Source organism: Phreatobacter sp. (assembly GCF_030691135.1).
In the GTDB taxonomy this organism is placed as follows: Bacteria; Pseudomonadota; Alphaproteobacteria; order Rhizobiales; family Phreatobacteraceae; genus Phreatobacter.
The window spans coordinates 1-52,677 of the sequence record NZ_JAUYFA010000014.1; the positions used below are offsets into that span (position 1 = coordinate 1).

Genomic DNA, 52,677 nt, shown 5'->3' on the forward strand with positions numbered 1-52,677 from the left:
ACGTGCTGGCTGCCCGCATCGGGTGTAGACGCGAGCAGATCACCCGTGAGCTGCGCGCCATGGAGCAAGACGGTCTGATGCAGAAGACGCGGGGAGGGCTCATCCTTCCCGATCCGGACGCGATCCGTCAGCGGATCGCCCAGAAGATGCAGGAAGTGGAGTGAGGAGCGAACAGCCCAGTCTCGCTCCTGGACCCCACTGGCTGTCCCGCAACATCATGGTGTGGAGACCGCTTTTATCGGCATGAGCATGAAGCGCCTGGACGCATGTTGTTGTTCCGCGAGAAATTTTCGGCATCCGAGCGGTAGCTGAACCGCCGGATCGTGCAGTAACTTGTGCCGAAGGCAATCCTCAACTGGGCCTCGTCTCGCGAGTCGATTTCGTAGCGCCCGCTCTTGCATATGACGGCATAGGCGCTTGCGGGCGAGACAGCCATCAGGGTGAGGAGTGCTGCCGTCGCGAGGGCAGCGGGGCGAACCTGCGAACCGAAGATCATATTGAAACTCCATGAGGGCGAAACTGACCGGATGGGCTGCGATCAGCAGGGCTTCGACACAAGCACAATGAACCACATCGCTACGTGCTCCACCGCACAATCCTCGGGCCTGCGCTGGAGCATTCATCTTTCATGGCGTGGGGTACGGATGCGCGTCCCGCCTTTGTGTGCTGGCGCACATCTTGGACGGTGTGAGCATGCATTGCTACCGAAACCGATAGAAAACCAGTTCTTAGCCGTTCGTTAGCGCTTTGCCGTCTTCTCTAAAGGCAAAATCAGTAAAATTCGACATGATTTTCAATATTATTAGGAGTAATGCTGCGTTCCTATGCTTATTCTTATTTCCGCTCCCGGCGTTCGCGGGCGAATTTATGCTAGAACTCGGTCAGACAGCCGTTCTAGGGCGCCCGAGTTCACGGCCTCGCGGGCCCATTATCTTGATGGCTGGAGGCGACGGGCAATTGGGAATATCGGCCGGCGGGTTCATCACAAGGCTCACAGGCAACTCTCTGATCCGCACTCGTCGTCAGTTTGTAGCTGCAGGCTATGCCACTTTGGCGTTGTCTTCTGAAGGTAGCCCCTCGGCGGCTGTGGCCGCTATGCGAAGGGTTGCTCAGCCCGTGATCGTCGTCGGCACGAGCCGCGCCGCGACCCGGATGCACGGTGCCGTCTCTGCCGATGCATTGGTGGTCACCGCAGGCATGCTGGACCATCTGCAAAGAAATATTGGCTTCGCAGGGTCTTTGCCGCCAACACCCATCGTGCATCACCGCCGTGACGGCTGTCGCTTGACGCTGCCTGAACTGGTACCAGCATTCGCAGCTTGGGGTGGTCCCCGCGTGCGTGTCGCTTGGATCGATGGAGGGCGCGACGAAGGCGACCCCTGTCAGGCGCGCGGACATCACGGCTTCGCAGGCGTTGAAGGCCGCATGGTTGGGGCGATCACAAGCTTCTCACGCTCGGTCAATACGAGACGTTGGCCGACCGTGCGATCTGATCCGGACTTAAAACCCGTTTGAGAAAGGGTTTCGCGATCGCTGCTGGCGAGATTCAAGATCGGGATGTGGACCGATGAAGCACGCAGCCGGATGGCGAGCCTTAAGCGGCGCGCGAAGCGCTTCCCGACCGATCTGACCGATAATCAGTGGGACCGGACGGTGGGACTGGCTTAACTGCGCGTCCACAGAACCGGCCGCAGGCCAGTGCGATAGCACACATCGCGCGAAATCCTCCCTCGTCATGAAGTCTCATCCGGATAGCGCCCCCTGTCCGGTGTCCGAACTCCGCGCCACTGGGCCACGCTGCCCGGTCGGCGCGGAATCGGGCGTCTAACGAGCCAAGCGGCCACGCCGCGTTGCAAAGCTGACCGTGATCTGCAGGAGAAAGACAAGGTGTCTATCAGTTCACGCACGTGCCTTTCAGCCATGGCTGCCGTCGTGGTGATGACATTCATGACAGCTTCATCAGCAAACGCAAACGCCCTGAACTGCAAATATGGGAAGTATGAGGTCGAATATCGAGACGAAAACCAGCTAAAAATTCTGTTCGGTACGAGTTACTGCACCATCCGTCGCTTCAGCTATCGGTCCGATGCGGAGAATTTCGCACGAAACAACGGCATGCAGCCCGGTCGCCCCTGTTCCTGTCGTTGAGTGCCGTGAGCCGGTCGTCGAAGCAACACGTCATGAGTGTCTACCAAGCCGAGAGTCCGGTGATCGGCCGCGGCGCGCGCCGCGCCGCGCTCGCGCTTGGGCTCGCCATGGCGAGCGTGGTGTCCTTCCCGGCCCTGGCGCAAAGCTCGGGACATCCACCGCCACTCATGTCGTTCGGATCCTGGACGGCGTTCTGTGACAACACGGGCGGATGCGGGCTCGCCAACGTGTCGATGCGGCGCGAGCCTGGCGCGAGCGATCCAGACCAAACCCAGGCCTGGGTATGCGCGTGGCTTGGCGCGGAAGGCGATGCAGATGCGAGGCTTTCCATCATTCTTGAACCGCCTGGTCGAACGCCGGCCGCGCCGCCCGCGATCATCCTCGAGGTTGGCCCAAGCCTTCTTGGAACCGCGCGAACGGGCGACGACGACCGCCATGAGATCACGGGCGCGGATGTGCCACATGTCGCCCGACGGCTCGGCGCCGAATCTCGTCTCGACCTGCGCGAGCCCGACGGCGGCCCGGTTCTCGGTCGGGTTTCGCTCGCAGGGTTTCGTCGAGCCCTGGGCTACGCGGAGCTTCGGCGCGCTGTTGCGCCGCCTGTCCACGAGATCGTGCCGCGTTCGTTCCAACCGGTCGAGCGTCGTGCGCCGGCGAGCTTGGCGGCGCTCCATAGCACCTGGTGTTCCGGCGCTCCATGGGAGCCAGCGTCCGCGCGGTCGTACCGTCTCTTCGATGGCTCCTACCTCTGGACGGCAGGTTGCCGGCGCTCAGCCTACAATCCGCTCACATTGGTCGCGATCGAGGCGGGCGATGGGTCGACCAGGGAACTGCAACTCCCCTCGGTCGTAGACGACGATATGGTCGGCCCCGGCTTCACGAACCTCGCGCTAGACCCCGCGCGCGGGCGGCTCGAAGACCTCTTCAAGACCCGCGGCGCGAACGACTGTGGAACGCGCCGCGCATGGGTCTGGGACGGCGTGCGTTTCTCTCTCGTGTCGGAGCACACGATGCCGAACTGTTTCGGTGCCGGCCATGGGCAATGGCTCCGGGTGTCCGTCACGCCCGTGCGCGGCGAACCACCATCATCGAGGCGGCCATGTTGAATGGATGTAAACAACGAGCGCGCGCCATTCCCTTGCCGGTTCTCGCTTTCTCTCACGCTGCGTTCCTGACAAGCGCCGCCTCGAGCGCTGCCATCGCCTGCGCGGATGCGGTCGCCTTTGGCCCGGCTGACCACGGCCATCGTGAACGCTATGCGGACCTCCTGACATCCGCGGTTCTCGGGCTGCGCAAATCGCTCGGCGGAGATGGCGACCGGGGCAGTGATGTTTTCGTTCCTTCTGGAGGCTCCCGATTGCCCCAACAATTGCTGCCTGAATTTGGCCCGGAACAATCATGATGATGGAATACTGCAAAAAACGGCACCGTTCGCCCCTGAAACCGCTGCTGGCAACGCTTGCCGGAATCGCGTTGCTCATGCCTCTGCACGGCCCTGTCCGAGCTGACGGGCCGGCCCTGGAGCCAAGGGATTTTCGCGGCGTCTGGGTCGGAGATACCGGGCATTGCAGGTGGGCGAACGACTTCAATATCGTCTACGGGCGCAGGAGCGCGGAATTCCCGCGTCGCGAGGGGACGGAGCCAAGCCACTTCTGCCGCATTATGTCAGTCGAAGGACGACGTCCTTTGTGGAAGCTGCGCCTGGCCTGTCGACATTTCGATCCCGAACATCGCGCGCCGAGGATGTTCGAGGTGCGTCAGACCATCCGGATGATGGACGATGGCTACCGGATGATGATCGAGAGAGAACCTGTTCTCGGCCAACCAGCCCGGACAGAAGAAGTCTTTTATTGCCGCAGGCCCAGCGATCCGGAGCCGGTGCTGATGTGCTTCTCACGGGAGAAGGGCCATACTGTTCCATGCGAGCCTTGATGACCGGGCGCATGCGGATTCCGCCCATGCTGATGGTGCTCGGGCGAACCTCAGTACTGCTGGCCGTGGGTTGCCTGTTTCTGCCTCCCTCACGCCTGGCTGTCGCGGAGTCGTTCCCGTTACCCGTGCGCCAGTCCGGCGACTGGGTGTCCGGTTGCGACAACAAGGCCGTTTGCACGATGGTCGGGACCGCAAACGCCACGCTGGCGGATGCGGCCATGCCGAATCGTCAACGCCTCGCGATCCGCATCACGAGTGACATGTCGCCGATAGGCGAGACGCGCATCGATATCTGGCGCCTTCCGGCTGACCCGACAGGACAGGCGGGCACTCAGCAACCCGTCGTGCTGAGCTTCGCTGGCACAGATGGATCCTCGGGTGCCAAGCTCCCAGGCGATAGGTTGTCATTTACGAACGGCAAGGCCATGGACTGGGTTGTGGCGCTCGCCGAAGCGAAGGAGCTTCGGGTCTCCCAATCGGATGTCGTGGCGCCACGGAGCGAGGGCTTCCCGCGCGCCTGGTCATGGCTGACCCAAAGACGGGCCGAAGCCATGCGCAACGCGCCAGTTGCGGCGACACGACGCGAGCGCCTTCGTCCGGCGCATGAAGTCGTGTCTCCAGCCTATCCCGCAGTCCAGTTGCTGGATGTCATCTGCCCCGAGGGACGCCGTCTCAGTGGTCACCGGCAGTTCATGTTGCCACCTGGGGATGCCTTGTTGTGGGCGGTCACCTGCAATGGCCCTGAAGGCTCATCCACGCACTGGTTCCAGTCGGCCCCGCGTTTCGCCTTGGCTACGCCGCTCAAGCTGCCGGATAGCCACGGCGATCTCATCGACGCCGGCAAGGATAGCTTGCCGGACAGCGTGTTCGACTTCGATTTCGGTGTCCTGCGCGCGCGGCACGGGCCGGAGGGACGAACCGATTGCGGCGTGCAGCGGGCCTGGGGATGGGACGGTCGCGGCTGGTTCCTGCTGGAGCGCCGCGACATGCCGGCCTGCGCCGGCCTTGAGCCGACTTGCTGGATCAGGACCTACGCGTCGCCGTAGGTGATCGCCAACGTAGCGTCAACGATCGCCGCCGCTGAGGACGGCTCCGTCACGGGATCCGTGAACGTCATGATCCTGCGCCGCGTGATGATGCGCGTCAGGTAGCCGCCAAAAAACGAAACGGTTGCCGCGCGTTGAGTGACTGGACGCCGCGCCTTCCGGAACGACCGTCGTTTAGAAGCCGGATCGCCGCACGTAAAGGCCGAACGCGGAGGTCGCACCGGGCGCAAGCTCATGCCCGAGGCAGGGAAAGATCTCACCGGCAAAGTCTGCTCTCGGGGATAGAACCTCGCGGCGGTCATCGAGATGGACATGGCTCCCGGATGTCGCCTGTTATCCCAGCCGCGCCAGCATCGCCGCGAGGACGGCGTGTCCCCGACTGATCACGAAGCGCAGTTCGTTGAACGTTGCCGTTTGGTTGGCATGGCGCGCCAGGTTGATGTCATGGCCCCAGGCACGGAGTTCCTCGCGTTCACGGAAGCCATCCAACTCCTATGCACCGCCGGTCCGGGAAACGAAGGCGAAGTTGTAGAAGGTCTTATCAAGCCGGACATGGCGCTGTTCGGCGCGATCCTGCGACAACAATGGCCCGGCACTGTCTTCTGCTGCTGACGTAGGCCGGTAGCCCATGCATTTGAGCGCCTGCCCGATAGCTTCAGCCAAACCTGTCATACGACTTCGCGCCTGCTCCATGCCTGATCCGAGCGATCATCCGCGACCGCAACGGCGTTGCTGCCATTACAGGACGGGCGATCACGGCAGCCCTGCAACACAAGTGCGATAGCGCACATCACGAAGCGTCACCCGCACGTATGGCTGAATCGTATTCCGGAGGGGCGTGACATGAATTGCATTTCACAATCGGAACAACTGAAGCCTAAACGAAGCCGCCTCGCGCTGTTGGCGTCCTGCCTTGGTGCCGCGATGGTTCTGTTACCAGGCCCGGCTCTGGCCGATTACTGGGTCTACTGCATCCACAGCAAGATCCGGATCGAAAGCCGCCCTCCGGCGGATGTCGGTCGATCCCACATCTCCTCGTCGATGTGCACGCTCGGCTCCTTCAGGCATGTCGGCGATGCGCGGAGCTTTGCCCAGAGGAACTGGCGTGGCGAAGGTCAAAGCTGCGCGTGCCGCTGAATGAACCGCCTGCAGGTCATTCTCCTCGCGATGGGGGTCATACTGCCGATGCCGCTCCTTGCTGACGGCGACGCCCAAGTCCGGCGAACCTATTCGGGTGTCTGGGCCGGCAAGCGCATGCCATGCACCGCGCCAGACGATCGACTGCATGTCTACAGCAAGTCACGGACAAGCCATCCCGCAGTGTTCGACGACTATCCCGGTTACGCCTGCGCCGTGCAGAGCATGAGCGGTCGGTGGCCGCAGTGGACGCTGCGTTTGATCTGCAGGTCGCATCAGATCAACCAGCCTCCAGTCATGCTCCGCACGACGCAGACGCTTACCCTCACTGATGGCGGCAGGTGGCTTCGAATGAAGATGGTTTCGGATCGGGGCGATGAACTCTGGTCCGATGACATGATCTGGTGTCGCTCGCTGAGGCCGAAAAATCCGAAGAGAGGTCCACCGTGAAGACAGGCGCAAAAGGCTATCACATGGACAATCTCATCAAGATCGCGAGCAACTCGCTCATCGTATGGCTTGGCGCGCTGGGGCTCGTCGTCGGGTTCGGCATGTTCGGCTACAGCGTGATCACCGGGCCGCCGACCCGCGCCAGCCTGCAAACGGTTGAGGGCACCATCAGCGAGGCATCGCGTGTCACGCGGAGAAGCCGGCGCACCGGTTCGACGAACTCCTATTTTGAGATGACGCTGAAGCCTGTTGCTGGAGCGGCCGATCTCAAGCTGCGGGTCCCGACCATCGAAATGGCCGAACCTGACGTCCGCTCACTGATCGGTCGGCCAGTCAGGGCGGAATTCGACTCGGAGCAGGATGTGTATGTGCTGCGCAGCGGCAACCGCGAGGTGCTGACATTCGAGAACACGATGGAACGCCGGAAGCTTTCGTTCCGCCAGTACTATGTTGACGGCATCGCACTGGTGATCGGCGGTTCGGTTCTGCTGGTCATCGGTTTTCTGCTCGGTTTGCGCAAGCTGCGGAAGCAGGCTTCGGCAGGTGGGCGGACCGTGGAGGGATGACCATGAACCAAAGGCGACCATGGGCGAGCCGGTGTGATGCTGGCGGAGTCATCGTCTGCGCGATGCTCGCCATGATGGGCGCGACGCCGGTGTTGTCGCGAAACGTGGGCCATCCAGCACGGTTGATCGAGCTGGGGAGCTGGACGGCCTTCTGTGACAACAGCGGTGGATGCGGCGTCGCCAACCTGTCATCGCGGCGTGGAGCCTTCGCCGCAAACCCCGATGCGGCGTCGCCATGGACCTGCCTTTGGCTTGGCGCCGCTGACAGGCCGGACATGGAGCTCTCGGTCCAGATCGACGAAGGCCGGGGCCATGGCCAAGGCCCGGGTGTCGAACCGGTCCGGCGCGAGATTCTGCTTGAGCCTGCGAGGGGCGACTCTGAGGACCCGGTTGGGGCGCATCTCGTTGCCCGTCTCGGCGATGACGGCCGCTACCAGATCGACGCCCGTAGCCTCCCGGCACTGATCACGGATTTGCAGTCGGCGGACGTCATGCTGGTGCGAGAATCGGCGGTTGGCCCGGTCCTCGGCCGCGTCTCACTGGACGGACTGCGGCAGGCTTTGGCCTTTGCGCAGGGGAGCAGGACAAATGCCCGGCCGCTCCCGAACTTCGCGCCGAGGCCCTTTACGCGGCTGGAGCGCGGCGACACCAAGCGGGCGACCGCACTGCATCGGCAACATTGCAATGACGAACTGGGCGGCGGGCCGCGTGTCGAGATGTTCAGGCTATCGCCGGACCGTCAGCTCTGGACGATGCCCTGCCGCCCCAGCGGATCCAATCAGAAGGTGCTTGCAATGACGGGAGCAGGCAACGGGAGGCTTTCAACCCTCGTCCTGTCGTCGATCGTCGATCACGACGGAATCGGACCGGATTTCAGCAATCTGCTCGTCCAGCCTGAGCTGGGCACCATAGAAGATTATCACAAGACGCGCGGCACCGGCGATTGCGGCATCCGCCGCCGCTGGGCCTGGAATGGCGGGCGCTTCGTGCTCGTGTCCGAGGTGTTCATGCCGGTCTGTTTCGGCGCGGGCCATTCCCAGTGGCTGCGGGTGCATATGTCCGGACCCCACAGCGCAGCCGGCGTCCGGAGGTCCGCATGCTGATCAACCTGCCGTGTCGGCCTGATCGCCGGCGTGACATTCGCTCCCGCGCCCGTCTGCTTCTACTCGGAGCCACATTGGCGTTGGGAGGCAGCCCGGCGTCGTCATTCACGCTTGAGGAAAGCGGTGAGTGGGTCGTGTCCTGCGAGAATACTGCAGCCTGCTCCCTCGTGAATGCGTCGCAACTGACCCAACTGCGAGTGGCGCAGCCCTCGCCCTTCGGCATGTCACGGGTCTGCATCAACCGCAGGGCCGGACCACATGCCACGGCGCAGGTCTTCGTCACACTGCGCAACCGACCGGTCATGCATCCGGCTGCATCCCGGGAGGCGAGGTCGCTGCGCGTGTTCGGCGCCAATTTCTCGCAGTCCGACATTCCGATGCTGCACCGAGGAGCCGAGCATTGGGAAGTCCCTGCACGTGCGGTGGCCGGCTTCCTCACAAGCATCGGCGACGCCAGCCGGTTGCACGTCATCGGGCCGGAAGGCGCTGTCGTCGAACACTTGTCGCTTCATGGCATCGATCGCGCGCTGGCGGTGATCGACCGGGCCCAGGAGCGCGCCGGTACGGTCACGGCGCTGCGCGAAAAGGGCTCAAGGCCCGCGTCGTCCGTCCTCGCAGAGAACCGCCCGGAGGCCCTGGTCACGGCGCCGCTTGCAGTGCTCGCCGCGCCCCATCAGCCGTCCGCAGCCGCGCTGCGCCTGCGGCACGCGACGTGCGGCGCCCCCGGGCTTGACGCGACAACCGGTTACCGCTTGCTCGGAGACCAGCGACGGCCAGATCGCATCCTCTGGGTGACCCCGTGCGACTCCCGTGAAGGCATGCCCAGGTCTTTCTTCGTCATCCAGCAGGAGAACGGCGCCGCGGCCCCTGTCGCCTTTCCGGGCAACCAGCCGGAGCGGCCGAGCGGACAGCAGGGCCTGCTGACATTCCCGCAGTTTGATGCGGGGACTGGGCAGGTGCGTGAGATGTGGCGCGAGCCGGTCGTGCCGGCTCCGGGCAAAGCCTGCATCATCCAGAGGCTCTGGGGCTGGAACGGGGAAGCCTTCGAACTGGCCGAAGAGCGCCGGAGCCTGACTTGCGCCGGCCTCGTGACCGGATACTCGCCGCGGACATTCACCCGCGATGTCATAATGCCTGCGACTTCGGGCCTTGCCCCGGCCGCCGAAGCCTTCCGTCCCCCTTGCTGAGGCAGCCCGACATGATGCCGAACCGATGCGGACTGGCGTTGCTGCTGTTGCTTGGATCGCTGTGGCCTGCGCTGGCGCTGCAGCGGGATGAGGAGGAGCCTGGCTGGGTCGGGTTTGTCGAGGGCATCGAATCGTGCATCGCCGGGAAGACACCGTTGCTGACCCATGGCTACGACTGCATCGGCAGGTTCAGCCACGCCTGCCTCAATCATTCCGAGAACCAGACGACGATCAGCATGGAGCGTTGCTATCCCGACGAATACCGCGCCTGGGATGTGATGCTGAACCGTTACTTCCGGGAAAGGCCGAAAGGCGCGCTTGGCGACGAGCTGCAGCAAATCCAGCGCACGTGGATCACCTACAGCGACCGAAAGTGCGGCTACTTCCAGCTTCACTACGCTGGCGGCTTAATGGCGCGATGGCTCGGGGCGCAGTGCCTGGCCGACACAACTGACAGAAGGGCGATCGAGCTTCGGTTCTTCGCACAGGACCGGTGAGGGCTTGCATTTGACACTGAATATTGACGCAAGGCCTTGGTTCAGCATGGCCTTCAAATGCCTGTCTGTACTTGCACTGATATTTGCCCTTATCTGCTTCATGCGGATGCAGGATGAACAATCGGTGGTGTCTCGTTACTAAAAAGGAAGGCGTTGTTTCGCGCGCGCTCGTCACCGGCAAGCAACTCGACAAAATGGTCCATGAAGGCAGCATCAGTCATTCGGGCAGGTCCCGCACAGGCACGGGCAGGATGACAACAACAGATTTGCATGTGTTGCATGTGCGTTTTGTGCCCAAATCCACGGTGAGGTACACCGATTACCTCTCCAAAATTGGTGGATTAGATCTACCGACGGCACCGGCGTTTTCAGGAAACACCCTAGCAGATTCGGAATTTGGCGATGTGATGTTTGTATCGAGAGCGCTCCATGACAGGACGAATGTCGGTGACGTGTTGACCGTTGTCGATACGCGGTTCAGCGGAGATGGCCCCAGACTGATCTCTGACATCGCCGATTTTGACGGGAGTAGCTACTACGTCGGTATCGCGGCGGGGCTCGTCTTGGCGCTCCTCCCTTGGCTCATCGCTATCCGTATCGGCAAGCCTCCGCCCGCACGAAACCGCTCTGATGCTGGACTTTCAGGGGCTTGATGGGCGGGGAACAGACTCAATCGCTGATCTTGTTCCGCGCGGCCATTTCAGGTTGATCGACATGAACGGTGAGTGATGAGTGACAATGCAGATACTGGTCAGAAGATGGACGAGACAGGGTCAGATTTGCGCCAGACCGGCCCAGGCGTGATCCTCTCGGCAATGGTCGTGCTTTGCATCGGCCTGATCACAATCCCGGTCGCTGGAGCGCTTGTGATTATTTATAGCTGGGGGATGCTGTCGCCTTTTGATTTGCTGACCCTGCTCACAATTGATTCAAACATTTCTGAAGTATTCTTCATTCCGAGAGACTTGCTTTTCATTGTGGGACTGATTTTCATCATCGCATTCTTCATGCGTGCCTCCTGGGGGCCGCCCATCCTATCGGTTCTCGCTCTACTTTGGGCGATCTCGGCAAGCGTCGCGACCATGCTCGTTCCCATGCGCGCGATGCCCGGCGGCCTTCCCCTCCTTACGGCGCTGAATCTGGCGCCGGCAATGATCGCGCCAATGCTTTTTGCGCTCGGTTTCACAGGATTTCTGCTGACCAGCGACAGCGCATGCCGCTGGTTTGCCCCGCCTGACGCGAGGATTGCCCATGTTTGATGACGCAGCTGATCAGCCCGTCAGTTGCTACATCGACATCGTCGCGCTGGCCGGAGCAGACGAGGGCCACGCCTTCGTGGACATGATGCTGAACATGTACAGACTATGGGCTTACAATCATCACCTTCACTTCCAAGTTGTTTTCCCGCGCAAGCTTGTGGAGCGCGGGGGCATCGACCGGGCCAAGTTACGGATCGACGGCGCGGACCCGGACATGCTTGCCAGCCGCGAGAACGGGGTTCACCGGATGATCCGGACGCCGCCCGGCAAGACCCAGCGCCGCATGGCGCTTATAGGTGTCCGCGTGTGCGACGCCGCGGACGCTCCGCTTCCGGAAGCGCCTTATGGCTGGGGGGAGCAGATCCGCAGCCTGATCGTCGACCCGCATCCATGCGTGAAGAACCACTGCACCGGCTTTGAATGCCAGGACACCGTCGGCGTCATCGCCGGAGACCTGGACCAGTTCTGGGAGGAGAGAACGTGACACGCAGCTCCAAACTGTGCTCCATGGCCCTGTTCGGCATCGGCTTCGCCCTGTCCATCACTTCGCCCGCATCTGCGCAGACCCGCCAGTTCCGGAGCTGGGTCGCCGGCTGCGACAACACCAGGGTTTGCACGGCGATCGCCTTCGCCGAACCGTCCAAGGCCGTGGCGCAGCCCGGAATACCCTTCGTCAGGATCAGGCACCATCCCCTCAGGGACGCGACGCCGGAGATATGGATCGTCGATCCCGGCCCGGCGGCGGCCGGCGCGCGCGCGGGGGTACGGGCGCGGCTTGTCGTCCAGCCAGAAAGGTCCGAGGTCGCCAAGGGGTCTGACGTCCTCACGGCGGAGATCGACGGCGACAGCGCATTACGGTTCAGGATCAAGGATGCGCGGCGCGCCCTGCACGCCCTGCGCTCGGGTGCGGCGATCACGCTGGACATCGGCGAGAAGCGCAATTTGCGGCTTGTGACGCAGGGGCTCGACGCGGCCCTTCGTTACTTCGACGACCGGCAGGAATTGAGCGACACGCCCGGGGCGCTCGTCAAGAAGCCAGACAGCGTCCTGGCCGACTACTGGCATCCCCAACCGCCTGATGCGGACGCGGTCGAGGCGACTGCCTTCGGCGAACCCGTTCATGCCGACTTTACGCAGAGGTCCCTGCCGGCCACGCCGCGCTGCAGGCTCCCGCAGCCCGAGGCGCCAGTGCAGGCGTTTCCCTTGCGCGGTTCGGCGATGCTTCTGCGAAGCCCGTGCGTTGCTGACGGCGTCAATGAGATGTCGGCGTGGTATCTGGTCCCGAGGACCGGAGCGCGGCCCTCGCTTCATCGGTGGCACAATGGCGGCGACGACAACCGGCCGGATGGCGCGATCCTTCTGAACGCCGAGGCGCTTCCGAATGGCGGGCTGATCCGCGCTATGCGGTTTCTTGCGGCGACGCGGGATTGCGGCGTGTCGGAAAGCTGGGGCTGGACCAGGGAGGGCAAGTTCGCGCTGGTTGAACGCAGTGAAATGCCGCTGTGCCGGACGGCAGGGCCCGCCCACTGGATCGTCACCTACAGGGCCGATCTGATATCGCTGAACTGACCGTGTCCGTCCGCTTGAGGATCAGTATGACGACATTCGACCAGAAAAGGCTGATCGATGCGCCCTTGGCGGCGAGCGCGCTGAACGCGTCCTGCCGGATCTGGCGCTCGCCACGGAACCATCGCATGGGCGGTTTGGTCTGTTTCTCCGGGCGCTACCGGCCAGGTTCCGAACGAAGCGATGACGCGCGATTCATCCGCCGGACGCTCATGGCGTTCTACGAGGATTGCCCGGTCGACGGCATCGTCATCGATTGCCGGCACCTGGACTACGGATGGGGCGACGATCTTGATCTTCCGAACCGGTCCATGTTTCGCGAGCGGCAGATCCCCTCGTCGTCGTTGTCGATGCCGTGCAGTCGCCTGCCTACAGCCACGCCATTCCCGGCAACCTCCACCGTCATGACACCGATGCGGCCTTAGCAGAAATCGCGGCAATGATACGGCTGATGAAAAGCCGCCTGTAGGAGCGGCGGATGATCCAGACCCTTCATCCGACGCGGACCAACGGCGCGCCCCAATCCCAAACACCACAGACCGGAAGTCCGAACGCCCATGCGAAACGCCGCAACCACCCTGCTTCGAAGCGTCTTGCCCGTCTTGATGCTCGCCTTCGTCTGCCTGTCCGGTCCCGCGTTGTCACAGCAGCGCGATGAAGACGAGGGGGAATGGGTGGGGCTGGCCGAGATGCTGGAATCCTGCATCGGGAACGCGCGAAACGATGCCGGCAAGCGGCTGGCTTGCGTCGGTTCTTTCGCCCGGACCTGCATCCAGCGCGCCGAGAACCAGACGACCATGGGAACGGAGCGTTGCTACATGCTGGAGCACAGGGCCTGGGATGCGCTGCTGAACCGCTATTTCCGCGAGCGGCCACAAGGCGAGAAGGGCACGGCGCTTGTCGCCGTCCAGCGGGCATGGATCAGCTACCGCGACCTCAAATGCGGATACTTCCGGATACATCATGATGGCGGCTCCATCGCGAGGATACTCGCTGGCAACTGCATGATGGATGAGACCGGCCGGCGCGCAATCGAGGTTCGCGCCTTCCGCAACCAGGCGCGATGAGGCGGGCCATGACGCCGCTTGTTCTCTCCGGTCGTTGGGATGGCCCTTCCAACTCTCTTCGCATCCGCGTGGCGCGTGCTCTCGACAGGTTAGAGACCGCGACACGCATCGAAGTGCTGTTGCGCCAGCACGGCGCTCCGATCGCCTACGAGGTTTTCGACCGTTCGTTCGTGCTGTGTGAGCCCGCGCTTCCGGGTGTTTCGGGCGATCCTGACATCTCCATCGTGATCGGCGACGCCGAGCACGACCTGTTCTTCGTCGCTCAACGCGAACGCGGCGGTCTCAGCTCGCTCTCTGTTCACGCCGCAATCCACGATGCCGTCTGGGATTTCCTTCGTCGCGCCGCCGTTCCTTCGAATCTGCACCAGGTTTCGCGCGTGATCGTGACGTTGCCCCCAGTTTCTATCCAGCCGTGAGTTCGTTCCGGCGGTTGGTGAAGCGCTACCCGTTTCTAGGCCAGCCGGAGCTGGAATCTTCCGGGGTTAAGGCTCATGCCGGCGGGGGCGCCGGAGAGCCGTTCAACAGTGCGATCGGGGGCTTGTTGCCGATGCCGCTGTGCGACCGGACCTCGTTGTAGTCTCTACGCCAAGCCTCCATTTTCGAGCGGGCGTCGTCAAGGCTCATGAACCAGTGCGTGTTCAGGCCGAGAAGGCGCTGACCACCGAGAATCCGAGTTTCAAGACGTCTTTGGAACTCCCTACTCATTGTTATAATCGGGGGTGCGAATGATGCCGAATGGTGTAGTTCCAGTGCCGAATGATGCTGGGCGATATGACGAGATCCCGCATGAAGGCTGGTTTTGAGGCCAAGAAGAGCCCGTGGCGCTTTGCCGTGGCACCGATGATGGATGGGACGAAATATTTCAGAAATTATCGATTTATCAGAGAGTTAAAAGAAAGTCAGTCTTTCATGTTGTAGGGATGTTGTAGGTGCCGCTGCGCGCCCTTACGCGCTCCGGCATCTCGAGCCTACCGCGACCGCTTGGTGAATCTGCCGCCTCCGCGAGCCCATCGGCAACATCCCGCCGGCCGAGGCCGAGGAACGCTACTACTCGTCGCTGGCAGAGCCGGCGATGGCCGCATAACTCAAATCAACCGGCCTCCGGCAGGCCTGGGGCGGTTCACAACCATGCCCGCTACCACGAGAGCCCCGGCAATCTCACGCCCGCCGACGTCTACTTCGGCCGCGTTCAGCCCATCCTCACCGAACGTGAAAGGATCAAGCGCCAGACAATCCAGCGCGGACGCTTGCAGCATCAGCTGCAGGCCGCATAACCTCAAACCCAGATGAGCCAGAACCTCCGGTCCTAAGGCGCCGAAACAGTCTCAAATCATCTGACGACGCACACGTCATGCTCGTTGCGGCAGCCGTCATCTTCGGTATCCGCTTCAGCAGCGATGTCGGCTGGTGGACGGGCCACCGGCTGAATTGGACCGATTGACAGGCATCCAACGTCTTGGCGCGGGCGCGCCAAGTGGGCCGGTTATCAGGAGAATTGTTGGATGACAGCGCAGAATGAGGGCACCGAAAACCGCAGTCGTCTGGAGGCGCGACGCTCGCTCCGAGAGACCGAGATTATGGCCAATGTCTTTCTTGGCGTCGGGATCGCAGTCGGCGTGGCTGTGTTGTTCGTTGATTGGCGGATCTCGCCTTTGCCAGTGCTCCTGGGCGGGGTGTTCTACGTCGCCGTGCACATGGGCGCTCCTCCGTCTGGGCGAGACAATCCGTTGATTTTTGCGATCGACAGGCAGGGCATTCAAATTGGGGGCTCAACCCCAATCCCCTGGAACGCCATCTCGGCCGTGAAGCTTCAAAGCAAAATCGATGCTTTGAGTGGCGCATACCTTGTGATCGAATTCTCAGACGAGGAAATTTTTACGGCGCAGGCCAGCGCCTGGGATCGCATAGAGCGCGTCATCCTTGGCCGAAAGTCAATCTCGGTTCACTTGGTGCAACTCGACGTTGGCCCGGACGACATCAGAAACATCGTTCGTCAGTACCAGCCGGGGCTTTTGGGTTCGGAAAACCCTCTTTTCAGAGCATGAACAGGCCCGATCCGGCAGTCCGATCATGTCACTGTCAGGCGTGCCTGTGTGGAGAGCGCTACCTGAATGCGGTCGCGTGAAGCACGACGGCGACCATGGCGACGAGTGGCGTCAGGAACTTGACCGCTTGCCACCATGTGCCTCCAACAGACCAGCGCCCGTAGACGATGCTCGGGCGAGGCTGTTTTCCTGTCTGAGAGGCTGACCGAAGAAGAAGTTGAGTGATATCAGCCGTTTGTGATTCCGTCGGGGTTGCGACACCTTCGATGGAGATCTTCATGTGGACCAATATCACCCTGCTCCGGGTCGTGGTGGTTCTGACGGCGGCCCTTGATCGTTGTTCGAGTGCCGGAGAAGGCGCTGCCAAACAGTGATCGCGTTGCACCACGTGCTCGGAAACCGCTCCGCATTGTTGTAATCTGCGGTTCGAACAATGCCGAATGGTGCAGTTCCAGTGCCGAATGATGCTGGGCCATAGGACGAGAATCTGCATGAAGGCTGGTTTTGAGGCCAAAAAGAGCCCCTGGTGCTTTGCCGTGGCACCGATGATGGATGGGACGAATTGTTCCGAAAATGATCGAAAAAACAGATGGTTGAGCGGCGTTCAGCCTTTCATGTTGTAGAAATGTTGTAGGTGTCCCCGCGCGCGCTCCCGCACTCCGCATATCGAGCCTACCGAGCCCACTCGGTGAATCTGCCGCCTCCTCGAGCCCATCACAACGTCCTGCCGGCGGCAGCCGATGAGCTTGCTAGACGTCGCTGGCCAAGCCGAGGATTGGGGTATTTCTCTCGTCACCTGCCTCGGGCAAACCCAGGGCGGTTCATGGCGTCAGCTGGGCGTTGCCTGAGCAGTGCTGGGGTAGGGGCAGCTTCCGAGGCTATTTTGGTTTGTCTGACAGCACTGGCTGGAGCCGTTCTGGACTGCAGATGTCGGTAGGACGGCATCTGCGCGCAGGCCGGCGTAGATGAAGTGCGGATGGTCTGCTCCGACGAAAACATCCGGCATCACGTGCCAATGTGTCACGCCCGAGCGAAGCGCCTCATCGTACTTGCCATGAGGGGCCGCAGCGGTGGGGGGGCCAGCGAAACCCACGAGGTCGGCGTAGCCGCCGGCAACCTCGCCGCCCTGCAAGCCTGGCAGCGTCTCAGCCCCGAAATGAACGAAACTGGCGATGCCGTGCACCGAGCGGCAGGCGTCAGGATCGCGGAGCCAGGCAAGGGCCGTGATCACCGTGTCCTCTGCGATGGACAGATCGGAGAAGTGCGGCAGCGCCAGCACGTCATCGAGCACGGCGCGGCTCACCCAGATCATCTTCTCCTTGAAGGGCGCGATCGGGTTTTCCGTATCGAGGAAGGGGCCGATCACGAAGTCACGTTCCTGGCCGAGTTTGATTGAGAAACAGTGCTGGCCTCCATCGACGAAGGCCGCGACCGCGCGGCGGAGATTGTCCTCGACCAGGGTATCGGGCGTATAAAGGCTGTCGTCGTCGATCAGCATGGCGAGCCGGTAAGAAAGCCGTTCATGCATGGCCGTGATCGCGGTATGCACGACGTCGCCGATGCGCGTATGGGGGCGCTCGGAGGGTACGACCAAGAGCCGGCCATCGGCAAAGGCTTTGGCGTGCCGGGCGGCGAGGGAGTCGAGATAGTCCTCGCCGTAGAGCTGTGCGTAAACGAAAACCGAGGCGGTCCACCCGCCTTCAGCCAGCGCTGGTAGGAAGCCGTCGAGCAGATCATCGAGGAGCCGGGCGAGGATGGCTTCGCGCCCGCGGCTGCAGATCATGACGACGATTTCACGTTTGAGCATCGGCGTCCATTTTTTGCGTCTTCTTTCGTGAAATACTCTTCGACTTACACATTCCAGAACACAATGGAGCACTGTCAGAGAAAATTGGCTTGGTCAATGGCGGTGCAATGGTCGTGTCCTGACGCGTGGTGTAGGTGAGGGTGTGAACCGCAATGGGTTTGCCGGAGGGCTCAACTCCTGAGAAGGACGAGCCATCATGAGCAAGACGACGAACAATTTCTCGGGAACCGCGAGGGCCGCTTTGCTCGTCTCCATGGTTGAGCGGCTATACCCAACCAGGACCCTGCCTAGTGTCCCAGGTCAATGCCGTTCTCGGGCAAGTCGTCCATCGAGCAAGCGGATTTCCCGGCGGCACTGACCAGCGATCGTCTCATCATGGGTTGAGATCAGGAAGGTGGTACCGTCGGTCCCGTTGAGATCGATAAGGAGATCCATCACCCGCCTTGCACTCTCCCGATCGAGATTGCCCGTGGGTTCGTCGGCGAGTACCAGATCAGGGCTGTTCATCAAGGCACGCGCCACCGCCACGCGCTGCTTCTGGCCTCCTGATAGTTTGCTTGCCGGAAAGTCGCGGCGATCGGCAAGCCCAACCTTGTCCAGTAGCTCGGTTGCCCGCCTTCGATCGACTGGTGTTTCGCGACCCTTTCGGGTAGCTGCCGGGAACATGACGTTTTCGAGCGCGGTAAAGTCGGGCAGCAGATTGTGCGCTTGGAAAACGAAGCCGATGTGCTGGTTACGAAACTCGGTGAGATCGACGTCGCGGGCGCCGATCAGGTTGAAGCCCAGCATCTCGAACCGACCACTTGTCGGCCGCATCAAGGTGCCGAGTATGCTGAGCAGCGTCGATTTGCCAGAGCCTGAAGGGCCCAGAAGCGCCACAAATTCTCCCCGATCCAGACTGAGAGACAGGCCGTTGAGAACTGTTGTTGAAATTTCGCCATCGTTGAACTCCTTGACCAGATCGGTAATGATCAGGAGTGGCGTGTCTACAATCATGGGCCAATGACCTTGACCGGGTCGACGCGAGAGGCGGCGCTCGCTGGCCAGATCGCGGCGAAGATTGCACCAATGAAGGTCAGCAGAATTGCGGTTCCGTAGGCGCCTTCGCCAATGGCGATTGGCAGACCTGTGCTACTGGTGGCCTCGGGCAGCGGGAAGGGCAATAGGCTCAGATAGCCGAGGCCGGCCCCAAGCAGGCCGCCCGCAAGTCCGATCAAGCCGCCCTGGATCATGAACACGCCGACCACGAACCGCCGTGTCGCCCCCATGGCCCGCATGATGCCGATCTCAGATTGTCGCCGATAGGTCGACAGCAACAGGGCGCTGGCAACGCCAATCACAATCGTGACCAGCGCAAACCCCTTGATCACGTCGCCAGAGCGGGCCTGAGCTACCAAACCATTCAGCAACTGCTCGTTCTTCTCGGTCCAGGGGATCGACTTAAGCCCGGTCGTGTTTGCGATGCGGCGCGCAACTTCAGGGGCGAGTCTCAGGTCGTCGAGTTTGACCTCCAGCCGGGACACTCCATCCGGCAGTTCGAACAAGACACGAGCCGTTCGGAGGTGAACATAAATCGCGCCATCGTCAACGCTGGAAACGCCTAGAGAAAAGACGCCACCGATGAGCAGTGTCGCATCGATATTCCGTTCCGATCGAATGGAAACTCTCTGACCCACCTGCAGACCCATCGTCTTTGCAAGGCCCGATCCGATGAGGGCTATGCCGATCGTGAGGTCCCCAGAGCCGGCGACGAGATTGCCGGCGACATTGGCAATCGCTGAGACCTGATCGGGCTCGACGCCTGTCACAATCACCGGAGCGATTGCCTCTCCCTTGGTCAGAAAGCCGTTTCCGGCGACGACGCCTGCAACGCTCGTGACATTGGGAATAGCCTCGATTGCGGGGAGAAATGCCGCTGCAGACTGCAGCGTCGTTCGCTGCTGGACCGATTTAAGGATTGCGACAAGGGTCCCGCTGTCACGGCCATAGAGCGAAACAGGATCCCGGTCGGGCGCTTGGATGGTGACATGGGCAATGTTGCCCACTGTGCGATTGAGCAGCAGCACCGCGAGCCCGCCGATCAGCGCGCTCATGAAAACGAAGATGTAGACCCCGACGGCGACCCCAGCGATCAAAAGGGCTGTCTGCGCGCGATTGGAGGCCAGATACCGAAGAGCGACCTTGAAGCTGTAGGTCACCGCTCAGCTCCCCTTGACCGAGACCGCCAATCCATCGACCAGCGCCTTCGGATCGATGATGACCGCGTCACCGTCTGTGAGGCCGCTGCGAACAATTAGCCGGGAGGAAGGCCAGTCAACGAAGTCGATGGGGCGGCGGATTGCTCTGCCCCTTGCAATGACAAATACGGCCGGCGCGGTCATCAGATCCACGATTGCGCTTCGGGGGACGGTGATAGCTGCAGGTTCTTGTGAGACCAGGATATTGAGGTTGACCGACAGTCCAATAGGCAAAGCCAAGCCTTGCATATCCGCTATTGCGACGCGCACGAGACGTCCGCCGGTGGTGGTCTCAACGTTCGGCGAAACGAAGCTTACTTCACCTTCAAGCGTGCGATTGTAGCCGGTGGGTTGCAGCCGTGCCTTGAGACCGCGCCTGAGCTCTGAGGAGTACAACTCGTCGACGACGGCTTCGGCACGCAACTGATTGAAGTCGGCCATCGAGATAAGCACGCTGGAGGTACTGACGACCTGTCCAGGGTCGCCAGCGCGCACCAGCACGGTGCCGTTAAACGGTGCCCTGATGCTGTATTGAGCAAGAAGACTGACAGCTTGGTCCCGCGCCGCGGACAAGCGTTCCACATCGTTCTGTGCTGTCTGCACCGCGAGTTGCGCGGTTTCGAGGTTCCTGCGCGAAATGGTATCGCCGAGCGCCTTGGCCCGCTCAAACTCGACCTTGGCCTGCTGCAAGGTTGCCCTTGCGCTGTCGACCGCTGCATCCGCCTGGGCAACCGCCGCCTTCTGCTGCTCGTCGTCAAGGACCGCAACCAGATCGCCGGTTTTCAGGACATCGCCCTCACGAACCAGGACCGATCGCAATCGCCCGCCGATGGTCGAGCTAACATCAACCTTCATAACAGGCGCGATCCGCCCGTTGACTGCCAGAACGCGCTGGGTCGGGCGAGCATGCACCGTCTCCACCTCTACAGCGACCTGCTTTGTTTCCCAGGGCCGGGTGAAACCGAACCAGATGGCAATGCCAGCGACGAGCGCCAGAAGTGCCCAGAATGTGGGGGAGCGTCGCCGAGGCCGGGCGTCTGCTGCCGCAGGCTGGGGCGTACTCATGATGCAGCGTGCCGCAACACCCGCTCATGCTCATCAGCAGTTCCCTGGAAGGTTGCGCAAATGCCTATGCAATGCCTCCGCCTATGGGTCGATGATAGGTCACCCATCTCCACAGCTCTCCTATCGTCCTGACCGCGACCTGCCGAAGCCATACGTCTCAATTATGCGCCCGTCGCGCGCACCACCAGCGAGGTTCCTCGACATCGTCGCTAACTCAGCGGGCGCGCTTTGGGGGCTGCACGTTCGCGTTCCGGACAGCCCGCACGTGAACAGGAGCCATCTCCAGCCGTGTTCCGCACCTCGCGCGATCATTCCCTGGGCCCAGCGTTGCTCACGATCATTACGAACCGACAGGCCGCTTGTATCCTTGGCCCGCATCACGGCAGGACCCACCTTGGAACTCGCTGCGGCGACCCTCGGCGACAGCAGGACAGACTGAGGCGCGTGCCCGATGAAACGGAATCCCATAGACCGTAGTTCGGATGCATAACACACAAAATCGCCAGACCGGGGTCTGAACCGCCGCCGGCCTTACCTCCGCAAAGAGCTGGTCACTGATCGCCGAAGGCCAAAGGCTGGTCGCTGCGTGGTTTCCGCTGCATTCCTTCGACGCTTGAATTGTTGTTCGGGTGAGTTCTGACGAGGCTGTTCATACTCGCACCTTGCAGTCCCTCGTGTCGCAAAGACCACGTCTAGGCCCTAGCGGCTGATCAACCGCACCATCAGACTCCACGGCCACGGGGCCCACTCCGGCGGTTGCGCAGCCACTGCCTAGCCCAATGGCATTCACGCACCGCCCCCGCAGGGTTGAAGAATGGCATCGTCATGGGATTGGCGGCGTGCCCAGCAATCCCGGCATGGAAACGTATCCCGGCAGCGCTTCGATCCGCTCCATCCAGGCAATCACATGACGGAAGTCGTCAAGCGGCAGCTTCCCCTGCCGCGAAAGGCCAACATAGGGATAGCAGGCGAGGTCCGCGATGGTTGGCCGGTCGGTTGCCAGCCAAGCGCGATTGCCCAGTTCCCTATCGAGGATGGCGAGGACCCGCATGCCTCGCCGCGTCATCAGGTCGATGTCGATGTGCTCGCCGAGAAGGTAGTAGAGGCGAGCTTGCTGAAGGCTGTTGTTGATCTCGTTGGTTGCGAATGACAGCCATTGCATGACCTGAGCGGCTGACTTCGGCTCCAGTGGGAACCAGTCCGGCCCATAACGGCGGGCGAGATAGACCAGGATGGCCTGGCTGTCCCAGATCACTGTCCCGTCATCCTCAAGGATCGGGATCTGAAGCAAAGGATTGAGGGCCGCGAAGGCCGGATCCTTTTGCGGCAGCCCGCCTGGCACATCGGTGAAGATATGCTCATGGTCGAGCCCCAGCATCGACAGAAGTATGCGGACCTTGTGCCCGTTGCCCGAGAGGTGGTGGTCGTGGAGCCGAATCATGGCGGCGCCGCTCAACCCCGATTGGCCGCTAGGAAGCGCTCCGCTGCACCGTCGTTCACCGCGCTCCACAGGACCTGATCGTCGCGGAAGGTCTTCCACTGCTGATGAACGCGGGCGAAATTGGCGTCCCTCGCCGAAAATTCCTGCATCGCCTCGGCCGTCGCCGTCTGCAGCGCCTTCATGATGTCGTTCGACCAGAAACGCAGCTGGACGTTGGCGGCGAGGAGCCGGCGCAGGGCCTGCATGTTGTAGGCGTCGTATTTGGCCAGCATGTCGAGATTGGCCTCCGCACAGGCCGCCTCTAGCGCCTCGCGATATTGCGGCGGCAACTCACGCATTTTCGCCTCGTTGCCGATGAAGCATAGCGAGGCGCCGAGCTCCATCACGCCGGGCGCGTAGTAATTGTTGGCCACCTTGTGGAAGCCGAGCTTTTCGTCGTCGTAGGGGCCGACCCACTCGACCGCATCCAGCGTCCCGCGCTCCAGCGCCGGATAGACGTCACCAGCGGGAATCTGCTGCACGACGACGCCGAGCTTGGAGAAGACCGAACCGAGGAAGCCGGCGGCGCGCATACGCAACCCTTTCAGGTCGTCGACGGTTTTGATTTCTTTGCGAAACCAGCCGCCCATCTGGGCGCCGGTGTTCCCGCAGGGGATCTGGACGACATTGAATTGCTTGTACAAGTCGCGCATCAGGTCGAGCCCGCCGCCATAGCGCATCCAGGCGTTGTGCTGGCGCGGAGTCATGCCGAAGGGCACGCCAGTGTCGAAGACGAGCGCGGGCATCTTGCCGATGTAGTAGAAGCCGGCGGTGTGGCCGGCTTCGATCGTGCCGATCTGGACCGCGTCGAGAACCTGAAGCGGGCCGACGATCTCGCCGGCCGAGAAGACTTGGATTTCGAACTTGCCGTCGGTGAGCTTCGAGACCTTTTGAGCGATGGTTGTGGCGCCGCCGAAAACAGTGTCGAGCGACCTCGGGAAACTGGACTGCATGCGCCAGCGGATCGTGGGTTGCCCCTGGGCCAGCGCCGGGGCGGCGACCGCCGCGGCTCCTCCGGCAACTCCGAACTTGAGCATATCGCGACGCTTCATTAAGGCCTCCTCAGTCTGGTAGACGAGTTTAGGCAAATTGTTGTCCAGAGAGCAACAGGGACCTCAGACCTCCGTGGCATCGACATTGAAATTGCCAAAGACCGCCCCCGAAGCCGCGCCGGCCCGTCGAGCGAACAAGCAGGCCACCGCCGCGCGGATGCAAGGCATCGCCGCCCGCATCCGGTCACTGCGCACCCGCGCCGGCATGACCCTCGACCAACTGGCGGCCGCCACCGGCCTGGACAAGGGTTATCTGTCGCGGCTGGAGCGGCAGGCGAAGACGCCGTCGATCACCACGCTGATGAAGCTCGCCGACGCCTTCGCCGTCGATCTCAGCCGGATCTTTGGCGATACGGTGGAGCGCTCGGCGATCACCGTGGTTCGGCAGGCAGAGCGCATGCCCTATGGCGCCGGCGGCGACGAGCATGCCTACCAGGCCCTGTTCCAGGACGACGGGCAGCATCATCTGTCCGCCTTTGTCATGGAGCCGGGGGACCATGGCGACCGCGACATCGGCGAACATGCCGGCGACGAGATGATCTATGTCCTGAACGGTATGGTCGAGGTAGCCTTCGCCGACCATACCGTCGTTCTGGAGACCGGCGATAGCATGCGCTTCGAGGGGCATCTGAAGCATCGGCTTCGGCGCATCGGTCCCGAGCGGTCCGAGGTTCTCATCGTCATCGCCCGCGACGGCATCGCGAAGGATCGTTAGACGGTCAAAGGTCGAGGACCAGCCGCTCGCTGGCACAGCCGGACACGCATGGCGTCATGTAGGTAAGGCGCTCGCCCGGCTTCATCACGAGATCGCGGTGGATCGGGACGCCTTCCAGGTAGCGGGTCTTGCACGTCAGGCAGGCGCCACCCTCGCATGACGCCTCGATTTCGACCCCCGCCTCGCGCAGAGCTTCGACGATGGTCATGCCCGCAGCTACCGGAATGCTACGCTTCGAACGGGCCAGTTCGACCGTGAAGGCCTCCGCTCCCGGAGGGATCCGCGCGCTACCGAAATGCTCGACATGAATCGTGTCCTCGGGCCTTTCGGAGCCGGCCGCGAGCACTGCCTCGATCATCCGCGACGGTCCGCAGCAGTAGACCTGAGCGTCCTGGGGCAGGTTGTGCATGAGGCCGCCCAAGTCGAGACGGCGGCCGCCGTTATCGCGGCTCGCGTAAATCTGCGCCAGCCCTTGCCGCTCCAGCGCCTCCAGCCAGTCGCGGAAGGGCAGGTCGGCACGCGACTTGACACATGCATGGAGTTCGAATGGCTCGCCACGGCGGCGCAGGACCTCAACCATTGCGATGAGCGGGGTTAGGCCGATGCCGCCGCCGACGAGCACGTGGCGTCGCCCGGTGGCGGCCAGGGGGAAATGGTTACGGGGCAGCGACACGAGCAGCCTGTCACCCACCTTGACGGTCTCATGGATCAGGACCGATCCGCCGCGCCCGGCGTCTTCCCGTTGCACTGCGATGCGGTAGCGAACGGCATCTGCCGGATCTCCACAGAGTGAATACTGGCGCACCGCCCCATTCGGCAGGTGGACGTCAATATGTGCTCCGGCCTCAAAGGGCGGCAGCGGCCAGCCGTCAGGATCGGCCAGGTTGAGAGTCAAGATCGAACTGTTCTCGACGCGAATGTCACGAACGATCGTCGTGACGCGGTGATTAGGTCGGACCATCGCTACTCGCCCGTGATCAGGTCGCCGACACGGACAACCCCGCCCGACAGGATCCGCGCATGCAGGCCCGAACGATGAAGCAGCGGTGTGAAAACCTCCTGGCCGGTGATCTGTTCGATATGTCGGCAAGGCGTGCTGAGCCGCGTTCCCTCAAGCGCGACCTCGCCGACTCGGAAGACCTTGCCGACGAGATGGTTGAGCGGCGCATTGCGGGTGGTGATGTTGCGGCGGTGATCGGCAGGGGCCATCCGGATTCCGTAGTCACGCTCAAGCGCGACGAGCGTCTCTATCTCGAAGAGCGTGACCTGCCGGCCTTCTTCGGGGCGGTCGGAATAGAAGCCCGCCCCGGCGCGATAACGGTCCCCTTCAATGCCTTCACCCTTGATCAGAGTGAGCGCATCAAAGGCACCCATGGGGAGAAAGGCCCGCGGGCAGCTGTGCAGATGTTCGACGGTTCCAGACCACATAATTCATGCAACTTGTTGTCCTGCGGACAATATGCGGTTGGGGTGACGAAGTGTCAAACGGCCTTCGTCCTCACCTCGTCGACTCTGCAAAGCGGTGCCACGCGACTGTTGATGGAAGCGACATGTCGGCACCCAAAGCAACCCCTGCGTTCCAGCAGCGGACGCCCTCACGCAATTGGTTGGGGACTACGCTATCGGGGCCGCGGCGTGCAGATCGCGCAATGGTGGAGGTCTATGCGACGTAAGCGAGCACTTTGACCTTCAAATGAGGGTCAACCATTGCCGCACCTCGCGTGTGCTTCGCGCCTCTATTGCGGTCACTAGTTTATGGCCCGGAAGCAGACATTTAAACGCGGTGCGTGCAGGGTCTAAATCCAGGACCTACGGCGTTCGATACCCTCCGCAATGCCTCTGCTGGAGAGGCCAGACGGCATAAGGCAAGCCGCCGGTGCAACCTGATGTCGGCGGATGGCCCAGCCAGTTTGTCTCCGCAAAGCCGCGCCCGCTCAGCTCGATTCGTGGCTGACAAGCCGGTCAGGTGCACTGTGAACGGATGTCCCGACGTGCGCGAATGCTCGAACGCCTGGCAGCGGCTCTCAGCATTATGGCGTTCAATTCAGTAATTGGATTGATACGGGTCAGACAGTGCGTCAATCTGGATGGAACGCTCGGACTGGTGAACCAGCCACCAAGGACAAGAGCGACATCAAACCAAGGGAGATATGACGATGCTCACGAGGCGTTCTGCTGTCGCCGGCTTGTCCGCCGCCGGACTTCCTCTCTTTGCCCCCGCTCTGCGGGCGCAGGCCTTTACGCGCCAAATCAACCTGATAGTGCCCTTCGCCCCTGGCGGCACGTCGGACATCCTCGCCCGCCTGATCGGCCCGAGGCTGTCACAGGTCCTGGGCCAGCCGGTCGTCGTCGACAACCGGCCGAGCGCCTCGGGCAATGTCGGTGCCGATTTCGTGGCGCGTCAGGCCGGCGATGGCCACACGCTACTCATCGCCGATGCGGGGACCCTCGCGAGTGTGCCAGCGCTGTTCAAGCGGCTGTCCTTCAACGTCAAGACCGACCTTGTACCCGTGGGCATGGTGTCGTTCTCGCCCTATCTCGTGGCCATCAACCCGCAGGTGCCGGCGACCTCCTTCGCGGAGCTCGCGGCCTATGACAAAGCCAATCCCGACAAGCTCAATGTCGCCACCAGCGGCGTCGGCGCGGTCAATCACCTGACGGCCATGGTCGTCGGAAAGCACTTCGGCATCAAATGGAGCGCCGTGCCCTATCGCGGCGGCGCGGCGGCGGTGCGCGGCGTGGTGTCGGGAGAAAGCAACGTCATCTTCAACGGAGCCATCGCCACGCTCCCGTTCGTCACGCAGGGCCAGTTGAAGGGCATCGCTGTTTCTGGGGAGAAGCGGCTGGAGGCCCTGCCGAACCTGCCCTCCTTCAAGGAGTTGAACACCCCGGTGCAGGACGCCGGTTCGTGGCAGGGGATCTACGCGAGCAAGGGCACGCCCCCCCCGGTCGTCTCGCGCCTCAACGAGGAACTCAACAAGGTCCTGGCGCAGGCCGACATCGTGGCCAAGATCAGGGAGCTCGGCAGCGATGTTCGAGCCAACTCCCCGGCCTCCTTCGCCGCCTGGATGGATAAGGCGATGGTCGAATGGGGCGAGGTCGTGAAGGCCGAGAATATCTCGCTGGACGGCTGAAGCCCGGGTCTCGGTGCGCCGGCACAGCCGGCGCACCCCTTCTTCCAGCAGGGATCCACCATGACCCGCGTGAACACCGCCGACCTCGCCTTCGGGCTCTTCCTCATGGCCGTGGCGGCGGTCGCGCTCTATCTCATCGCCGAACTGCCCATGGGTTCGACCTCGCGCATGGGGCCGGGCTATGTCCCGAGGGCGCTCGCCGTGATGATCGCTCTGATCGGCGCCTTCATTGCCGGAAGGGCGCTCTTCGCCGCCGGGGAGGCTTTTCCCGATATCGCGTGGCGGCCGATCCTGCTCGTCGGCGCCGCGGTGGGGATGTTCGGCCTGCTTTTGCCTAGGCTCGGCCTCGCCGGAACCGCCTTCATGGTCGTCCTGGTCGCGGGCTCCGCGTCGAAAGACATGCGGTGGCGGGAGCTCCTGCTGATCGCCGCATTGCTCTCGACCTTCGCGGTGTTGCTGTTCGTCAAGGCGCTCGGCCTTCCCATGCCGATCTGGCCGGTGGTCTGACGATGGACCTCATCGCCAACCTCGCGACGGGCTTTGCGGTCGCCCTCACGCCGGCCAACCTGGCCTTCTGCTTCCTCGGCGTTCTGATCGGGACGCTCGTAGGCGTGCTTCCGGGCATCGCGCCGATCACCACGATCGCGATCCTGCTCCCCTTCACCTTCACCCTGCCGCCGGCGTCGGCGATGATCATGCTCTCCGGCATCTTCTACGGCGCGCAGTACGGGGGCTCGACCACAGCCATCCTGGTGAACCTGCCGGGCGAGTCGTCCTCGATCGTCACCTGCCTGGACGGCCATCAGATGGCGAAGCAGGGCCGGGCCGGTCCGGCGCTGGCCATCGCGGCCATCGCCTCGTTCTTTGCTGGCACCATCGCAACGATCATCATCGCGGTCGCGAGCGTTCCCCTTTCGGCCCTGGCGCTGAAATTCACGGCGGCCGAATATTTCAGCCTGATGGTTCTCGGGCTGACGGGTTCGATCGCGCTCGCACACGGCTCGGCCGTCAAGGCGGTGGCCATGGTGCTGCTTGGCCTGCTGCTCGGCCTCGTGGGCATCGACGTCAACACGGGCCTTCCCCGCATGACGCTCGGCATCGGCGAACTCGGCGACGGCATCGGCTTCGTCGCCATCGCGATCGGCCTTTTCGGAATTTCGGAACTGATGATTGCCTTGTCCCGGCCGCAGGACCGAACCCTGCTGTCCGTCGCCTTGAGTCAGCTTTGGCCGAGCCGCAAGGAGCTGAAGGACTGCCTTCCCGCCATGCTCCGCGGCACCGCCATCGGGTCCATCCTCGGCGTGCTCCCGGGGGGCGGCGCCGCGCTCTCCTCCTTCGCCTCCTATGCGGTGGAAAAGAAGATCTCGGCCACGCCCGAGCGTTTCGGCCGCGGCGCGATCGAAGGGGTGGCGGGACCGGAGGCGGCCAACAATGCCGGTGCGCAGACCTCTTTCATTCCCCTGCTGACCCTTGGCATTCCCGGCAACGCCATCATGGCGCTCATGGTGGGTGCGCTGATGATCCAGGGCATCCAGCCCGGGCCGCAGGTGATGACCGCGCAACCGCAGCTGTTCTGGGGCGTCATTGCCTCCATGTGGCTTGGCAACCTCATGCTGGTCATCCTTAACCTGCCGCTGGTGGGCCTGTGGGTGTCGCTTTTGCGCGTTCCCTATCGCATCCTCTTCCCTGCCATCGCGCTGTTCTGCTGCATCGGCACCTATTCGATCAGCAACAGCCAGATGGACATCGGCCTGATGCTGCTCTTCGCCCTGGCCGGAGTGTTCTTTGTGAAAGTGGGGGCGGAGCCCGCGCCCTTCATCCTGGGCTTCATTCTCGGCCCCCTCATGGAGGAGAACTTCCGCCGCGCCATGAACCTGTCGCGGGGCGACCCCATGGTGTTCGCGGAGCGCCCGATAAGCGCCGCGCTGCTCGTGCTCACCGCGCTGCTCCTCGTCGTGCTGATCCTTCCCGCGGTCCGCGCCAAGCGCGAGGAAGTGTTCCAGGAATAGGCGGCCATGTTTGACCTTGGACAGCTGCGCTGCTTCGTCGCCGTGGCCGACGAGTTGCATTTCGGCCGGGCGGCGATCCGGCTGAACATGACCCAGCCGCCGCTGAGCCGGCAGATCCAGATTCTTGAGCGCATTCTCGACGTCAAGCTTCTGGAGCGTTCGAGCCGATCAGTGAAGCTGACCCCGGCCGGGCAGAGCTTCCTGCCCGAAGCCCGCCATATCCTCGGCCTCGCCGAGAGTTCGGCTCTGCTGGTCAAGCGGGTGGCGCGTGGCCGGGCGGGATCCCTGAAGGTCGGGTTCACCGCGGCCTCGGCCTACAGCTATCTTCCCAGCCTCGTCGCGGCGTGCCGCCACGAACTGCCGGACGTCGCGCTGTCGCTCAAGGAAATGGTCAGCGGGGACCAACTGAAACGGCTGCTGTCGGGGGAAATCGACATCGGGCTGATGCGCCCGCCCATGCCGCCCGTGGGTCTCGGCTCGTTCCGGGTCATGGCGGAGCCCATGCTGGCGGCGCTGCCACGGAACCATCCGCGTGCCCGGCAGACCAGCGTGAAGCTCGAGCAACTGGCGGCTGACCCGTTCATCATGTACGCGCCCTACGAGGCGCGCTACTTCCACGACCTGGTGGTGGAGATCCTCGCCCGCGGCGGCCTGTCACCGAACCACGTGCAGTACCTGGCGCAGATCCATTCGATCCTCGCGCTGGTCCATGCCGGCGTCGGCGTCGCTATCGTGCCCGAGGCAGCGGACAACCTTCAGTTCCGCGACGTGGTGCTGAGACCGATCGCGCTGCAAAAGCCGGTGCTCGCCGAACTCTACATGGTCTGGCGCGAACAGAGCACCAACCCCGCCATCCCCATCCTGCTCGACGTTGCGCGCAAGATGGCTGGCTGAGGCCGATCATTCCACATTCGGTATCGATTCATCCAGCCTTTGGTCGGGCATCACCCCTGAGCCTGCGCCATGCTCGCCGCACCAAGGAGTGCCCCGTGGCGGGGCGGCATGTGGAGTGGCATCAATGGCCGGAATGACCCCGAAGGAAATGGCCCTGACGATCGGCAGCGGGCTCCTGTCCTTCCCCGTCACACCCTTCGACGCGGACCTCGCCTTCGACGAGGAGCGCTATCGCTCGAACCTCGACTGGCTCTGCAGCTACGAGGTGGCGGGGCTCTTTTCGTGTGGCGGCACAGGCGAGTTCTTCTCCCTGACGCCGGAGGAGGTCGCGCGCATCGTCGCGGTCGCGGTGGCCGAGACCGCCGGGCGCGTCCCGGTCCTGGCCGGGGTGGGTTACGGCACCACCATCGCCTGCGAGCTCGCACAGAGTGTCGAAAAGGCCGGTGCCGACGGAATCCTGCTGCTGCCGCCCTATCTCGTCAACTCGGAGCAGGAGGGTCTCGCAGCGCATGTCGAGGCTGTCTGCCGTTCCACCAGCCTCGGCGTCATCGTCTACAACCGCGACAACGCCATTCTGACAGAGGATACGCTGGCGCGGCTCTGCGAGCGCTGTCCCAACCTGGTGGGCTTCAAGGACGGCGTCGGGGACCTCGAACTGATGCAGCGGATCGGCTCGAGGATGGGCGACCGCCTGACCTATGTCGGCGGCCTGCCGACCGCCGAGACCTTCGCCATGCCCTATCTGGAGATGGGCGTGACGACCTACTCCTCGGCCGTTTTCAATTTCGTGCCGGAGTTCTCGACACGCTTCTATGCGGCCGTGGGGCAACGCGACCACCGGACGGTGGAAGCCGGACTCAAGGACTTCATCCTGCCGCTGCTCGCCATTCGCAACCGGCGCAAGGGCTATGCGGTCTCGATCATCAAGGCCGGGATGAAGGTCATCGGGCGAGATTCCGGGCCGGTCAGAGCGCCGCTGACGGATCTCGGTGAAGCCGAGACCGCAGAACTCGCCGTCCTCGTCCGCAGGCTCGACAGCGGCATCTTCGCCGCCCGTCCTCAGGCCGCATGACGCGCCGCCGGGGAGGGCGGCCGTCCATCCATGCCGTCCCGGCATGGATCCATAGCGACATTGACTTGGCCGGGCGTGAGCCGCCCGCCTAGCCTGTCCGGAGACGTCCGCAGCAAGCGGAGCCGGCCCACGAGCCGGAACGGGAGAGAACCATGAAACGCCACATCCTTGCCTCTGTCGCGCTGGCGACCGCCTTCGGCCTGTCGCCCACGCCCGCCGCGGCGGCGACCTACGTCTACGTCTCCAATGCCGAAAGCCGGGAGATCAGTGTCCTGCGGATCGACCGGGAGGCCCGTGTGCTCCGGCCAGTCCAGACCGTCCCGGTGACCGGCACGGCGATGCCGATCGCCGTGTCTCCCGACAAGCGCTTTCTCCACGTCGCGCTGCGATCGCAGCCCTTCTCCGTGGCCTCGTTCAGCATCAACCCCGCGACGGGTGAACTCAGCCCCGTCGCTACCACCCCGCTTCCCGACAGCATGGCCTACATCGCGACCGACCGGACCGGCCGCTTCCTGCTCAGCGCCTCCTACGGAGGCGACAAGGTGGCGGTGAACGCCATCGGCCTGAACGGGGCCGTCGCGGCCGAACCGACGCAGATCGTCGCGACACGCCGGCATGCCCACGCGGTGATGACCGACCGGAGCAACCGCCACGCCTTCGCCACCAATCTGGGCGGGGACGTCGTTCTCCAGTTCACCTTCGATGCGACGATGGGCCAACTGCGGTCTGCCAGTGCGCCCCTCGTCGAGACGGATACGGGTCAGGGCCCGCGGCATTTCGTGTTTCATCCAGGCGACCGGTTCGTCTATCTGCTCAACGAACTCGATGCGACGATCAACGTGTACCCCTACGATCCGGGCGCCGGCCTTCTCGGCAACCGCATCGAGCGCGTCACGACCTTGCCGGACGGGTTCCAGGGTGGCGCGCCCTGGGCTGCCGAGGTGCGGATCAGCACCGATGGGCGGCGCCTCTACGCCTCGGAGCGGCGATCGAGCACGTTGTCCGTCTTCGACGTCGATGCGGCGACGGGCAGGTTGACCCGCACGGCCGTCGTGCCGACCGAAGAACAGCCGCGCGGTTTCGCGCTCGATTCTGCCGGCCAATTCCTCGTCGCCGTCGGGCAGAAGTCGCATTCGGCAACGCTCTACGCGATCGACCCGCAGTCGGGACGCCTCGGCGCGACCCACCGCCTGCCCCTCGGCAAGGATCCGAACTGGGTGGAGATCATCGAACTGCCCTAGGCGCAAAACACATCGTGCCGCTCGACCGTGGGCGCAGGTCCGGGGGCCAGGCAGAATGCGGACATTCCCGACGTCGGCTTAGGGCCCAAAAGCCGACGGTCGTTCAGTGGTAGTAACCCGCAGGCAGCCGGTCTCAGTCGAAGGCTCCATCTGCCAACGGCCGCGGTGCGGTTCGGCTAAAGGGCTGACAACCCGCGGCAACAGGCGAGATCGACCGCGTCTTGACCTTTGTCATGTCCCATAGCGTTGTGTAGCTGAGGGTGATCATCGGCGATTGCCGGTCAGGTTTGCGGTGCGAATGATGCCGATTGGTGTAGTTCCAGTGCCGAATGATGCTGGGCCATAGAACGAGATCCCGCATGACGGCTGGTTTTGAGGCCAAAAAGAGCCCCTGGCGCTTCGCCGTGGCACCGATGATGGACTGGACGGACCGGCATTGCCGGTTCTTCCACCGTATCCTCTCGCGCCATGCCCTGCTCTACACCGAGATGGTCACCGCCAATGCAGTGATCCATGGCGATCGCGAGCGGCTGCTGGGGTTTGATCCGGCCGAGCATCCTGTGGCGCTGCAACTCGGCGGTGCCGATGCCGGCGCGTTGGCCGAGGCCGCGCGGATCGGTGAAGGCTACGGCTACGACGAGATCAACCTCAACTGCGGCTGCCCGTCGGACCGCGTCCAGGGCGGCCAGTTCGGCGCCTGCCTGATGGCGGTTCCCGACCAGGTGGCGCGGGCCGTCGCCGCCATGAAGGCGGCCGTCGCGGTCCCGGTCACCGTTAAGTGCCGGATCGGCATCGACGACCAGGACCCTGAGGCGGGCCTCGATGCCTTCGCCGATGCCGTCGCCGCCGCCGGGGCCGATGCGCTGATCGTCCATGCCCGCAAGGCCTGGCTGCAGGGCCTGTCGCCCCGCGAGAACCGGGAGATTCCGCCCCTCGATTACGATAGGGTGCTTCGCCTCAAGGCGCGCCTGCCGCATGTCCCCATCGCCATCAACGGCGGGATCGGCAGCCTCGCCGAGGCTGAAAGCCTGCTCGCCGCGCGTGACGGCGTCCGGCTCGACGGCGTCATGCTCGGCCGCGCCGCCTACCAGTCGCCGGCCCTCCTCCGCGAGGTCGATCCCGTCCTGTTCGACGCGCCGGCACCTGTCGCCGGCCTTGCCGAGGCCCTGGAGGCCTTCATCCCCTATCTGGAAGCGCAGCTGGCGGAGGGCGTGCGGCTCTCCGCCATGACCCGGCATCTCCTTGGCCTGTTCCAGGCCGTGCCGGGCGCCCGCCAGTTCCGTCGCCACCTGTCGGTGGAGGCGGTGAAGCCGGGTGCCGATGCGCGGGTGCTGCGCGAGGCCCTCGACCGCGTCATCCGTCCCGCCGCCGGCCGCGGCGAACTCGCCGCCTGAACGCCCGCCAACCGCCTGAAACCGTCTCGCAGACCCGCCGCGCGCGCGCGGGCCTTGCCGCACCGGGGTATGCCGGAGTAAGTCGCGCGCTTCCTGCGGCGTGGATGTACCCCATGTTCTTCGGCGTTCCCTACGACCAGTTGGCCATTCTCGCCGTCGGCCTCCTGGCGGCCGGCGCCATCACCGGCATCCTCGCGGGCGTCTTCGGCGTCGGCGGCGGCGCGGTCATCGTGCCGGTACTCTACGAGCTCTTCGGCGTCGTCGGCGTGCCGGTGGAACTGCGCATGGCGCTCGCCGTGGGCACCTCGCTCGCCATCATCATCCCGACCTCCATCCGCTCGTTCCAGGCGCACAGGGCCAAGGGTGCCGTGGACATGGAGATCCTGCGCGCCTGGGCCGTTCCCGTGGTCGTCGGCGTCATCGTCGGCTCGCTGCTGGCGCGCTATGCGCCACCGGCGGTCTTCAAGGCCGTCTTCGTTTTCGTCGCCGGCCTGTCGGCCTGGCGCTTGCTCACCGGCAAGGAGCTGAATTTCGGTACCGGCATGCCCGGTCGCACCGGCATGATCGCCTCGGGCGGCGTCATCGGCGTGCTGTCGAGCCTGATGGGCATTGGCGGCGGCCAGCTCGGCAATCTCGTGATGATGGCCTATGGCCGCTCGATCCATAACGCCGTCGCGACGTCCTCAGGTCTCGGGGTGCTCATCTCCATCCCCGGCGCCCTAGGTTACATCTATGCCGGCTGGCCGAAGGCCGCGGAATTTCCCGCCGTTGCGGCGATCCAGTTTCCCTTCGCGCTGGGCTATGTCTCGCTGATCGGCTTCCTGCTCTTCATCCCCACCTCGATGTGGACGGCGCCGCTCGGCGCGCGCCTCGCCCATTCCTTGCCCAAGCGCAAGCTGGAACTGTCCTTCGGCATCTTCCTGCTCATCGTCTGCCTGCGCTTCACCTGGGACCTGGTGACCCGCGGCATCGGCTGAGCCGCGGCCTCCTCACCGCAGGATGACGCGCCCCTCGATCCGCGGCGCGACGGTGCCGAGCTGGCGCAGATGCGTCATCAGGTCGGACGCGACCAGCTTGCCCTGCACGTCCTTGTCGGGCGCCCTGAGGCCCAGCATCGTGTAGCCGTCGCCACCGCGCAGCATGAAGTCGTTGGTGGCGACCGTGTAGATCCGGTCGTCGTCGAGCGGCTGTCCGGCCACCTGGACGGAGACGATGCGGCTGCCGGGCGGCCGCCTGGCATCGACTTCCGCCGTGACGTTCGAGACATGGGGAAAGCGGCCAGCGCGCTGTTCAACCTGGCTGACACCGTTTTCCAGCGCGCTCCGGAGGTCTGCGCCCGAGACCTTGGCGACCACCGTCCTGTTGCCGAAAGGCAGCTCGCTCAGCGCATCGCGTCGGGTCAGGCGGTGCCCGGCCGGGTAGATCCTGTTGCCCCGGATGGCGCCGCCATTGGTCAGCCCGATCTCGGCGCCCGTCGCGGCCCTCATGGCATCGGCGACGAGATTGCCGATCGCCTGTTCACCCGACCGCACCGATGCCGTCCGCGTGTCGAGATCCGCGGTGAGAGTGGCGATCTCGACATCGAGTTCCTCCGACAGCACGTTTTCGTATTGCCGCACCAGCGCCAGCGTCTCGGGGTCGGGCGTCACGCCGCGGCTGTCGTTGACGCGGAACGACGGCGTGAAGGTGGTGCGCGTCACGCCCTCCGCCGTCACCTTCGTCAGCGTCAGGTCTACGGCGGTGACGTAATAGCCTTCCTCCGAACTCTCGATCATGACGGTGCGCCCGTCATAGGTGATGGCGAGGTCGTGGTCGTGCCCGGTCAGGAGCACGTCGACGAGCCGCGAGCGGACGATCTCGAGGTCCTCCCTGCGGTCGGTATGGGTGCAGCAGACGATGAGGTCGGCGCCCGCCCGGCGCAGCCGTGCCGCCTCGCTGCGGACCGTGGCCATGGTCGGCATGAAGCGGATGTCTCCGGTCGTCGAGACTTCCGGCGTGTTGGGCAGTGCGACGCCGAAGACGCCGAGCTTGACGACGCCGAGGTCGAAGATGCGGCCGTCCTCGTGGCCGGGCAGGATCGCCCCGTCGGCGGCGCGCATATTGGCCGCGAACCACGGGAAGCGTGATTCCTGTCGGCGTTTCGCATAGGCCTCGGGTCCGAAGTCGAACTCGTGATTGCCGGGAACAAAGACGTCCGGCGGGGCGATGTTGCAGAGCTCGACCGTGTGCGCGCCCTGGTCGAAGCCCGACATCAGAGAGGGCGAGAACATGTCGCCAGCGTGGACATAGAGCAGCGGCACGCCCCGCGCCCGCTCAGCCTTGACGATGGCGTTGAGCCGGGCGAAGCCGCCGCGTCCGCCCTCCTCGCCCATCTTGTAGATGTCGTTGACGAGCAGCAGCGTCACCACGGGCGTACCGGCGGGGATCTGCGCCTCTGATGCGGTACCGCCGAGGGCGGCGAGGCCGGCCCCGATTCCGGCTGTCAGGGTGTCGCGGCGGGAGATGCGGCTCATCGTGACCTCATGTTCGGGCGGACAATGAAGCCGCCACCTCGACGCTGGCAAGAGGCCTCAGCTGCGACCCCGCAGCACCATCCGCCCGGCGCGCACCTCGTAGCTTTCGAGCCGGTCGAGGAACGTATGGCCGAGCAGGCTCGTCGTCAGGGCGCCCGGCCGCGCCACCAGCGCCCGGACGTTGCGTTCGACGATCGGGCCGATCGCGACCATCTCCACCATCGTGGCGGCCGTCAGCGACTGTCCGTTGGCGGTCTGCACGGGAACGTTGAAGGACAGATCCTCGACCCGGATGCCGGCGCGGCGCGCATCGGCCTCGGTCAGGACGAGCGCCGAAGCGCCGGTGTCGACCAGCATGGGCGTCGCTCGCGAACCGTTGAGGGTGACCCGCACCACATAGGTGCCGCCGCCACCGCGCGGCACCGTCACCTCGCGCGTTCCGGTGACGCCTTCGCTGCCCATGCCGGGGACGAGATTGGCGAGAACGCGCCGGCCGACCGCCTCGAACTCGTAGCGATAGGTGTAGATCACGCCAAGGAAGGCGAAGATGGCAAGCCAGGCGATCACCGCCTGCAGCGCGTCGCCCGCCCGGCCACGGAACAGGCCCATGACGCTGGCGCCGCTGAGCGCGGCCAGCATCGAGAGGCCGACGAGCGAACCCCAGTCGCCGGCATCGAGATTGCCGGTGGCGAGGCCGCCGGACCGCACCGCCGCCACGACCACCAGCAGCACGACGCTGCCGAGCAGGATCCAGAGAACCGAACGCGATGTCATGCCGGCCCCTCCAGCGAAGTGAGGCGGCGGGGCAGGTCGGCCATCACGGCGCGGCGCTGCTCGCCGCTCATGGCAAGCCAGCCGCCGATCTCCGCGGCGGTCCGACCGCAGCCTTCGCAGAGGCCATGGGCGGGGTCCATGCGGCAAAGCCTGATGCAGGGGCTCTCGATGGCGGGCGGCGGCGCGAAGGCGTTCATGGCGCGGCGAAAGCCAGCAGGGTCAGAAGCATGGCGATCTCGATGACCTGTTGCGTCGCTCCGGTGATGTCGCCGGTCTGCCCTCCCACATGGGCCTCCGCGAAGCGGATGGCCAGAACCAGCACCAGTCCTGCGACGACGAGACCGAGGACGAGGCCGGCCCATCCGCCCGCCGGAACGGCGAGAAGGGCGATGAGGCCCGTCAGCGCCAGGGCCCGGTACCAGTCCTCACTGCGCGGCTGGCCGGTGGCATAGGCGGCACCCTCGACCCGCGCCGGCGGCAGGCGCACCTGCAGGCCGAGCGCGACGGTGCGCGACACGGCCCCTGCCGCGGCGAGGGCGAGGGCGGTCCGGCCCGCTCCGACGCTGGCGACCAGCCCGGCGAGCGCCGCGACGCGCAGTCCGAGCCCGATGATCAGCGCCGTGGCGCCGAACGTGCCGATGCGGCTGTCCTTCATGATGTCCAGCCGCCGCTCGCGGCTCATGCCGCCGAGGCTGTCCGCCGAATCGGCGAGTCCGTCCTCGTGGAAGGCACCGGTCATGACGGCCGCCGCCCCGACGCAGAGGAGAGCCGCGATCAGCGGCTGCCAGACCAGCGCGGCGGTGATCAGCACGGCGCCAGCGAGACCACCCAGCACCAGCCCGACCAGCGGCACGACGCGGATCAGCCGCGTGAAGTCCGGCAGGCCATGCGGATCGGTCTCCCCGGGCAGGATCGGCAGGGGCAGGCGCGAGAAGAAACGGAGCGCAACGATGGTGTCACGCCAGAGGGCTGGATTGTCCATGGCGAATGGCATAGCCAGAGCCGCGCCGCTCCGCCAGTCCGCCTTGTGCCGCCATGGTCGATGCTGCTACCGCTCGCCTCCCGCGACGCACCCCGAGTCAGAAAGCGCCTCATGGTCCTGCCGCCCCCCAACCCCTCCGGCCTGCCCTTCGAGGATATCCGCGATCTCCTCACCCGCATGCCGGGACCGGACGAGGCGGCGGTGGCCGAGGTCCGTGCGCGCGACGGCGAACTCACCAAGCCGGCCGGCTCCCTCGGCCGCCTCGAGGATATCGTCGAGTGGGTCGCGGCCTGGAGCGGCAACGGCAAGCCGCGCGTCGACCGGCCTCTCGTCGCCATCTTCGCGACAGCCCATGGGGTGACGGGGCAGGGGGTCTCGGCCTTCCCGGATGCGGTCAACCGCCAGATGCTGGAGAATTTCGCCGCCGGCGGTGCCGCCATCAACCAGCTCTGCGTCGCCAACGACATCGGCCTCAAGGTCTTTGACCTCGCGATCGACGTGCCGACACCGGACATCACTCTTGCCGACGCCCTGGACGAACCGGGCTGTGCCGCCACCATCGCCTTCGGCATGGAGGCCATTGTCGGGGCCGATCTCCTCTGCCTCGGCGAGATGGGCATCGGCAACACCACCATCGCCGCGGCCGTCTATCACGGCCTCTACGGCGGCGAGGCCCGCGACTGGGTCGGTCCGGGGACGGGCATCGACGCCGAAGGGCTGAAGCGCAAGGCCGATGTCGTCGAACGCGCGGTCGCGCGCGCCGGAGGGCCGGGCCTCGATCCGCTCGAAGTGCTCCGCCGTGTCGGCGGCCGGGAGATCGCCGCCATTGCCGGCGCCATCCTCGCCGCGCGCCTGCAGCGCATTCCCGTGCTTCTGGACGGCTATGTCGTGACGGCCGCCGCGGCCGTGCTCCACGCCATCGATCCCGCGAGCCTCGACCATTGCCTCGCCGCCCATCGCTCCGCCGAGCCGGCCCATGGCCGCGTCCTCGAGAAGATCGGCAAGCGGCCGCTTCTCGATCTCGGCATGCGGCTCGGCGAGGCTTCGGGCGCGGCCCTGGCCTGCGGCCTCGTCAAGAACGCTCTCGCCGTCCACCAGGGCATGGCGACCTTCGAACAGGCCGCGGTGAGCCGCGGCTGACGATCCGGCGCGTCACTGCTCGGTCAGGACGATCCGCACCAGATTGGCGGCATTGCGCGCGCCGATCTTCTCCATGATCCGGGCGCGATGCACCTCGACCGTCCTTGGGCTGATGCCGAGGGCGCGGCCGGCCTCCTTGTTGGAGGATCCGCCGGCGATCTGCTCGAGCACCTGCCGTTCGCGCGGCGTCAGAAGCTCCATACCGGGAAAATGCGAAGCGAGCTGCCCCGTCATGCGCGAGTGACGGCCGGCATCGGCGATGGCCTCACGGACACAGCCGACGATCCGGCCGGCATCGAAGGGCTTCTCGAAGAAATCGACGGCACCGTTGCGGATCGCGTCGACCGCCATGGGGATATTCGCCTGCCCCGACATGGCGAAGAACGCAGCCGGGCAGGCATCGGCCTTCAGCCGCTTCAGCACGTCGAGCCCGGAGGTACCGGGGATGTTGACGTCGAGGATGACGCAGGCCGGCACATGGCTCCGGACGGCGGTGACGAGCGCGTTGCCGTCGGCAAATCCTGTCACGTCGAAACCCTCCATCGTGAGGATGGTGCTGAGCGCCTCGCGAACGGCGGCATCGTCGTCCACAACGAAGATCTCATCGGCCTGGGACATGGCTCACGGGCTCCGCTTCAAGGCTTCTGGCGAGGCCTGCCGGGCAAGGGGCAGGACCACCGAGACGGTCGCTCCGAGGCCCCCTCCGCCGGGCTCGACACTGATGGATCCGCCGAGCTGCTCGGCGATGGATCGCGACAGGGAGAGGCCGAGCCCGAGGCCGCCCCGCTTCGACGTCTGGAGCGGCGCGAACAGACGGGCCATGACGGCGGCGGGGATACCCGGTCCGCTGTCACGTATGGTCAGGTGAGCATGGTCGCCCACGCTGCGCGTCGCGATCCACAGGCGAGCCTCCTCCAGCCCCTCGACGGCATCCATGGCGTTGCGCACGACATTGACGACGATCTGCTGCACCTGGACCGGATCGGCCAGGACCGTAAGCTCCGGATCGGCATGGTCCCGCTGGACGGCGGGCCGCGGATTCCGTCCGAAAACGGCCAGGTCGATCGCCTCGTCCACCAGTGGAGCGAGCGTCACCGGCTCGGATTCCGGTGGCCTGTTCTCCACGAACCGTCGCAGGGCACGAATGATCTTGCCGGCGCGCTCGGCCTCCCGTCGCGCCTTGCCGATCATGACGCCGGCAGCCGCCTGCGGGCCGAGCATGGTTTCCGCCGCCTGCAGGTAGAGGGCTGTCGCCGTCAGCGGCTGGCTGAGCTCGTGGGCCAGCGCCGGACCCATCGCCGCGACGACGGCGAGGCGGCCGAGATGAGCGTTTTCGGCTTCCAGTCGCGCCAGCCGCTCGCCGTCCGCCGGCGGTGCGGGCCATTCCCGCAGCACCGCGATGAAATGCAGGTCCGCCGCGCTCTGCCTCGTCGCGAGGTCGAGCCGCGCAGAAAAGGCGGAGCCGGACTTGTGGCGTCCGATAAACGCGTGCGAGCCGCTGCCGAGCCGTTCAAGCCGTCGTCTGTCCATGCCGTCGTCACCGGCGAGGAGCATGGCGAAGGGTTGCCCCAGAGCCTCCGCGGCCGTCCAGCCGAACAGCCGTTCGCAAGCGCGGCTGAAGGCGGAAATGCGCGCGGAGCCGTCGAGCATGACGATGGCGTCGCTCGCCATATCGAGAATATCCGACAGGAGGGCGTCATCGGCATTCGGCAAGGGTGGGACAGCCCGTTCGATTCGACCCTCCCCAACAGCTGGGCTCGGCAAGGTCGCAGCCTGCGACATCCCGCCTCATCCGTAAACCATGCTACGGAGAAATGCGGAGCGCAACGGGCTTTAGCGTCGGGATGAACGCGGATCGCTAGAGTTGCGGGATGGCCAGTTTCAGGCGCTCCGCGGCCAGGGCGATCTGTTCCGGCGAGCGCAGGTAGCACAGCCGGAGATGGCCCTCGCCCCCCGGGCCGAAGGCGCTGCCGGGGGCAAGGCCGACCTTGGCGATATCGACGAGCTTCATCGCCGCAGCGTTGGAATCGGTGACGCCGTCGATGCCGAAAAACAGGTAGAAGGCGCCTTCGGGACGGGAAAAGCGGCACCGGCCCGTCGCCTCGATGGCTTCCGAGACGATGTCGCGTGCCTTCCGCGCCTTGGCGACCTGATGGGCGAGGAAGCTCTCTCCGCGCTCCAGCGCCACGATGCAGGCGCGCTGGATGAAGACCGGCGAACCCGAGGTCGAATACTGGATGAGGTTCTCGATGACGTCGCCGAGGGCGGGGTCGGCTTCCACCCAGCCTGTGCGCCAGCCGGTCATGGCCCAGTTCTTCGAGAAGGTATTCACCCAGACGATGCGGTCGCCGTCCTCGCGCACGTCGTGGAAGGACGGCGCCCGGTGCGGCGCGCCTTCGGTCCAGACGAAGCGGGTGTAGATCTCGTCGGCGACGATCCAGAGGCCATGGCGGCGGGCCATCGCCAGGATCGCCGCCAACTCCTCCTTGGTCGCCGTCCATCCGGTCGGATTGGAGGGCGTGTTGATGAACATCGCCTTGGTCTTCGGCGTGATCGCCGCTTCCAGCTTTTCGAGGTCGATCTGCCAGCCACGATTGCCGTGGTCGAGTTCCACGAAGACCGGGGTCGCGCCGCGCAGACCGGCGGCCGCCGGCGCGTTCGGCCAGGTCGGGGAGGGGATGATGATCTCGTCGCCCGGGCCGGCGACCAGTGTCATCGCGATCTGGATCGCCTGCATGCCGGAGCCGCAGACGAAGAAGCGTTCCGCCGACAGGTCGCGGCCATAGAGGTCCGAGGCATAGGTGGCGATCGCCTGCCTGAGCTCGGGAATGCCGCGCTGCCAGGTGTAGGTCGTCTCGCCGGCTGCGAGCGAGCGCGTCGCCGCCTCATAGATGAAGGAGGGCGTCGGCATGTCGCCCTCGCCGACCCAGAGCTGGATCACGTCGCCGGCGGTACGGGCATATTTCGACAGTTCGACGATGCCGCTGGCAGGGGCTCCGGAGGCTTCCGGACGCAGCGAGGCGAGAAGGGAAGAGGTCATGCGGGCGGTCCTAGGTGAGCGGCGGGGGCCGTGTTCGGCACAAGCCTAACGGTCGCGTGCAGCCCTTCTCATGAAAATCCCGAGATTTGTCCACCAGTGCCGGAGGAGGATGTCGCGCCATCCTGCCGGTGGAAGGCAGCAGGATGGCCTTTGTTCCGCCCGAAGCCTCTTGCTATAAGCGCCGATCGTGACGGCAAATCGAGGGTAGCGGCGTGCGAATCTGGAAAGTGACGGCTGTTCTGGCAGTGGGCCTGGCGCTCGGTGCATGCGGCAGCACCGGCGGCACCCTGTTCGGTGGCCAGCAGCAGGCCGCGCAAGCGACGGCGCAGCCCGCGCCCGGGGTCGGCTCGCCGGTCCACACGGCCCTGTTCGGCCAGCCGGTTCCCGAGGGCCAGCAGGCCCTCCACGCCAATCTCTGCCCGCGTGTCGAGATCCGCGACGGCTCGGCCGTCTGGCGCCAGGGTGGCGAGGGGCCGACCGAACTGCGCTATCAGGGAACCATCACGGACCTCGCCCGCGAGTGCCGCATCGACGGACAGACCATGACGATCCGCGTCGGCCTTGAGGGCCGCGTGCTGGTCGGCCCCAAGGGCGACGGCGGCCGCGTGACCATGCCGATCCGCATCGCGGTGACCAAGGGCCTGTCGACGCCGGTCTGGACGCGGCTCTATCAGGTGCCGATCGACATTCCCGCCGGCTCGCCCAACGTCGCCTTCACGCAGGTCGAGGATCAGGTCTCCTTCCCGCTGCCCGAGCCCGGGGACCTCGCGACCTACATCGTCTTCGTCGGCTTCGATAACCAGGCCGCCCAGCCCGAGCGTCCGCGCCGCGGTCGCGCCCGCACCGCGGAGCGCTGAGGCATCACGCCGCACGCGTCGGCGTCGGCGAGCGCCAGCTTTTGCCTGACCTTCGGGCACCTCTGCCCACAAGCTCGCCTTGACTTCGCCGCACGATCCCGCCATTGCGGTGGCGTGTCATATGAACCCGGCGGGAGAGTCCGGGTGGTCTTCATGTTGATGGGATCCCCCGGCGCCGAAGGAGCAACGGCCCCGGAACCTCTCAGGCAAATAGGACCGCCGGTGGAATGACATTCTGGAAAGTGGCCGGAGGTCCAATCCCGGCCCACCGACGGAGTAAGCCGTATGGCTTCCGCTTGCGGAGGCCCGCTCTGAGCGAGCTGCGGTGAATCTCTCAGGTCCTGCGACAGAGGGGCGCGAGCGGGCGACAAGCCCGCATTTCGGACATGCTCGGCTGCCGCCGAGCCTATCCGCGCGCCGGAGTGCAGAACCTATGGGCGAGCCCCAGACCGGACCGTTGCTGACGACACCGCTGCATGCCCTGCATGGCGAGCTCGGCGCCAAGATGGTGCCCTTCGCCGGCTATGACATGCCGGTCCAGTATCCGACCGGGGTCATGGCGGAGCACAACTGGACGCGTGAGCATGCCGGCCTGTTCGACGTCAGCCATATGGGCCAGTGCTTCCTCATTCCCGCCGACGGTCGGTTCGAGACCGCGGCCGCGGCTCTCGAAAAGCTCGTCCCTTCCGATGTCCTCGGCCTGAAGCCCGGCCAGCAGCGCTATTCGCAGTTCACCAACGAAGAGGGTGGCATTCTCGACGACCTGATGGTCACCCGCCTCGGCCATCCCGGTCACGAGCACTGGATCTATCTGGTGGTCAATGCGGCCTGCAAGGACGCCGACTACGCCCATCTGAAAGCGCATCTCCCGGCCGATGTCGCATTGAAGATCGCCGAGGATCTCGCGCTGATCGCGGTTCAGGGGCCTGAGGCGGTGGCGGCCGTCGCGACACTCGCGCCGGATATGGCCGGCCTCAAGTTCATGACCTCGCTCGACCTCGCCATCGACGGCATCTGGGCCCATGTCTCGCGCACCGGCTACACGGGCGAGGACGGCGTCGAGATATCGGTGAAGAGCGCCGATGCGGTGGCGCTGACGCAAAAGCTGCTCGCCGATCCGCGCGTCAAGCCGATCGGCCTCGGCGCCCGCGATTCGCTCCGGCTCGAGGCTGGCCTCTGCCTCTACGGCCACGACATCGACACCACGACCTCGCCGGTCGAGGCGGGCCTCACCTGGTCGATCCAGAAGCGTCGGCGGACCGAGGGCGGTTTCCTCGGCGCCGCCCGCATCCAGAAGGACCTCGCCGACGGCGCGCCGCGTCTGCGCGTCGGCATCCTGCCCGACGGCCGGGCACCGGCCCGCGAAGGCACGGTGGTAAAGGCCGCCGACGGCCAGCCGATCGGCAACATCACCTCCGGCGGCTTCGGCCCGACCATCAACGGCCCGCTCGCCATGGGCTACGTCAACCGCCGCTTCGCCGAACCGGGAACGCCGGTGCTGCTCGAGGTGCGCGGCAAGGATCTGCCGGCGAAGGTCGTCACCATGCCTTTCGCGCCGCATCGCTATTTCCGCGGCTGAGACTTCAACGACCAGCCTTCAGGGGACCCGTCATGGCCACCGTCAAATACACGAAAGACCACGAATACATCCGCATCGACGGCGACACCGGCACCGTCGGCATTTCCCACTACGCCCAGGAACAGCTCGGCGACGTGGTCTTCGTCGAGCTTCCCACCGCCGGCAAGGCCGTCAAGAAGGGCGACAGCGCCGCCGTGGTCGAGAGCGTCAAGGCGGCTTCCGACATCTATTCGCCGGTCTCCGGCGAGGTGACCGCGGCCAATCCCGACCTTGAGGGCGCCCCTGCCACCGTCAACGACGACCCGACCGGCAAGGGCTGGTTCTTCAAGGTGAAGATCGCCAACCCCGCCGAGCTCGACGAGCTCATGGATGAAGCTGCCTACAAGGCCTTCCTCAACACGCTGTGAGCCGAAACGCTCCTCTTTCCATAAGTAAGAAGCCGGGACCCGCGGTCCCGGCGAGCCTCCCATCCGCCCACGATCCCTCACACGCCCGCTGACGCGGGCACCCTCTCCCGCAAGGGCAGAGGGTCAGTGGAGCCCACCATGCGCTACCTGCCGCTGACGCCCCAAGACCGCACCGACATGCTGGCGAAGATCGGTGTCGCCGCCGTCGACGACCTCTTCGCCAATGTTCCCAAATCCAAGCTGCTCAAGGGGCCGGTGAACCTTCCCCATGCCAAGGGCGAGTTGGAGGTCGAGCGCATTCTCGGCGCCATGGCGGCCGAGAACATCTCGGCCTCGGAAGTGCCGTTCTTCGTCGGTGCCGGGGCCTACAAGCATCATGTGCCGGCTTCGGTCGACCACCTCATCCAGCGCTCGGAATTCCTGACGAGCTACACGCCCTATCAGCCGGAAATCGCCCAGGGCACGCTTCAGTACCTGTTCGAATTCCAGACGCAGGTGGCGCTCCTCACCGGCATGGAGGTGGCCAACGCCTCCATGTATGACGGTTCCACCGGCGCAGCCGAGGCCGTGCTGATGGCCCACCGCGTCACCAAGCGGCGCAAGGCCATCCTCGCCGGCAACCTGCACCCCCATTACCGCGACACGATCGAGACGCTGTCGCGCATGGCCTCGGACGAGCTTGTCTCGCTGACGCCCAATCCGAACGACGCCGGCGCCGACCTCAAGGCCGTCGCCGCCGCCATTGATGCCGAAACCTCCTGCATCGTCATCCAGACGCCTGACGTCTTCGGCAACCTCCATGACCTCACCACCATCGCCAAGAAGGCGCAGGACGCCGGCGCGCTGCTCATCGCCGTCTGCACCGAGGTCGTCTCGCTCGGGGCCGTGACGCCCCCCGGCGCCATGGGCGCCGATATCGTGGTGGCCGAGGGCCAGTCCATCGGCGTCGGCCTCAGCTTCGGCGGACCCTATGTCGGCCTCTTCGCCACCAAGCAGAAATATGTCCGGCAGATGCCGGGCCGCCTCTGCGGCGAAACGGTGGACGCCGAGGGTCGCCGCGGTTTCGTGCTGACGCTGTCCACCCGCGAGCAGCACATCCGCCGCGAGAAGGCGACGTCCAACATCTGCACCAATTCTGGGCTGATGTGCCTCGCCTTCACCATCCACATGTCGCTGCTCGGCGAAAGCGGCCTGCGCCGCCTCGCCGCGGTGAACCATGCCAATGCCTGTGATCTCGCCGACCGGCTCGCCGATCTCGACGACGTCGAGGTGCTCAACAAGAGCTTCTTCAACGAGTTCGCCATCCGCGTGCCCGGTGATGCGGCGAAGGTCGTCGAGAAGATGGCGAAGAACGGCGTCCTGGCCGGTGTGCCGGCCGCCCGCCTCTGGCCGAAGGACAAGGCGCTGAAGGACGTGATCCTCGTCGCCAACACCGAAATCAATACCGATGACGACCGCGCTGCCTTCGTGGCGGCGCTCGGCGCAAGCATCTGAGGAGCGGTTCGATGTCCATGAACAACCAGGGTCGTCCGACCTCCGCCGGCGAGACCGGCACCGCCGCCGCCCACCCGACCTTCACCGGCAACAAGGCGCTGCAGATCGAGGAAGCGCTGATCTTCGAGATCGGCCGTCCCGAGGTCTCCGGCGTCGACATCCCCGCGCCGAAGAAGGTGAAGTCCCGCCTCGGCAAGCTCGCCCGCGACGAGGCCATCGGCCTTCCCGGGCTGACCGAGCCCGAGGTGATGCGCCACTATGTGCGCCTCAGCCAGAAGAACTACGGCATCGACACCGGGCTCTTCCCGCTCGGCTCCTGCACGATGAAGCACAATGCCCGCCTCAACGAGAAGATGGCGCGCCTGCCGGGCTTCGGTGACGTCCATCCGCTGCAGCCAGCCTCGACCGTCCAGGGCGCGCTGAAGCTGATCGATACGCTGGCGCATTACCTGAAGGAACTGACCGGCATGCCCGCCGTCGCCATGAGCCCGAAGGCGGGCGCCCATGGCGAGCTCTGCGGCATGATGGCGATCAAGGCGGCGCTGGAAGCCAAGGGCGAGGGCCATCGCAAGATCGTGCTGGTGCCGGAATCGGCCCATGGTACCAACCCGGCCACCGCCGCCCTCATCGGCTTCGACGTGAAGTCGGTGCCGGCCCAGGCCGACGGAACGGTGCATGTCTCCGACGTCAAGGCGGCTCTCGGGCCGGACGTGGCGGCGATCATGCTGACCAACCCGAACACCTGCGGCATCTTCGAGAAGGAGATCGTCGAGATCGCCGCTGCGATCCACGAGGCCGGGGCCTATTTCTACTGCGACGGCGCCAACTTCAACGCCATCGTCGGCAAGGCGCGGCCGGGCGATCTCGGCGTCGACGCCATGCACATCAACCTGCACAAGACCTTCTCGACGCCCCATGGCGGCGGCGGGCCGGGCTCGGGTCCGGTGGTGCTCTCCGAACGCCTCGCGGCCTTCGTGCCCTATCCCTTCATCCGCGTCGGCAAGGGCTATGCCCTGGTCGAGGAGGGTGGCAAGCTCGACAAGGGCGAGCAGCCCTTCGGCCGCATGTCCGCCTTCCACGGCCAGATGGGCATGTTCGTGCGCGCCCTCGCCTACATGCTGAGCCACGGCGCTGACGGCATGCGGCTGGCGTCCGAGGACGCCGTCCTCAACGCCAACTATATCCGCGCCTCGCTCGCCGACCTGATGAGCCTGCCTTTCGGCAACCAGCCCTGCATGCACGAGGCGCTGTTCGACGACGACTGGCTGAAGAACACCGGCGTCTCCACCCTCGACTTCGCCAAGGCGATGATCGACGAGGGCTATCACCCGATGACCATGTATTTCCCGCTGGTCGTCCACGGTGCCATGCTCATCGAGCCGACGGAGAGCGAGTCCAAGGCCTCCCTCGACCTCTTCATCGCCGCGCTGCGCGACCTCGCCATGGCGGCGAAGCGCGGCGACGTCGACCGCTTCAAGGGCGCGCCCTACCACGCGCCCCGCCGTCGCCTCGACGAGACACGGGCGGCCCGCACGCCCATCCTGCGCTGGACGAAGCCGGCGCCCTACAAGGAGGCGGCGGAATAACGCTGTCGCCGGACCGCCGCGACCATTCGGGAAGCCCGGCCATCGGCCGGGCTTCTTCCTTTTCGGGCGCAGGGCTCAGCACGGCCACGGTCGGCCCGGTGCTATGTTCACGGACTCGCACACTTTCGCGCCTTTGTGGGGCGGCGCAAACAACGGTAACGCCACGCGGAATGCCTCAGACAGACGTCTACCGGACCGCCATCGGCCTCACGCAGCGCCGGTAAGTGTGGGCCGTTCCCTGAGCCGTGATCTCGAGGCGCTCTGCGTCCACAAGGCGGAACCGAAACGTGCCGCGTTCCACTGCCGTTTCGCCTTCGCCACGGCAACGGCCCATCGCAACGACCGCTCCCGATGGGCTCTGCCGGAAACTGCCAAAGCGGCAGATGGAGGCGAAGAACTCGACCGAGCGTGGCGCGACCCTGACTCGTCCGTCATCGGTCCGGTCGGTGCAGGACGCAGCCTCATAGCCCCAGGTGCCGACCATGGATGGGGGCAGGGCACGGATCGTCTTTTGCGCCACGGCGGCGGATGCGGGGAGCACAAGCAGGGCTATGAGGGCGAGGCGGGTCATCGGAACCCCAGACCTGTTGGCGGCTTTTCGGCGCCGGCCGTTTCAGCCTGATGGCGCCGCTCCGCGCTTGCCTTTCCGCCCGCCTTCCCCTTAAGACACGGCCATGCGCACCGTCGCCCGTTCCGCTTCGCGAATTACCGGCCCGGCCTCCTGAAGGCCGCGCGGCCGTCTCGCGCGCGTTCGGAGGTCCGGGGTCTGAGCTCTCACCCGATCCGACACCTGCGGCCCGCCGCCGCCTTTCCCGGCCGATCACCCCATGTCCGACAAGTCCAAGACCTCCGCCGAAGCAGCGTCCGACGCCTTCGACTATTCCAAGACCCTGCTGCTGCCGGAAACGCCGTTCCCGATGCGTGCCGGCCTGCCGGAGAAGGAGCCGCAGATCCTCAAGGCCTGGGAGGAGAGCGACCTCTACGGCCGGCTGCGCCGCGCGGCCCGGGGCCGCGACCGCTTCGTGCTCCATGACGGCCCGCCCTATGCCAACGGCCACCTCCACATCGGCCACGCGCTCAACAAGATCCTCAAGGACATGGTGACGAAGTCGCAGCAGATGCTCGGCTTCGACAGCGACTATGTGCCCGGCTGGGACTGCCACGGCCTGCCGATCGAATGGAAGATCGAGGAGGAATACCGCGCCAGGGGCAAGAACAAGGACGAGGTGCCGGTCGTCGAGTTCCGCCAGGAATGCCGCACCTTCGCCACGCACTGGCTGAACGTCCAGCGCGAGGAGTTCAAGCGCCTCGGCGTTGTCGGCGACTGGGCCAATCCCTACCAGACCATGACCTTCCACGCCGAGGCGCAGATCGCCGAGGAGATCCTGAAGTTCGCCGAATCCGGGCAGCTCTATCGCGGTTCGAAGCCGGTCATGTGGTCGGTGGTGGAGAAGACCGCCCTGGCCGAGGCCGAGGTCGAGTATCACGACTACCAGAGCGACATGATCTGGGCGGCGTTCCAGGTGCGCGCCGCGTCCCTGCCGGCCCCCGACCAGGCTGGCCGTGACAGGCTCGCCCTTCTCCGGAACTCGGCGGTCGTCATCTGGACCACAACGCCCTGGACCATCCCGGGCAACCGGGCGATCTCCTATTCCAGCCGCATCGCCTATGGGCTCTACCGCGTCATGGCGGCGCCGGCGGACAATTGGGCGCGTGTCGGCAACACCTATATCCTCGCCAAGTCGCTGGCCGAGAGCGTCTTCAAGCAGGCCAAGGTCGAGGGCTTCGAACTGGTCGCCGACGTCTCCGCTGCCGAACTCGCCAGCATCACCTGCGCCCATCCCCTCGCCAATCTCGGCTACGGCTTCGACGTGCCCATGCTCGACGGCGACCATGTCACGGATGATGCCGGCACCGGTTTCGTCCACACCGCCCCCGGCCACGGCCGCGAGGACTTCGACATCTGGATGGCGAACGGCCGCGTGCTCGCCGAGCGCGGGATCGAGACCCGCATCCCCTACACAGTCGATGGCGACGGCCGCTTCACCTCGGAAGCGCCGGCCTTCGAGGGCCGCCAGGTCATCACCGACAAGGGCGACAAGGGCGATGCCAACCCCTCCGTGATCGAGGCGCTATCCGCCGCCGGCAACCTCGTCGCGCGCGGGCGCCTGAAGCACCAGTATCCTCATTCCTGGCGCTCCAAGAAGCCGGTCATCTTCCGCAACACGCCGCAATGGTTCATCGCCATGGACCGCCCCTACGAGGACGGCACGACGCTGCGCCAGCGTGCGCTGAGGGCCATCGGCGAGACGCAGTGGGTGCCGGAATCCGGCGAAAACCGCATCCGCGGCATGATCGAGAACCGGCCTGACTGGGTCGTCTCGCGCCAGCGCGCCTGGGGCGTGCCGATCGCGGTCTTCGTCCATCGCGACACCGGCGACCTCCTGAAGGACGAGGCGGTCAACCTGCGCATCGCCGAGGCCTTCCGCCAGGAAGGCGCCGACGCCTGGTTCAAGCAGGGCGCGAAGGAGCGCTTCCTTGGTCCGGATCATCCGTCTGCCGATTACGACAAGGTCGACGACGTCCTCGACGTCTGGTTCGATTCCGGCTCGACCCACGCCTTCACCCTGGAAAGCCCGCAGGACTTCCCGAATTTCGAAGGCCTGAAGCGCAAGGTCGACGGCGGTGCCGACACCGTCATGTACCTCGAGGGCTCCGACCAGCATCGCGGCTGGTTCCATTCCTCGCTGCTGGAGAGCTGCGGTACGCGCGGCCGGGCACCCTATGACGTGGTGCTGACCCATGGCTTCGTCCTCGACGGCGAGGGGCGCAAGATGTCGAAGTCGCTCGGCAACACGGTGGCGCCGCAGGACGTCATCAAGCAGTCGGGCGCCGACATCCTGCGCCTGTGGGTGGCGGCCTCCGACTATTCCGACGACCTCAGGATCGGCAAGGAGATACTGCAGACGACGTCGGACGCCTATCGCAAGCTGCGCAACACCATCCGCTGGATGCTGGGCGCGCTCGCCCATCACGACGGGGCGGCGCTGCCGGCACCGGCGGCACTGCCGGAGCTGGAGCGTCTGATGCTCCATCGGCTCGCCGAATTGTCGCCGCAGATCCACGAGGCCTATCGCACTTACGACTACAAGAAGGTCTTCGCCCTGCTGACGCAGTTCATGAACGTCGACCTGTCGGCCTTCTATTTCGACATCCGCAAGGACCGCCTCTATTGCGATCCGCTGTCGTCGGCGGAGCGCAAGGCGACGCTCGCGGTCATCGAGGAGCTTTTCCGGGCGGTCGCGACCTGGCTGGCGCCGATCCTCTCCTTCACCGCGGAAGAGGCCTGGTGGGATCGCTACGGTCGCGAAGGGTCGGTGCATCTTGCCGGCTTCTACGCGGCGGATGCCGGCTGGCTGGACACCGCGCTCGACGCGAAGTGGGAGAAGATCCGCAAGGTCCGCCGCGTCGTCACCGGCGCGCTCGAACTGGAGCGGGCCGGCAAGCGCCTGGGCTCCTCGCTGGAGGCGGCCCCGACCGTCTATGTCGCCGACGCCGACCTCCTGGCGGCGCTCGACGGGCTCGACCTCGCCGAAGTGGCGATCACCTCGACTGCCCTGATCGTCGCCGGTGAGGGACCGGCCGAGGCTTTCCGCGCCGACGACACCAAGGGCGTCGCGGTGGTCCCGGCCAAGGCCGACGGCATCAAATGCGCTCGCTCGTGGAAGTATTTCGATCCCGCGACTTCCGATGCTGACTTCCCCGACATCACGCCGCGCGATGCCGCGGCGATGCGCGAGTGGAAGCAGCGTCACGTGATGTGAGGACGGGCGGGCTCAGGAGGACCGTCCTCAAGCCCGTACCACTCCGCAGGTGCGACGGAGTTCGCGCCGCCATTCCTGAGATGATGCGGAACGCCGGTGGCCGAGGCGCAGAACCCTGCCGCCTCAGGTCATTGCGGGCATCTTGCATAACGGCGAGGGCCTTTCGAACGCGCAGAGAGGCCGTGGAAGGGAATCCGGGATCGTATCCCGGGTTCCTGCCGGGACAGCGCGACAGTCATGTCGTGGTGCGCGCTGCCCTGCCATGGACTTTTCGAGGTCGCCGGACCGGGACGGGGGGGGGGGGGGGGGGGGGGGGGGGGGGGGGGGGGGGGGGGGGGGGGGGGGGGGGGGGGGGGGGGGGGGGGGGGGGGGGGGGGG

The 52,677-nt window shown here is 65.0% G+C and carries 48 protein-coding genes, 2 pseudogenes and 1 riboswitch; of the genes and pseudogenes, 34 read left to right on the forward strand and 16 right to left on the reverse strand.

From position 1 onward, the window contains the following. Positions 1–2 precede the first annotated feature (2 nt). The 16 genes from Q8O26_RS02410 (at position 3) to Q8O26_RS02485 (ending at position 14,374) form a co-directional block, all read left to right on the forward strand. The gene (locus Q8O26_RS02410; RefSeq protein ID WP_305573203.1) at positions 3–164 is read left to right on the forward strand and encodes a helix-turn-helix domain-containing protein; all 162 of its coding nucleotides are present in this window, start codon (positions 3–5) and stop codon (positions 162–164) included. 2,016 nt (positions 165–2,180) lie between these two features. Then, positions 2,181–3,254, forward strand: a complete 1,074-nt coding sequence (locus Q8O26_RS02415) for a DUF1176 domain-containing protein (RefSeq protein WP_305573114.1) — start codon at positions 2,181–2,183, stop codon at positions 3,252–3,254. Between the two features lie 292 nt (positions 3,255–3,546). Then, positions 3,547–4,080 (forward strand): hypothetical protein, encoded by a 534-nt coding sequence (locus tag Q8O26_RS02420; protein ID WP_305573116.1) that lies wholly within the window; start codon positions 3,547–3,549, stop codon positions 4,078–4,080. Between the two features lie 26 nt (positions 4,081–4,106). Further along, complete coding sequence (locus Q8O26_RS02425; protein ID WP_305573117.1) at positions 4,107–5,126, forward strand: DUF1176 domain-containing protein; 1,020 nt, start codon at positions 4,107–4,109, stop codon at positions 5,124–5,126. A 306-nt stretch (positions 5,127–5,432) separates the two neighbouring features. Then, positions 5,433–5,738, forward strand: a complete 306-nt coding sequence (locus Q8O26_RS02430; RefSeq protein ID WP_305573119.1) for a hypothetical protein — start codon at positions 5,433–5,435, stop codon at positions 5,736–5,738. Positions 5,739–6,667: 929 nt separating this feature from the next. Beyond that, the gene (locus tag Q8O26_RS02435) at positions 6,668–7,279 is read left to right on the forward strand and encodes a hypothetical protein (RefSeq protein ID WP_305573121.1); all 612 of its coding nucleotides are present in this window, start codon (positions 6,668–6,670) and stop codon (positions 7,277–7,279) included. After that, positions 7,276–8,382 carry a DUF1176 domain-containing protein gene (locus Q8O26_RS02440; RefSeq protein ID WP_305573123.1) on the forward strand — a complete coding sequence of 369 codons (1,107 nt, stop codon included), beginning with the start codon at positions 7,276–7,278 and terminating at the stop codon, positions 8,380–8,382. Before Q8O26_RS02435 ends, Q8O26_RS02440 begins: the two co-directional genes overlap by 4 nt. Beyond that, the gene (locus Q8O26_RS02445; RefSeq protein ID WP_305573125.1) at positions 8,376–9,569 is read left to right on the forward strand and encodes a DUF1176 domain-containing protein; all 1,194 of its coding nucleotides are present in this window, start codon (positions 8,376–8,378) and stop codon (positions 9,567–9,569) included. Before Q8O26_RS02440 ends, Q8O26_RS02445 begins: the two co-directional genes overlap by 7 nt. An 11-nt stretch (positions 9,570–9,580) precedes the next feature. Beyond that, positions 9,581–10,066, forward strand: a complete 486-nt coding sequence (locus Q8O26_RS02450; RefSeq protein ID WP_305573127.1) for a lysozyme inhibitor LprI family protein — start codon at positions 9,581–9,583, stop codon at positions 10,064–10,066. Between the two features lie 113 nt (positions 10,067–10,179). Then, positions 10,180–10,719: a hypothetical protein gene (locus tag Q8O26_RS02455; protein WP_305573128.1), complete on the forward strand. Its 540-nt coding sequence runs from the start codon at positions 10,180–10,182 to the stop codon at positions 10,717–10,719. Between the two features lie 75 nt (positions 10,720–10,794). Next, positions 10,795–11,325, forward strand: a complete 531-nt coding sequence (locus Q8O26_RS02460) for a hypothetical protein (RefSeq protein ID WP_305573130.1) — start codon at positions 10,795–10,797, stop codon at positions 11,323–11,325. Continuing rightward, positions 11,318–11,809 carry a PCRF domain-containing protein gene (locus Q8O26_RS02465; protein ID WP_305573132.1) on the forward strand — a complete coding sequence of 164 codons (492 nt, stop codon included), beginning with the start codon at positions 11,318–11,320 and terminating at the stop codon, positions 11,807–11,809. Before Q8O26_RS02460 ends, Q8O26_RS02465 begins: the two co-directional genes overlap by 8 nt. Further along, on the forward strand, positions 11,806–12,894 hold the full coding sequence (locus Q8O26_RS02470; RefSeq protein WP_305573134.1) for a DUF1176 domain-containing protein: 1,089 nt from the start codon (positions 11,806–11,808) through the stop codon (positions 12,892–12,894). Before Q8O26_RS02465 ends, Q8O26_RS02470 begins: the two co-directional genes overlap by 4 nt. 26 nt (positions 12,895–12,920) lie before the next feature. After that, on the forward strand, positions 12,921–13,316 hold the full coding sequence (locus tag Q8O26_RS02475; protein ID WP_305573136.1) for a hypothetical protein: 396 nt from the start codon (positions 12,921–12,923) through the stop codon (positions 13,314–13,316). 132 nt (positions 13,317–13,448) lie between these two features. Further along, on the forward strand, positions 13,449–13,958 hold the full coding sequence (locus tag Q8O26_RS02480; RefSeq protein ID WP_305573138.1) for a lysozyme inhibitor LprI family protein: 510 nt from the start codon (positions 13,449–13,451) through the stop codon (positions 13,956–13,958). Positions 13,959–13,966: 8 nt separating this feature from the next. Continuing rightward, a complete protein-coding gene (locus Q8O26_RS02485; protein ID WP_305573140.1) occupies positions 13,967–14,374 on the forward strand; it encodes a hypothetical protein in 408 nt (135 codons plus the stop codon). 73 nt (positions 14,375–14,447) lie between these two features. Here the strand turns inward: Q8O26_RS02485 and Q8O26_RS02490 are convergent. Then, positions 14,448–14,600: pseudogene (locus Q8O26_RS02490) on the reverse strand (integrase core domain-containing protein); the annotation flags it as partial. Positions 14,601–15,079: 479 nt separating this feature from the next. Between Q8O26_RS02490 and Q8O26_RS02495 the strand changes: the two are divergent. Beyond that, positions 15,080–15,232 (forward strand): annotated as a pseudogene (locus Q8O26_RS02495) (IS3 family transposase); the annotation flags it as partial. A gap of 228 nt (positions 15,233–15,460) precedes the next feature. Beyond that, a complete protein-coding gene (locus tag Q8O26_RS02500) occupies positions 15,461–16,003 on the forward strand; it encodes a hypothetical protein (protein ID WP_305573142.1) in 543 nt (180 codons plus the stop codon). Positions 16,004–16,832: 829 nt separating this feature from the next. On the opposite strand, the gene Q8O26_RS02505 is transcribed toward Q8O26_RS02500, so the two are convergent. The 6 genes from Q8O26_RS02505 to Q8O26_RS02530 form a co-directional block, all read right to left on the reverse strand. Further along, positions 16,833–17,810, reverse strand: a complete 978-nt coding sequence (locus Q8O26_RS02505) for a hypothetical protein (RefSeq protein WP_305573144.1) — start codon at positions 17,808–17,810, stop codon at positions 16,833–16,835. Between the two features lie 300 nt (positions 17,811–18,110). Next, positions 18,111–18,806, reverse strand: coding sequence for an ABC transporter ATP-binding protein (locus Q8O26_RS02510; RefSeq protein ID WP_305573146.1), 696 nt, complete (start codon positions 18,804–18,806; stop codon positions 18,111–18,113). Next, positions 18,803–20,008, reverse strand: a complete 1,206-nt coding sequence (locus Q8O26_RS02515) for an FtsX-like permease family protein (RefSeq protein WP_305573148.1) — start codon at positions 20,006–20,008, stop codon at positions 18,803–18,805. Before Q8O26_RS02515 ends, Q8O26_RS02510 begins: the two co-directional genes overlap by 4 nt. 3 nt (positions 20,009–20,011) lie before the next feature. Beyond that, positions 20,012–21,112 carry an efflux RND transporter periplasmic adaptor subunit gene (locus Q8O26_RS02520; protein ID WP_305573150.1) on the reverse strand — a complete coding sequence of 367 codons (1,101 nt, stop codon included), beginning with the start codon at positions 21,110–21,112 and terminating at the stop codon, positions 20,012–20,014. 823 nt (positions 21,113–21,935) lie between these two features. After that, complete coding sequence (locus Q8O26_RS02525; protein ID WP_305573152.1) at positions 21,936–22,553, reverse strand: glutathione S-transferase family protein; 618 nt, start codon at positions 22,551–22,553, stop codon at positions 21,936–21,938. An 11-nt stretch (positions 22,554–22,564) separates the two neighbouring features. Beyond that, the gene (locus tag Q8O26_RS02530; protein WP_305573154.1) at positions 22,565–23,644 is read right to left on the reverse strand and encodes a TRAP transporter substrate-binding protein; all 1,080 of its coding nucleotides are present in this window, start codon (positions 23,642–23,644) and stop codon (positions 22,565–22,567) included. A 91-nt stretch (positions 23,645–23,735) separates the two neighbouring features. Here Q8O26_RS02530 and Q8O26_RS02535 point away from each other — a divergent pair, with 91 nt between their 5' ends. Continuing rightward, the gene (locus Q8O26_RS02535) at positions 23,736–24,359 is read left to right on the forward strand and encodes a helix-turn-helix domain-containing protein (protein ID WP_305573156.1); all 624 of its coding nucleotides are present in this window, start codon (positions 23,736–23,738) and stop codon (positions 24,357–24,359) included. 4 nt (positions 24,360–24,363) lie between these two features. Here the strand turns inward: Q8O26_RS02535 and Q8O26_RS02540 are convergent, their stop codons facing one another. Continuing rightward, positions 24,364–25,320, reverse strand: coding sequence for a PDR/VanB family oxidoreductase (locus Q8O26_RS02540; protein ID WP_305573158.1), 957 nt, complete (start codon positions 25,318–25,320; stop codon positions 24,364–24,366). A 2-nt stretch (positions 25,321–25,322) separates the two neighbouring features. Further along, positions 25,323–25,733 carry an MOSC domain-containing protein gene (locus Q8O26_RS02545; RefSeq protein ID WP_305573160.1) on the reverse strand — a complete coding sequence of 137 codons (411 nt, stop codon included), beginning with the start codon at positions 25,731–25,733 and terminating at the stop codon, positions 25,323–25,325. Between the two features lie 887 nt (positions 25,734–26,620). Between Q8O26_RS02545 and Q8O26_RS02550 the strand changes: the two genes are divergently transcribed. From Q8O26_RS02550 to Q8O26_RS02585, 8 genes are all read left to right on the forward strand, one after another. Beyond that, positions 26,621–27,493 carry a tripartite tricarboxylate transporter substrate binding protein gene (locus tag Q8O26_RS02550; protein ID WP_305573162.1) on the forward strand — a complete coding sequence of 291 codons (873 nt, stop codon included), beginning with the start codon at positions 26,621–26,623 and terminating at the stop codon, positions 27,491–27,493. A gap of 60 nt (positions 27,494–27,553) precedes the next feature. Beyond that, positions 27,554–28,000 (forward strand): tripartite tricarboxylate transporter TctB family protein, encoded by a 447-nt coding sequence (locus tag Q8O26_RS02555; protein ID WP_305573164.1) that lies wholly within the window; start codon positions 27,554–27,556, stop codon positions 27,998–28,000. A 2-nt stretch (positions 28,001–28,002) separates the two neighbouring features. Next, on the forward strand, positions 28,003–29,502 hold the full coding sequence (locus Q8O26_RS02560) for a tripartite tricarboxylate transporter permease (RefSeq protein WP_305573166.1): 1,500 nt from the start codon (positions 28,003–28,005) through the stop codon (positions 29,500–29,502). A gap of 6 nt (positions 29,503–29,508) precedes the next feature. Beyond that, the gene (locus Q8O26_RS02565) at positions 29,509–30,396 is read left to right on the forward strand and encodes a LysR family transcriptional regulator (protein ID WP_305573168.1); all 888 of its coding nucleotides are present in this window, start codon (positions 29,509–29,511) and stop codon (positions 30,394–30,396) included. 124 nt (positions 30,397–30,520) lie between these two features. Continuing rightward, positions 30,521–31,468, forward strand: a complete 948-nt coding sequence (gene kdgD / locus Q8O26_RS02570) for a 5-dehydro-4-deoxyglucarate dehydratase (protein ID WP_305573170.1) — start codon at positions 30,521–30,523, stop codon at positions 31,466–31,468. Positions 31,469–31,620: 152 nt separating this feature from the next. Further along, complete coding sequence (locus Q8O26_RS02575) at positions 31,621–32,709, forward strand: beta-propeller fold lactonase family protein (protein ID WP_305573172.1); 1,089 nt, start codon at positions 31,621–31,623, stop codon at positions 32,707–32,709. A gap of 359 nt (positions 32,710–33,068) precedes the next feature. After that, positions 33,069–34,103 carry a tRNA dihydrouridine(20/20a) synthase DusA gene (gene dusA / locus Q8O26_RS02580; RefSeq protein ID WP_305573174.1) on the forward strand — a complete coding sequence of 345 codons (1,035 nt, stop codon included), beginning with the start codon at positions 33,069–33,071 and terminating at the stop codon, positions 34,101–34,103. A gap of 113 nt (positions 34,104–34,216) precedes the next feature. Then, positions 34,217–35,080 (forward strand): sulfite exporter TauE/SafE family protein, encoded by an 864-nt coding sequence (locus Q8O26_RS02585; RefSeq protein ID WP_305573176.1) that lies wholly within the window; start codon positions 34,217–34,219, stop codon positions 35,078–35,080. 12 nt (positions 35,081–35,092) lie between these two features. Here the strand turns inward: Q8O26_RS02585 and Q8O26_RS02590 are convergent, their stop codons facing one another. The 4 genes from Q8O26_RS02590 to Q8O26_RS02605 are packed head-to-tail and all read right to left on the reverse strand — an operon-like array spanning position 35,093 to position 38,372. Then, positions 35,093–36,616, reverse strand: a complete 1,524-nt coding sequence (locus tag Q8O26_RS02590) for a bifunctional UDP-sugar hydrolase/5'-nucleotidase (protein WP_305573178.1) — start codon at positions 36,614–36,616, stop codon at positions 35,093–35,095. Between the two features lie 57 nt (positions 36,617–36,673). Continuing rightward, entirely contained in the window at positions 36,674–37,390 is a 717-nt protein-coding gene (locus tag Q8O26_RS02595; RefSeq protein WP_305573180.1) for a TIGR02281 family clan AA aspartic protease, read from the reverse strand. Continuing rightward, positions 37,387–37,587 (reverse strand): DUF1289 domain-containing protein, encoded by a 201-nt coding sequence (locus Q8O26_RS02600; protein WP_305573181.1) that lies wholly within the window; start codon positions 37,585–37,587, stop codon positions 37,387–37,389. Before Q8O26_RS02600 ends, Q8O26_RS02595 begins: the two co-directional genes overlap by 4 nt. After that, complete coding sequence (locus Q8O26_RS02605; RefSeq protein WP_305573183.1) at positions 37,584–38,372, reverse strand: adenosylcobinamide-GDP ribazoletransferase; 789 nt, start codon at positions 38,370–38,372, stop codon at positions 37,584–37,586. The genes Q8O26_RS02600 and Q8O26_RS02605 overlap by 4 nt, the downstream gene beginning before the upstream one ends. A 111-nt stretch (positions 38,373–38,483) precedes the next feature. Between Q8O26_RS02605 and cobT the strand changes: the two genes are divergently transcribed. Continuing rightward, positions 38,484–39,512 carry a nicotinate-nucleotide--dimethylbenzimidazole phosphoribosyltransferase gene (gene cobT / locus Q8O26_RS02610; RefSeq protein ID WP_305573185.1) on the forward strand — a complete coding sequence of 343 codons (1,029 nt, stop codon included), beginning with the start codon at positions 38,484–38,486 and terminating at the stop codon, positions 39,510–39,512. 12 nt (positions 39,513–39,524) lie between these two features. On the opposite strand, the gene Q8O26_RS02615 is transcribed toward cobT, so the two are convergent. The 3 genes from Q8O26_RS02615 to Q8O26_RS02625 form a co-directional block, all read right to left on the reverse strand. Continuing rightward, a complete protein-coding gene (locus tag Q8O26_RS02615; protein WP_305573187.1) occupies positions 39,525–40,130 on the reverse strand; it encodes a response regulator transcription factor in 606 nt (201 codons plus the stop codon). Between the two features lie 3 nt (positions 40,131–40,133). Next, a complete protein-coding gene (locus Q8O26_RS02620) occupies positions 40,134–41,225 on the reverse strand; it encodes an ATP-binding protein (RefSeq protein WP_305573189.1) in 1,092 nt (363 codons plus the stop codon). A 145-nt stretch (positions 41,226–41,370) separates the two neighbouring features. Continuing rightward, positions 41,371–42,552: a pyridoxal phosphate-dependent aminotransferase gene (locus Q8O26_RS02625; RefSeq protein WP_305573191.1), complete on the reverse strand. Its 1,182-nt coding sequence runs from the start codon at positions 42,550–42,552 to the stop codon at positions 41,371–41,373. A 212-nt stretch (positions 42,553–42,764) separates the two neighbouring features. On the opposite strand from Q8O26_RS02625, the gene Q8O26_RS02630 reads away from it, so the two are divergent. From Q8O26_RS02630 to ileS, 6 genes are all read left to right on the forward strand, one after another. Then, complete coding sequence (locus tag Q8O26_RS02630) at positions 42,765–43,409, forward strand: hypothetical protein (protein WP_305573193.1); 645 nt, start codon at positions 42,765–42,767, stop codon at positions 43,407–43,409. A gap of 121 nt (positions 43,410–43,530) precedes the next feature. Further along, positions 43,531–43,638: riboswitch (glycine riboswitch) on the forward strand. Positions 43,639–43,842: 204 nt separating this feature from the next. Then, positions 43,843–44,988, forward strand: coding sequence for a glycine cleavage system aminomethyltransferase GcvT (gene gcvT / locus Q8O26_RS02635; RefSeq protein ID WP_305573195.1), 1,146 nt, complete (start codon positions 43,843–43,845; stop codon positions 44,986–44,988). 32 nt (positions 44,989–45,020) lie between these two features. Continuing rightward, positions 45,021–45,395: a glycine cleavage system protein GcvH gene (gcvH, locus tag Q8O26_RS02640; protein ID WP_305573197.1), complete on the forward strand. Its 375-nt coding sequence runs from the start codon at positions 45,021–45,023 to the stop codon at positions 45,393–45,395. Positions 45,396–45,533: 138 nt separating this feature from the next. Further along, the gene (gene gcvPA, locus Q8O26_RS02645; protein ID WP_305573199.1) at positions 45,534–46,889 is read left to right on the forward strand and encodes an aminomethyl-transferring glycine dehydrogenase subunit GcvPA; all 1,356 of its coding nucleotides are present in this window, start codon (positions 45,534–45,536) and stop codon (positions 46,887–46,889) included. Positions 46,890–46,900: 11 nt separating this feature from the next. Beyond that, positions 46,901–48,475 (forward strand): aminomethyl-transferring glycine dehydrogenase subunit GcvPB, encoded by a 1,575-nt coding sequence (gcvPB, locus tag Q8O26_RS02650; RefSeq protein ID WP_305573200.1) that lies wholly within the window; start codon positions 46,901–46,903, stop codon positions 48,473–48,475. An 827-nt stretch (positions 48,476–49,302) separates the two neighbouring features. Continuing rightward, positions 49,303–52,299, forward strand: coding sequence for an isoleucine--tRNA ligase (gene ileS / locus Q8O26_RS02655; protein WP_305573201.1), 2,997 nt, complete (start codon positions 49,303–49,305; stop codon positions 52,297–52,299). The last annotated feature ends 378 nt before the right edge of the window (positions 52,300–52,677 follow it).

Excerpts from the sequence above, each read along its gene's own strand:
- Q8O26_RS02415 (WP_305573114.1), top strand. The coding sequence starts at position 2,181 with ATGAGTGTCTACCAAGCCGAGAGTCCGGTGATCGGCCGCGGCGCGCGC.
- Q8O26_RS02420 (WP_305573116.1), top strand. The coding sequence starts at position 3,547 with ATGATGATGGAATACTGCAAAAAACGGCACCGTTCGCCCCTGAAACCG.
- Q8O26_RS02425 (WP_305573117.1), top strand. The coding sequence starts at position 4,107 with ATGCTGATGGTGCTCGGGCGAACCTCAGTACTGCTGGCCGTGGGTTGC.
- Q8O26_RS02430 (WP_305573119.1), top strand. The coding sequence starts at position 5,433 with ATGGACATGGCTCCCGGATGTCGCCTGTTATCCCAGCCGCGCCAGCAT.
- Q8O26_RS02440 (WP_305573123.1), top strand. The coding sequence starts at position 7,276 with ATGACCATGAACCAAAGGCGACCATGGGCGAGCCGGTGTGATGCTGGC.
- Q8O26_RS02445 (WP_305573125.1), top strand. The coding sequence starts at position 8,376 with ATGCTGATCAACCTGCCGTGTCGGCCTGATCGCCGGCGTGACATTCGC.
- Q8O26_RS02450 (WP_305573127.1), top strand. The coding sequence starts at position 9,581 with ATGATGCCGAACCGATGCGGACTGGCGTTGCTGCTGTTGCTTGGATCG.
- Q8O26_RS02455 (WP_305573128.1), top strand. The coding sequence starts at position 10,180 with ATGAACAATCGGTGGTGTCTCGTTACTAAAAAGGAAGGCGTTGTTTCG.
- Q8O26_RS02460 (WP_305573130.1), top strand. The coding sequence starts at position 10,795 with ATGAGTGACAATGCAGATACTGGTCAGAAGATGGACGAGACAGGGTCA.
- Q8O26_RS02465 (WP_305573132.1), top strand. The coding sequence starts at position 11,318 with ATGTTTGATGACGCAGCTGATCAGCCCGTCAGTTGCTACATCGACATC.
- Q8O26_RS02475 (WP_305573136.1), top strand. The coding sequence starts at position 12,921 with ATGACGACATTCGACCAGAAAAGGCTGATCGATGCGCCCTTGGCGGCG.
- Q8O26_RS02480 (WP_305573138.1), top strand. The coding sequence starts at position 13,449 with ATGCGAAACGCCGCAACCACCCTGCTTCGAAGCGTCTTGCCCGTCTTG.
- Q8O26_RS02485 (WP_305573140.1), top strand. The coding sequence starts at position 13,967 with ATGACGCCGCTTGTTCTCTCCGGTCGTTGGGATGGCCCTTCCAACTCT.
- Q8O26_RS02500 (WP_305573142.1), top strand. The coding sequence starts at position 15,461 with ATGACAGCGCAGAATGAGGGCACCGAAAACCGCAGTCGTCTGGAGGCG.
- Q8O26_RS02505 (WP_305573144.1), bottom strand. The coding sequence starts at position 17,810 with ATGCTCAAACGTGAAATCGTCGTCATGATCTGCAGCCGCGGGCGCGAA.
- Q8O26_RS02510 (WP_305573146.1), bottom strand. The coding sequence starts at position 18,806 with ATGATTGTAGACACGCCACTCCTGATCATTACCGATCTGGTCAAGGAG.
- Q8O26_RS02520 (WP_305573150.1), bottom strand. The coding sequence starts at position 21,112 with ATGAGTACGCCCCAGCCTGCGGCAGCAGACGCCCGGCCTCGGCGACGC.
- Q8O26_RS02525 (WP_305573152.1), bottom strand. The coding sequence starts at position 22,553 with ATGATTCGGCTCCACGACCACCACCTCTCGGGCAACGGGCACAAGGTC.
- Q8O26_RS02530 (WP_305573154.1), bottom strand. The coding sequence starts at position 23,644 with ATGAAGCGTCGCGATATGCTCAAGTTCGGAGTTGCCGGAGGAGCCGCG.
- Q8O26_RS02540 (WP_305573158.1), bottom strand. The coding sequence starts at position 25,320 with ATGGTCCGACCTAATCACCGCGTCACGACGATCGTTCGTGACATTCGC.
- Q8O26_RS02545 (WP_305573160.1), bottom strand. The coding sequence starts at position 25,733 with ATGGGTGCCTTTGATGCGCTCACTCTGATCAAGGGTGAAGGCATTGAA.
- Q8O26_RS02555 (WP_305573164.1), top strand. The coding sequence starts at position 27,554 with ATGACCCGCGTGAACACCGCCGACCTCGCCTTCGGGCTCTTCCTCATG.
- Q8O26_RS02560 (WP_305573166.1), top strand. The coding sequence starts at position 28,003 with ATGGACCTCATCGCCAACCTCGCGACGGGCTTTGCGGTCGCCCTCACG.
- Q8O26_RS02565 (WP_305573168.1), top strand. The coding sequence starts at position 29,509 with ATGTTTGACCTTGGACAGCTGCGCTGCTTCGTCGCCGTGGCCGACGAG.
- kdgD (WP_305573170.1), top strand. The coding sequence starts at position 30,521 with ATGGCCGGAATGACCCCGAAGGAAATGGCCCTGACGATCGGCAGCGGG.
- Q8O26_RS02575 (WP_305573172.1), top strand. The coding sequence starts at position 31,621 with ATGAAACGCCACATCCTTGCCTCTGTCGCGCTGGCGACCGCCTTCGGC.
- dusA (WP_305573174.1), top strand. The coding sequence starts at position 33,069 with ATGACGGCTGGTTTTGAGGCCAAAAAGAGCCCCTGGCGCTTCGCCGTG.
- Q8O26_RS02585 (WP_305573176.1), top strand. The coding sequence starts at position 34,217 with ATGTTCTTCGGCGTTCCCTACGACCAGTTGGCCATTCTCGCCGTCGGC.
- Q8O26_RS02590 (WP_305573178.1), bottom strand. The coding sequence starts at position 36,616 with ATGAGCCGCATCTCCCGCCGCGACACCCTGACAGCCGGAATCGGGGCC.
- Q8O26_RS02595 (WP_305573180.1), bottom strand. The coding sequence starts at position 37,390 with ATGACATCGCGTTCGGTTCTCTGGATCCTGCTCGGCAGCGTCGTGCTG.
- Q8O26_RS02600 (WP_305573181.1), bottom strand. The coding sequence starts at position 37,587 with ATGAACGCCTTCGCGCCGCCGCCCGCCATCGAGAGCCCCTGCATCAGG.
- Q8O26_RS02605 (WP_305573183.1), bottom strand. The coding sequence starts at position 38,372 with ATGGACAATCCAGCCCTCTGGCGTGACACCATCGTTGCGCTCCGTTTC.
- cobT (WP_305573185.1), top strand. The coding sequence starts at position 38,484 with ATGGTCCTGCCGCCCCCCAACCCCTCCGGCCTGCCCTTCGAGGATATC.
- Q8O26_RS02615 (WP_305573187.1), bottom strand. The coding sequence starts at position 40,130 with ATGTCCCAGGCCGATGAGATCTTCGTTGTGGACGACGATGCCGCCGTT.
- Q8O26_RS02625 (WP_305573191.1), bottom strand. The coding sequence starts at position 42,552 with ATGACCTCTTCCCTTCTCGCCTCGCTGCGTCCGGAAGCCTCCGGAGCC.
- gcvT (WP_305573195.1), top strand. The coding sequence starts at position 43,843 with ATGGGCGAGCCCCAGACCGGACCGTTGCTGACGACACCGCTGCATGCC.
- gcvH (WP_305573197.1), top strand. The coding sequence starts at position 45,021 with ATGGCCACCGTCAAATACACGAAAGACCACGAATACATCCGCATCGAC.
- gcvPA (WP_305573199.1), top strand. The coding sequence starts at position 45,534 with ATGCGCTACCTGCCGCTGACGCCCCAAGACCGCACCGACATGCTGGCG.
- gcvPB (WP_305573200.1), top strand. The coding sequence starts at position 46,901 with ATGTCCATGAACAACCAGGGTCGTCCGACCTCCGCCGGCGAGACCGGC.
- ileS (WP_305573201.1), top strand. The coding sequence starts at position 49,303 with ATGTCCGACAAGTCCAAGACCTCCGCCGAAGCAGCGTCCGACGCCTTC.